60 protein-coding genes, 1 riboswitch and 1 other annotated feature (2 of these 62 cut by a window edge) are annotated in these 57,671 nt (G+C 36.2%); of the genes, 54 read left to right on the top strand and 6 right to left on the bottom strand.

Going from position 1 to position 57,671, the window contains the following annotated elements; all coding sequences use genetic code 11:
• Positions 1 to 231 carry the 3' portion of a LysM peptidoglycan-binding domain-containing protein gene (locus tag G7Y65_RS06040; protein WP_165206806.1) on the top strand. 417 nt of this gene lie to the left of the window's left edge, so the window shows 231 of its 648 coding nt (coding positions 418–648); its start codon lies off the left edge, out of view; its stop codon occupies positions 229 to 231.
• A gap of 95 nt (positions 232 to 326) precedes the next feature.
• Here G7Y65_RS06040 and G7Y65_RS06035 read toward each other — a convergent pair whose 3' ends face one another.
• From G7Y65_RS06035 to G7Y65_RS06025, 3 genes are read right to left on the bottom strand one after another with little or no spacing between them, the layout of a single operon-like run.
• Entirely contained in the window at positions 327 to 584 is a 258-nt protein-coding gene (locus tag G7Y65_RS06035; RefSeq protein WP_042493259.1) for a hypothetical protein, read from the bottom strand.
• An 18-nt stretch (positions 585 to 602) separates the two neighbouring features.
• Positions 603 to 1,256, bottom strand: a complete 654-nt coding sequence (locus tag G7Y65_RS06030) for a hypothetical protein (protein ID WP_042493260.1) — start codon at positions 1,254 to 1,256, stop codon at positions 603 to 605.
• 15 nt (positions 1,257 to 1,271) lie between these two features.
• Positions 1,272 to 1,721: a class Ib ribonucleoside-diphosphate reductase assembly flavoprotein NrdI gene (locus tag G7Y65_RS06025; protein ID WP_081839311.1), complete on the bottom strand. Its 450-nt coding sequence runs from the start codon at positions 1,719 to 1,721 to the stop codon at positions 1,272 to 1,274.
• 261 nt (positions 1,722 to 1,982) lie between these two features.
• Here G7Y65_RS06025 and nrdH point away from each other — a divergent pair, with 261 nt between their 5' ends.
• The 9 genes from nrdH (at position 1,983) to G7Y65_RS05980 (ending at position 10,128) form a co-directional block, all read left to right on the top strand.
• Entirely contained in the window at positions 1,983 to 2,219 is a 237-nt protein-coding gene (gene nrdH / locus G7Y65_RS06020; protein ID WP_042493263.1) for a glutaredoxin-like protein NrdH, read from the top strand.
• 85 nt (positions 2,220 to 2,304) lie between these two features.
• Positions 2,305 to 4,476 (top strand): class 1b ribonucleoside-diphosphate reductase subunit alpha, encoded by a 2,172-nt coding sequence (nrdE, locus tag G7Y65_RS06015; RefSeq protein WP_165314734.1) that lies wholly within the window; start codon positions 2,305 to 2,307, stop codon positions 4,474 to 4,476.
• Positions 4,477 to 4,508: 32 nt separating this feature from the next.
• A complete protein-coding gene (gene nrdF / locus G7Y65_RS06010; RefSeq protein ID WP_165314733.1) occupies positions 4,509 to 5,465 on the top strand; it encodes a class 1b ribonucleoside-diphosphate reductase subunit beta in 957 nt (318 codons plus the stop codon).
• A 314-nt stretch (positions 5,466 to 5,779) separates the two neighbouring features.
• Positions 5,780 to 6,766: a tryptophan ABC transporter substrate-binding protein gene (gene trpX / locus G7Y65_RS06005; protein ID WP_042493272.1), complete on the top strand. Its 987-nt coding sequence runs from the start codon at positions 5,780 to 5,782 to the stop codon at positions 6,764 to 6,766.
• Between the two features lie 7 nt (positions 6,767 to 6,773).
• Positions 6,774 to 7,661: an ABC transporter permease gene (locus tag G7Y65_RS06000; protein WP_042493274.1), complete on the top strand. Its 888-nt coding sequence runs from the start codon at positions 6,774 to 6,776 to the stop codon at positions 7,659 to 7,661.
• Between the two features lie 6 nt (positions 7,662 to 7,667).
• Positions 7,668 to 8,438: an ABC transporter ATP-binding protein gene (locus G7Y65_RS05995; protein ID WP_042493276.1), complete on the top strand. Its 771-nt coding sequence runs from the start codon at positions 7,668 to 7,670 to the stop codon at positions 8,436 to 8,438.
• 14 nt (positions 8,439 to 8,452) lie between these two features.
• Entirely contained in the window at positions 8,453 to 8,842 is a 390-nt protein-coding gene (locus tag G7Y65_RS05990; RefSeq protein WP_042493278.1) for a fluoride efflux transporter FluC, read from the top strand.
• On the top strand, positions 8,830 to 9,198 hold the full coding sequence (locus G7Y65_RS05985) for a fluoride efflux transporter FluC (RefSeq protein WP_042493280.1): 369 nt from the start codon (positions 8,830 to 8,832) through the stop codon (positions 9,196 to 9,198). The genes G7Y65_RS05990 and G7Y65_RS05985 overlap by 13 nt, the downstream gene beginning before the upstream one ends.
• A 102-nt stretch (positions 9,199 to 9,300) precedes the next feature.
• The gene (locus G7Y65_RS05980; protein WP_228179906.1) at positions 9,301 to 10,128 is read left to right on the top strand and encodes a Rossmann-fold NAD(P)-binding domain-containing protein; all 828 of its coding nucleotides are present in this window, start codon (positions 9,301 to 9,303) and stop codon (positions 10,126 to 10,128) included.
• Between the two features lie 74 nt (positions 10,129 to 10,202).
• On the opposite strand, the gene G7Y65_RS05975 is transcribed toward G7Y65_RS05980, so the two are convergent.
• Complete coding sequence (locus G7Y65_RS05975) at positions 10,203 to 10,547, bottom strand: VOC family protein (protein WP_042493283.1); 345 nt, start codon at positions 10,545 to 10,547, stop codon at positions 10,203 to 10,205.
• 110 nt (positions 10,548 to 10,657) lie between these two features.
• Here G7Y65_RS05975 and G7Y65_RS05970 point away from each other — a divergent pair, with 110 nt between their 5' ends.
• The 3 genes from G7Y65_RS05970 to mreC all read left to right on the top strand — a co-directional run bounded on the left by G7Y65_RS05970 (position 10,658) and on the right by mreC (position 13,158).
• Positions 10,658 to 11,092 (top strand): JAB domain-containing protein, encoded by a 435-nt coding sequence (locus G7Y65_RS05970; protein WP_042493284.1) that lies wholly within the window; start codon positions 10,658 to 10,660, stop codon positions 11,090 to 11,092.
• A gap of 84 nt (positions 11,093 to 11,176) precedes the next feature.
• On the top strand, positions 11,177 to 12,181 hold the full coding sequence (locus tag G7Y65_RS05965; RefSeq protein WP_042493286.1) for a rod shape-determining protein: 1,005 nt from the start codon (positions 11,177 to 11,179) through the stop codon (positions 12,179 to 12,181).
• 131 nt (positions 12,182 to 12,312) lie between these two features.
• Entirely contained in the window at positions 12,313 to 13,158 is an 846-nt protein-coding gene (gene mreC, locus G7Y65_RS05960) for a rod shape-determining protein MreC (protein ID WP_042493288.1), read from the top strand.
• A 73-nt stretch (positions 13,159 to 13,231) separates the two neighbouring features.
• Here the strand turns inward: mreC and G7Y65_RS05955 are convergent, their stop codons facing one another.
• A complete protein-coding gene (locus G7Y65_RS05955) occupies positions 13,232 to 13,858 on the bottom strand; it encodes a carbonic anhydrase family protein (protein ID WP_042493290.1) in 627 nt (208 codons plus the stop codon).
• Between the two features lie 149 nt (positions 13,859 to 14,007).
• Between G7Y65_RS05955 and mreD the strand changes: the two genes are divergently transcribed.
• The 5 genes from mreD to G7Y65_RS05930 all read left to right on the top strand — a co-directional run bounded on the left by mreD (position 14,008) and on the right by G7Y65_RS05930 (position 18,905).
• Complete coding sequence (gene mreD / locus G7Y65_RS05950) at positions 14,008 to 14,628, top strand: rod shape-determining protein MreD (RefSeq protein WP_042493292.1); 621 nt, start codon at positions 14,008 to 14,010, stop codon at positions 14,626 to 14,628.
• Positions 14,629 to 14,676: 48 nt separating this feature from the next.
• Positions 14,677 to 14,902, top strand: a binding site (T-box leader).
• A gap of 54 nt (positions 14,903 to 14,956) precedes the next feature.
• On the top strand, positions 14,957 to 15,601 hold the full coding sequence (locus G7Y65_RS05945; RefSeq protein WP_042493293.1) for an amino acid ABC transporter permease: 645 nt from the start codon (positions 14,957 to 14,959) through the stop codon (positions 15,599 to 15,601).
• An 11-nt stretch (positions 15,602 to 15,612) separates the two neighbouring features.
• Entirely contained in the window at positions 15,613 to 16,263 is a 651-nt protein-coding gene (locus tag G7Y65_RS05940; RefSeq protein WP_042493294.1) for an amino acid ABC transporter ATP-binding protein, read from the top strand.
• The gene (locus tag G7Y65_RS05935) at positions 16,260 to 17,093 is read left to right on the top strand and encodes an amino acid ABC transporter substrate-binding protein (protein WP_206222677.1); all 834 of its coding nucleotides are present in this window, start codon (positions 16,260 to 16,262) and stop codon (positions 17,091 to 17,093) included. Before G7Y65_RS05940 ends, G7Y65_RS05935 begins: the two co-directional genes overlap by 4 nt.
• Before the next feature lie 150 nt (positions 17,094 to 17,243).
• Entirely contained in the window at positions 17,244 to 18,905 is a 1,662-nt protein-coding gene (locus tag G7Y65_RS05930) for a formate--tetrahydrofolate ligase (protein WP_137600659.1), read from the top strand.
• A 75-nt stretch (positions 18,906 to 18,980) separates the two neighbouring features.
• On the opposite strand, the gene G7Y65_RS05925 is transcribed toward G7Y65_RS05930, so the two are convergent.
• Positions 18,981 to 19,628, bottom strand: coding sequence for a phosphatase PAP2 family protein (locus G7Y65_RS05925; protein ID WP_042493298.1), 648 nt, complete (start codon positions 19,626 to 19,628; stop codon positions 18,981 to 18,983).
• Between the two features lie 183 nt (positions 19,629 to 19,811).
• Positions 19,812 to 19,990: riboswitch (Lysine riboswitch) on the top strand.
• Between the two features lie 95 nt (positions 19,991 to 20,085).
• On the opposite strand from G7Y65_RS05925, the gene G7Y65_RS05920 reads away from it, so the two are divergent.
• From G7Y65_RS05920 to fmt, 36 genes are all read left to right on the top strand, one after another.
• Complete coding sequence (locus G7Y65_RS05920) at positions 20,086 to 21,561, top strand: amino acid permease (protein WP_165314732.1); 1,476 nt, start codon at positions 20,086 to 20,088, stop codon at positions 21,559 to 21,561.
• A 250-nt stretch (positions 21,562 to 21,811) separates the two neighbouring features.
• Positions 21,812 to 23,233 carry a pyruvate kinase gene (pyk, locus tag G7Y65_RS05915; RefSeq protein WP_042493302.1) on the top strand — a complete coding sequence of 474 codons (1,422 nt, stop codon included), beginning with the start codon at positions 21,812 to 21,814 and terminating at the stop codon, positions 23,231 to 23,233.
• A 187-nt stretch (positions 23,234 to 23,420) separates the two neighbouring features.
• A complete protein-coding gene (gene prmA, locus G7Y65_RS05910; RefSeq protein ID WP_042493304.1) occupies positions 23,421 to 24,374 on the top strand; it encodes a 50S ribosomal protein L11 methyltransferase in 954 nt (317 codons plus the stop codon).
• Positions 24,374 to 25,117, top strand: a complete 744-nt coding sequence (locus tag G7Y65_RS05905; RefSeq protein ID WP_042493306.1) for an RsmE family RNA methyltransferase — start codon at positions 24,374 to 24,376, stop codon at positions 25,115 to 25,117. Before prmA ends, G7Y65_RS05905 begins: the two co-directional genes overlap by 1 nt.
• A 19-nt stretch (positions 25,118 to 25,136) precedes the next feature.
• Positions 25,137 to 25,517: a hypothetical protein gene (locus G7Y65_RS05900; RefSeq protein ID WP_042493308.1), complete on the top strand. Its 381-nt coding sequence runs from the start codon at positions 25,137 to 25,139 to the stop codon at positions 25,515 to 25,517.
• Positions 25,518 to 25,788: 271 nt separating this feature from the next.
• Complete coding sequence (gene mraZ, locus G7Y65_RS05895; protein ID WP_042493309.1) at positions 25,789 to 26,223, top strand: division/cell wall cluster transcriptional repressor MraZ; 435 nt, start codon at positions 25,789 to 25,791, stop codon at positions 26,221 to 26,223.
• Positions 26,224 to 26,263: 40 nt separating this feature from the next.
• On the top strand, positions 26,264 to 27,208 hold the full coding sequence (gene rsmH, locus G7Y65_RS05890) for a 16S rRNA (cytosine(1402)-N(4))-methyltransferase RsmH (RefSeq protein WP_042493312.1): 945 nt from the start codon (positions 26,264 to 26,266) through the stop codon (positions 27,206 to 27,208).
• A gap of 24 nt (positions 27,209 to 27,232) precedes the next feature.
• Positions 27,233 to 27,622: a cell division protein FtsL gene (gene ftsL, locus G7Y65_RS05885; RefSeq protein ID WP_042493314.1), complete on the top strand. Its 390-nt coding sequence runs from the start codon at positions 27,233 to 27,235 to the stop codon at positions 27,620 to 27,622.
• Between the two features lies 1 nt (position 27,623).
• Complete coding sequence (locus tag G7Y65_RS05880) at positions 27,624 to 29,807, top strand: penicillin-binding protein (RefSeq protein WP_137600657.1); 2,184 nt, start codon at positions 27,624 to 27,626, stop codon at positions 29,805 to 29,807.
• Positions 29,808 to 29,842: 35 nt separating this feature from the next.
• Complete coding sequence (gene mraY / locus G7Y65_RS05875; protein WP_165314731.1) at positions 29,843 to 30,838, top strand: phospho-N-acetylmuramoyl-pentapeptide-transferase; 996 nt, start codon at positions 29,843 to 29,845, stop codon at positions 30,836 to 30,838.
• 63 nt (positions 30,839 to 30,901) lie between these two features.
• The gene (gene murD / locus G7Y65_RS05870; protein WP_042493319.1) at positions 30,902 to 32,263 is read left to right on the top strand and encodes a UDP-N-acetylmuramoyl-L-alanine--D-glutamate ligase; all 1,362 of its coding nucleotides are present in this window, start codon (positions 30,902 to 30,904) and stop codon (positions 32,261 to 32,263) included.
• 2 nt (positions 32,264 to 32,265) lie between these two features.
• The gene (gene murG, locus G7Y65_RS05865; protein ID WP_137600656.1) at positions 32,266 to 33,360 is read left to right on the top strand and encodes an undecaprenyldiphospho-muramoylpentapeptide beta-N-acetylglucosaminyltransferase; all 1,095 of its coding nucleotides are present in this window, start codon (positions 32,266 to 32,268) and stop codon (positions 33,358 to 33,360) included.
• Between the two features lie 33 nt (positions 33,361 to 33,393).
• Positions 33,394 to 34,377: a cell division protein FtsQ/DivIB gene (locus G7Y65_RS05860; protein WP_042493321.1), complete on the top strand. Its 984-nt coding sequence runs from the start codon at positions 33,394 to 33,396 to the stop codon at positions 34,375 to 34,377.
• 108 nt (positions 34,378 to 34,485) lie between these two features.
• A complete protein-coding gene (ftsA, locus tag G7Y65_RS05855) occupies positions 34,486 to 35,874 on the top strand; it encodes a cell division protein FtsA (RefSeq protein ID WP_042493323.1) in 1,389 nt (462 codons plus the stop codon).
• 29 nt (positions 35,875 to 35,903) lie between these two features.
• The gene (ftsZ, locus tag G7Y65_RS05850; protein WP_042493324.1) at positions 35,904 to 37,163 is read left to right on the top strand and encodes a cell division protein FtsZ; all 1,260 of its coding nucleotides are present in this window, start codon (positions 35,904 to 35,906) and stop codon (positions 37,161 to 37,163) included.
• An 11-nt stretch (positions 37,164 to 37,174) separates the two neighbouring features.
• Positions 37,175 to 37,627: a cell division protein SepF gene (locus tag G7Y65_RS05845; protein ID WP_042493326.1), complete on the top strand. Its 453-nt coding sequence runs from the start codon at positions 37,175 to 37,177 to the stop codon at positions 37,625 to 37,627.
• A gap of 11 nt (positions 37,628 to 37,638) precedes the next feature.
• Positions 37,639 to 37,902: a YggT family protein gene (locus tag G7Y65_RS05840; protein ID WP_042493328.1), complete on the top strand. Its 264-nt coding sequence runs from the start codon at positions 37,639 to 37,641 to the stop codon at positions 37,900 to 37,902.
• An 8-nt stretch (positions 37,903 to 37,910) separates the two neighbouring features.
• The gene (locus G7Y65_RS05835; protein ID WP_042493331.1) at positions 37,911 to 38,696 is read left to right on the top strand and encodes a YlmH family RNA-binding protein; all 786 of its coding nucleotides are present in this window, start codon (positions 37,911 to 37,913) and stop codon (positions 38,694 to 38,696) included.
• A gap of 14 nt (positions 38,697 to 38,710) precedes the next feature.
• Complete coding sequence (locus G7Y65_RS05830; RefSeq protein WP_042493332.1) at positions 38,711 to 39,352, top strand: DivIVA domain-containing protein; 642 nt, start codon at positions 38,711 to 38,713, stop codon at positions 39,350 to 39,352.
• A 280-nt stretch (positions 39,353 to 39,632) separates the two neighbouring features.
• Entirely contained in the window at positions 39,633 to 42,425 is a 2,793-nt protein-coding gene (gene ileS, locus G7Y65_RS05825) for an isoleucine--tRNA ligase (protein WP_042493334.1), read from the top strand.
• 95 nt (positions 42,426 to 42,520) lie between these two features.
• Positions 42,521 to 43,183: a histidine phosphatase family protein gene (locus G7Y65_RS05820; protein ID WP_042493335.1), complete on the top strand. Its 663-nt coding sequence runs from the start codon at positions 42,521 to 42,523 to the stop codon at positions 43,181 to 43,183.
• Between the two features lie 17 nt (positions 43,184 to 43,200).
• Positions 43,201 to 43,869: a tetratricopeptide repeat protein gene (locus G7Y65_RS05815; RefSeq protein WP_042493337.1), complete on the top strand. Its 669-nt coding sequence runs from the start codon at positions 43,201 to 43,203 to the stop codon at positions 43,867 to 43,869.
• A complete protein-coding gene (recD2, locus tag G7Y65_RS05810; protein WP_042493340.1) occupies positions 43,850 to 46,384 on the top strand; it encodes an SF1B family DNA helicase RecD2 in 2,535 nt (844 codons plus the stop codon). The genes G7Y65_RS05815 and recD2 overlap by 20 nt, the downstream gene beginning before the upstream one ends.
• A gap of 52 nt (positions 46,385 to 46,436) precedes the next feature.
• A complete protein-coding gene (locus G7Y65_RS05805; protein WP_042493341.1) occupies positions 46,437 to 47,159 on the top strand; it encodes a YebC/PmpR family DNA-binding transcriptional regulator in 723 nt (240 codons plus the stop codon).
• A 242-nt stretch (positions 47,160 to 47,401) separates the two neighbouring features.
• Positions 47,402 to 48,853 (top strand): NCS2 family permease, encoded by a 1,452-nt coding sequence (locus G7Y65_RS05800; RefSeq protein WP_165314730.1) that lies wholly within the window; start codon positions 47,402 to 47,404, stop codon positions 48,851 to 48,853.
• A 104-nt stretch (positions 48,854 to 48,957) separates the two neighbouring features.
• Positions 48,958 to 49,896, top strand: a complete 939-nt coding sequence (gene comGA, locus G7Y65_RS05795) for a competence type IV pilus ATPase ComGA (protein ID WP_042493342.1) — start codon at positions 48,958 to 48,960, stop codon at positions 49,894 to 49,896.
• The gene (locus tag G7Y65_RS05790; RefSeq protein WP_042493343.1) at positions 49,847 to 50,839 is read left to right on the top strand and encodes a type II secretion system F family protein; all 993 of its coding nucleotides are present in this window, start codon (positions 49,847 to 49,849) and stop codon (positions 50,837 to 50,839) included. The genes comGA and G7Y65_RS05790 overlap by 50 nt, the downstream gene beginning before the upstream one ends.
• Positions 50,836 to 51,171 carry a competence type IV pilus major pilin ComGC gene (locus G7Y65_RS05785; RefSeq protein WP_165314729.1) on the top strand — a complete coding sequence of 112 codons (336 nt, stop codon included), beginning with the start codon at positions 50,836 to 50,838 and terminating at the stop codon, positions 51,169 to 51,171. Before G7Y65_RS05790 ends, G7Y65_RS05785 begins: the two co-directional genes overlap by 4 nt.
• Before the next feature lie 22 nt (positions 51,172 to 51,193).
• Positions 51,194 to 51,565: a hypothetical protein gene (locus G7Y65_RS05780; protein ID WP_137600652.1), complete on the top strand. Its 372-nt coding sequence runs from the start codon at positions 51,194 to 51,196 to the stop codon at positions 51,563 to 51,565.
• A gap of 31 nt (positions 51,566 to 51,596) precedes the next feature.
• On the top strand, positions 51,597 to 51,749 hold the full coding sequence (locus G7Y65_RS05775; protein WP_155982511.1) for a hypothetical protein: 153 nt from the start codon (positions 51,597 to 51,599) through the stop codon (positions 51,747 to 51,749).
• Complete coding sequence (locus G7Y65_RS05770) at positions 51,722 to 52,159, top strand: type II secretion system protein (RefSeq protein WP_081839315.1); 438 nt, start codon at positions 51,722 to 51,724, stop codon at positions 52,157 to 52,159. The genes G7Y65_RS05775 and G7Y65_RS05770 overlap by 28 nt, the downstream gene beginning before the upstream one ends.
• On the top strand, positions 52,143 to 52,439 hold the full coding sequence (locus G7Y65_RS05765; RefSeq protein ID WP_137600650.1) for a hypothetical protein: 297 nt from the start codon (positions 52,143 to 52,145) through the stop codon (positions 52,437 to 52,439). Before G7Y65_RS05770 ends, G7Y65_RS05765 begins: the two co-directional genes overlap by 17 nt.
• Before the next feature lie 65 nt (positions 52,440 to 52,504).
• A complete protein-coding gene (locus G7Y65_RS05760) occupies positions 52,505 to 53,512 on the top strand; it encodes a class I SAM-dependent methyltransferase (protein WP_042493349.1) in 1,008 nt (335 codons plus the stop codon).
• Positions 53,513 to 53,618: 106 nt separating this feature from the next.
• Positions 53,619 to 54,806: an acetate/propionate family kinase gene (locus G7Y65_RS05755; RefSeq protein ID WP_042493351.1), complete on the top strand. Its 1,188-nt coding sequence runs from the start codon at positions 53,619 to 53,621 to the stop codon at positions 54,804 to 54,806.
• Positions 54,807 to 54,945: 139 nt separating this feature from the next.
• A complete protein-coding gene (priA, locus tag G7Y65_RS05750; protein WP_165314728.1) occupies positions 54,946 to 57,366 on the top strand; it encodes a primosomal protein N' in 2,421 nt (806 codons plus the stop codon).
• Positions 57,367 to 57,431: 65 nt separating this feature from the next.
• Positions 57,432 to 57,671: the 5' end (the start) of a methionyl-tRNA formyltransferase gene (gene fmt / locus G7Y65_RS05745; RefSeq protein WP_042493353.1), read on the top strand. Its footprint extends 711 nt past the window's final position; 240 of the gene's 951 nt are visible here — the first part of the coding sequence; the start codon lies at positions 57,432 to 57,434; its stop codon lies off the right edge, out of view.

Genomic DNA, 57,671 nt, shown 5'->3' with positions numbered 1-57,671 from the left:
TTTATTGCTGCTGGTGGTAATGCAGCAATGTGGCAATCAATTGTTATGCCTGAATCAGGTGGAAACGTTAACGCATCAAATGGTCAATACCATGGATTAGGTCAAACTAATCAATCATGGGGACATGGATCAGTTGCTTCACAAACTGCTGGTATGCTAAATTATGCTAACTCACGTTATGGATCAGTGGATAACGCTATTTCATTCCGTGCAGCTAATGGTTGGTGGTAAAAGCAACCTCACACAGTAAAAAATTAAGCTAATAAAAAAGCTGTATCTAGTTGATAAAAACATCTTTGTTTTTTCAACGTCAGATACAGCTTTTTTTATGCTTGTTGTTGATGTGTTTTGGCTTCAGATGGGAATTGGTTAGTATGTTGATCAATTGGCCATAACCAGTAATTATGATTAGCAATAAGTTGTGTTTGTTTAGTGTGTAGCGCCATCATGTCGGATAGCGCTATTTGTGATTGTTGTGGTGTAGTTGTCTGTAAATAATAAACTTGCGAGACTAATGCTTGTTGTTCATCAACTAATAATGCATATGTTATCGTTTCTGATGTTGCTGTATATAATGTTGCCATAAAAAGTCTCCTTATGATTTAAATGTCACGAAAAATTTCTTGCCAAGCATTTTTATTGAGTTTGGTTGTTTTTTTACGAACGCGTGGTTTTTTAACATAAGTATCTTTTTTGTATGCACGTACAATTTCAGCTTGAATTTCACGATCTGGCGGTAAATTATTAGTCACAAAATCAACTGTATGAGTGGGTGAATCTGCAAATAAATCTTGATTATCCAAAAACCAACGTTGCATATCAGAATTTAATCCGGCATGCCGTCGAATACGTTGCAATAGTTCATCTAAGCCAAAATTTAAATGATGAATTTGTGCTTGTAATTGACGGGCAACCTGTTCAGAAATGCCAATATGATCGGCAAAATGTGTTATACCTAGTTTAATTTGTTCACCTAAATCATTGATGAGAACATATTGATGTTTTAAGCGACGACCACAGTCACAATATAATTGTGGTGAATTTTTGGTATCATAATTCAGATTTTCGTGATAGTCGACTAAAGACCAATGACGACCATGACCAACTAATTCGTAGTTCATGAATAAAGATGTTTGCTGATAGCGAATATGTCGTTGAATGGCAAGTTGTTGCTCAGATGATAATTGTGTCCAAGTTTCTTGACGTCGTTCTTTAGTTAAAGAAACTTTGTTTGACTTTGTACGTGGTAAAAGCATAAATAAGTCCTTCTATTAATGATTGTATTCATAAAAACGTTGATTAATTGCTTGATAGACGCGTTCAACATCAATTTGAGTGCCACGTAATTCATAATTAGCAATTAGCGGAGCATTAAAGTCAACGGCATAACGACGAGCGGTCAAAATGTACTGGGCGTTAAAGTTTTTATTACCGCTACCAATAATACCAATTAAATTTTTGGTGTTTTCTGGTATTTCTAGTTGTTCATGTAAAGCATCAGTCATAATTTCGATAATACCATTACCAATGCCGTTACCACCATCTAAATAAGTGGGGACAAAGGCAAAAAAGGGGCTGTTCGTAATTATATCGGGGGAAGCGTCAGACACTTCTATTGGGTCAAAAGATAGTTGACCTTGTTCATCAGCAAAAGTAGTTAATTTATCAATAAATGCACGTGTGTTACCAGAAATAGAAATATACAAAAGTTTAAGTGGCATTATGAGATCCTCCAATAATTATTAATGATACTACTAAGTCTAGAAAAAAATAATGGATTTAGCAATTACGTAACTAACAGAATGTTATTATTTAATCATTTTGTAATAATCACTATAAAAGCTTTCGTACTGCGAAAAAGCCTATGTCAAGCCTTTTTTTAGTTAATTTAATCCCTTGCAATGAGGTGGCCTAGTGGTTTATACTCAACTTCATATTAACAAAGCGTTAGTTTTTTGAACATAGAAAGTTTAGGTGGAATTATGCAAAATGTTACCGTATATACGAAAAATAATTGTATCCAATGTTTGATGACAAAGAAGACATTGACACAGTATGGCATTAGTTATTCAGAGAAAAATGTTGAAAATGATGCTGAAGCTTTGGCATTTTTAAAGGATAAAGGGTACCAATCAGTTCCTGTTGTCTTCTCAGGAGATATGGAGCCCGTTCATGGTTTTCGACCAGATTTACTCGCAAAATTAAATCAAGCAATGTAATTCAATATAAAATAACGATACCTATCTGTCGGTGCAACCAAAATAGGGGTTCCGCTTTACAATAGGTAAAACGTGGGAGAAGTATATGTCATTAGCAACACTGGATTTGGATAAAGTAACTTATTTTGATTTAAATAACCAATTAAATATTCCAAAGAACAATAGTATTCAATTACAAAAAGATCAAGAAGCACTCCAAGCGTTTATCAAAGAAAATGTGAAGCCAAATACATTACACTTTGATACCATTCAAGAACGTTTTGATTATCTTATTGAAAACGATTATGTTGATCAAAAGATGATTAATAAATATACAATGGCATTTATTGAGTCACTTTATGCTTACCTAGAAACACAAAATTTTAAATTTAAATCATTTATGGCAGCATATAAGTTTTATGCACAGTATGCTTTAAAAACAAACGACGGTGATTTTTATATTGAAAATTATAATGATCGTGTTGTGATGAACGTGCTATTTTACGCCAATGGCGATGAAGAGTTGGCGCTAAACTTAGCTGACGAAATGATCAACCAACGTTATCAACCAGCAACACCTTCATTTTTAAATGCAGGTCGTTCAAGACGTGGGGAACTAGTGTCATGTTTCATTTTGCAAGCCACTGATGACATGAATGCTATTGGACGTGTTATTAATTCAGCACTACAGCTATCAAAAATTGGTGGTGGTGTTGGGATTGTGCTATCTAACTTAAGAGAAGCAGGTGCACCTATTAAAGGGATTGCTAATGCAGCCTCAGGTGTTGTCCCAGTTATGAAATTGTTAGAAGATTCATTTTCATATTCTAATCAAATGGGTCAACGAAATGGGGCTGGTGTAACTTATCTATCTGTATTCCATCCAGATATTATGAATTTTTTAGCAACAAAAAAAGAAAATGCTGATGAAAAAATTCGTGTCAAGACATTATCACTTGGATTGACAGTGCCAGATAAGTTCTATGATTTAATTAAAGCAGACGCAGATATGTATTTATTTTCGCCTTATGATATTGAAAAAGTATATGGAACACCATTTAATTATGTAGACATTACTGCTGAGTATGATGCAATGGTTGCTAATACTGATATTCATAAGAAAAAGATACGTGCTCGTGATTTAGAAACTGAAATTTCAAAATTGCAACAAGAGTCTGGTTACCCTTATATTATTAATATTGATACTGTAAATAAAGCTAATCCAATCGCTGGTAAGGTGATTTCATCAAATTTGTGTTCGGAGATATTACAGGTACAAAAGCCATCACAAATTAACAATGAACAAACCTATGATGAGCTTGGGACAGATGTTTCATGTAACTTAGGATCAACAAATATTGTTAATATGATGGCAACTAAAGATTTTGGGAAATCTGTTGATGCGATGATTCGTGCTTTGACATTTGTATCAGATCAAACCGATTTAGATATCGTGCCATCAGTACAGCTTGGAAATCGACAAACACATGCTATTGGATTAGGGGCCATGGGTCTGCATGCTTTCTTTGCTAAGAATCATATGTATTATGGTGATGAGGAAGCTTTGGACTTTACCAATGCTTATTTCTTGATGCTAAATTATTATAGTTTAGTCGCATCAAATAAGTTGGCTAAAGAACGTCAAACTAGTTTTTACGAATTTGAAAAATCAGATTATGCAACAGGCGCATACTTTGAAAAGTATATTAACCAAGACTGGTCTCCTAAAACTGATAAAGTAAAGGAAATCTTTTCAGTTCACCATTTTCCAACACAAGAAGATTGGGTTGCTTTGGCAGAATCTGTTGAGCAATATGGTTTATATAATGCTTATCGTATGGCTATTGCACCTACTGGATCAATTTCATATGTTAATGATGCAACAGCGTCACTACACCCGATTATTAATCGTGTTGAAGAACGGCAAGAAAAGAAGATTGGTAAAATTTACTATCCTGCACCATATTTAGGAACAGACACTTTGCCATATTATGAATCAGCTTATAATATGGATATGCGTCGTGTTATTGATGTGTACGCAGCAGCACAGCAACATATTGATCAGGGGATGGCTTTGACACTCTTTATGCGCTCAACTATGCCAGATGATTTGTATGATTGGAAAGTAAACCATACAAATAAGATGACGACTCGTGATTTAAATATCTTGCGTTTGTATGCACATAATCGGGGGATTAAGTCTATTTATTATATTCGTACTTATACCGATGATATGGAAGAATTCGGTGTCAACGAATGCGAGAGTTGTTCAATTTAGAACACATTGCTGACAGGAGATAGGATAGATAAATGACAAAATCATATGAAGCAATTAATTGGAATGAAATTGAAGATACAATAGATAAGGCAACTTGGGAAAAATTAACTGAACAATTTTGGCTTGATACGAGAATTCCTTTATCAAATGATTTAGATGATTGGCGTAAAATGACGGACCAAGAACATTACCTTGTAGGACATGTTTTTGGTGGATTAACTTTGTTGGACACATTGCAATCACAAGATGGGATGGCATCGTTAAAACAGTCAACACGCACACAACATGAATTAGCTGTATTGAACAATATTGAGTTTATGGAATCAGTTCATGCTAAATCATATTCATCAATTTTTGAAACTTTGCATACACCAGCCGAAATTAATGAGATTTTTGATTGGACAAATACAAATGAGTTTTTACAGTATAAAGCTAATCGTATTAATCAGATTTATCAAGAAGGTACGCAATTACAGCGAAAAGTTGCATCAGTCTTTTTAGAAACGTTCTTGTTTTATTCTGGCTTTTATACGCCGCTTTGGTATTTAGGTCATAATAAGATGAATAATGTTGCCGAGATTATCAAATTAATTTTGCGTGATGAGTCAGTGCATGGAACTTATATTGGTTATAAATTTCAATTAGGGTTTAATGAACTTAGCGAAGATGAACAAGCCAAATTAAAGATGTGGTTGTATGAACTCTTATTAGATTTATATAGTAATGAGGAACAGTATACCAAGTTACTATATGATGAAATCGGCTGGACAGAGTCTGTACTAACATTCTTGCGTTATAATGCAAATAAGGCGTTGATGAACTTAGGTCAAGAGCCCTTGTTCCCAGATGGTGCTGAGGATGTTAATCCAATTGTGATGAACGGCATTTCAACAACGACTTCAAATCATGATTTCTTTTCTCAAGTAGGAAATGGTTATCGATTGGGTCAAGTAGAAGCCATGTCTGACGATGATTACAATATAGACTAATGATATTGCATAAGTAAAAGTAAAGTGCTATCATTATGAAAATGATGTACAAGGTGGTAATTAGTTATGAGTAATTTTGTTTTAAATTTTAATGGTTGGTGGCGCAGATAGCGCGTACGAACTATGGCAAAACATAGATTCGGTACGTGGTTCCTTTGGGAGCAGATGTATTGGGTCTGTGCTGACTAATTTCCGAAATAATGGGAAAGGGTTGTATGGATTACCATGCAGTTCTTTTCATGTAAAACACGAGAAGATACTGTCGTATCTGCTCGTGTTTTTTATTTTGTATAACAACAATTGAGGATAGATGAATGAATAAAAAAATATTAGGTACAATTGGTGCACTAACTTTATTTACAATTTTTGCAGGGGTATATGATTCAGTTCAAACAAACCAGAGAAAGGCAATGCCTAAAGTTGCAATTTTGCAATTTATGAAACATCCAGCATTGGATGATATTAATAAAGGTATTCATGAAGGTTTATCTGAATCCGGGTATCATGATGGGAAAAACATCAAAATTATGTATGAAAATGCACAGGGAGACCAATCAAATTTAAAGACCATGGCATCAAAATTTGAAAATGCTAATGCTGATGTTTCCGTTGGTATTGCTACACCAGCAGCAGTTTCTTTAGCAAATACAATTACAAATAAAGCAGTAGTTTTTTCAGCATCGACGACGCCCATTCAATCTAAACTTGTTAAAAGTTATAAACACCCTGGTGGTAATGTAACAGGAGTTTCAGATCAAGCACCGTTGGCTGCACAATTAAAGATGATGAGAAAATTTGTGCCTGATTTAAAAAATTTAGGTGTGATTTATACTTCATCTGATGATTCTGCATCAATTCAAGCTAAACAAATGATGGATTTAGCTAAAAAAGCAGGGTTGCAAGTTAAACCTTACACGATATCTTCTTCTAATGATTTAAACCAAACAGCTAAGCAAATGGTTGCTAATAATCAAGTTGATGCAGTTTTTGTTCCGACCGATAATACGATTGCAGGGGCTATGCCAACTTTGATTGATAGTACAAACGCTGCTAAAGTGCCTGTATTTCCAACAGTTGATACAATGGTGGCAGAAGGTGGTTTAGCAGCTGAATCCATTAATCAAAAGAAATTAGGCGTTCAAACTGGTAAGCAAGTTGCCCAAATTTTGGCTGGTAAACAACCAAAAGATTTACCAGTTGGGTTTATTAAAAAAGGTGATTTAGTTATTAACAAGTCACAATTGGCACGACTTGGTTTGGTGTTACCAAATGAGTATAAGCATGCAAAATTTGTAAAGTGAGGCAATTATGGGGATTTTAATTTCAGCCATTGGTCAGGGCTTAATCTGGTCAACTTTAGGATTTGGATTATATTTAACCTTTCGAATTTTAGATGTTGCTGATATGACCGTTGAGGGGACCTTTCCCCTTGGCGCAGCAACGGCAGTCACCTTAATTTCTAATGGTGTATCACCGATTATTGCAACACTAGTCGCAACCTTGGCAGGGAGTCTAGCAGGATTAGTTACGGGGTTATTATATACAAAGGGGAAAATTCCAATTTTATTAGCTGGTATTTTGACAATGACGGCAATCTATTCAGTTAATCTCCGAATTATGGGACAGGCTAATCGCTCATTATTAGGTAAGACAAATTTATTCTCATATGATTTTTTAAGGAGCTTGCCTCAAAATTTTCCGGTCATTGTTGTGGGTATTGTCATAATTATTTTAATTACTATTTTTTTAGCGCAATTTTTAAAGACCGAATTAGGTCAAGCGTTTATTGTGACAGGTGACAACCCTAAAATGGCAAGATCTTTGGGAATTAATACTGATAGTATGACCATTTTAGGATTAATGGTTGCCAATGGTTTAATTGGCCTTGGTGGCGCACTAGTTGCACAAAATAATGGTTTTGCGGATGTTAATATGGGTGTTGGTACCATTGTAGTGGCACTTGCTTCAATTATTATTGGTGAAGTCATCTTTACCGATACCCTAACTTTGCCCGAACGCCTAATTACAATTATTATTGGTTCAATTTTCTATCGTTTCGTATTGGTAATTGTGTTGTACATTGGCTTTAATGCTGATGATTTGAAACTAGTTAGTGCCATCATACTTGGATTGGCACTGATGTTGCCTAGATTACGATCAAAGTTACGATTAAATACGTTTTTAAAGCGAGGATGATGAGATATGGTAGAAACAAAATTACGACTAGACCATGCAACTGTCATTGTTAATCAAGGGCAATCAGGTGAGAAAACAATTTTAGATGATGTATCATTAACATTACTGCCTGAAGATTTTGTGACCGTTTTAGGATCAAATGGAGCAGGAAAATCAACATTATTTAATGTGATTGCGGGATCATTACCATTAACGAGCGGTAGTATCTTTTTGGGTGATCATGACGTTACGCATTTAAACGAGGCACAACGAACAAAATTTTTGGCACGGGTTTTTCAAGACCCTAAATTGGGTACAGCACCTCGTATGACGGTTGTAGAAAATATGTTGTTGGCTGAACGCCGTGGTTTACGTCGCCGATTAAAAAATCGTGGGTTAACGGAAGCTAAAAAAGCAGAGTATGCTAAGATTACGGCGACAATGGGTAATGGTCTATCAGAACGTTTAGATATGGCAGCTGGCGATTTATCTGGTGGACAACGACAAGCTTTGTCGTTTTTGATGGCGACACAATTACGGCCAGAAGTATTATTACTTGATGAACATACGGCAGCGTTAGATCCTAAAACAAGTACACAACTGATGCAGGTTACCAATCAACGCATTCATGAAGAAAATTTGACAGCACTGATGATCACGCATCATTTAGAAGATGCTATTGAGTATGGTAATCGTTTGATTATAATGTCCGAAGGTAAAATTTCGTTGGATGTTAGTAACGCTGACAAACAAAAATTAACGGTTACTGATTTGTTGCGTTATTTTAATCGTTATTAGGTTAGGAATATAGGATGAGTAAGAAAAAAATATTGTTAGAAATCTTGGCTGTTAGTAGTGGTGGATTTATTGGTGGGGTGTTACGTGGCAGTATGATGCTACTCTTTCATAATAATTTATTTCCATGGGAAACGATTATTGTCAATTTAAGTGGTACTTTTATTTCTGCTTTGTTGGTCGTTTTATTTAGTAAAATGATAAACCTAACACAAATAACATCCGACTTTATTATGGTAGGAATTTTAGGCGCCTACACAACTTATTCAACAGCGTTGGTTGACATGGTTAATTTATCATTGTTAATGGCATTAGTATACTTAGTTATCAGTGTGGTTGGTGGTGTATTAGTTGTAATTTTTAGTCGTTATTTAGGTAATAAAATGGTGTTAAGATGGCAGAAATAATTTTAACCGGAATGGGTGCAGCAATTGGGTCTTTAATGCGTTTTGGGTTATTAACGGTGGCGCCTCGTTGGTTTGGCAATTTATCTGAATTAATGGTGGTTTGCATCAATTTATTGGCCGCTTTTTTTATGGGGATGACGCTTTCTATGGTTGCACCTGATTGGGTACATACCATTTTAGCACCTGGTGTTTTAGGTGGATTCTCAACGTTTTCAGCGCCCATTGTTGATATTGCCGATGCTATGCAAAAACGAACTAGTAATCGACGCTTATTGCTTATTAAAACATTACTAACGTTTGTAGGTGGACTAATTGTTTTATGGTTTGGTACTTGTGTTGGTGATTGGACTTTTTAAATCAGTTATCAGTGTTTATTAAAAATAATCTTTGTTGAATGGATATCTACCAAATGTTAAACTCATTAATATAGGATAAGAGAAATGCAAGGGGATAGTCATATGAGTTTAATTGATCGAAATCGAATTAATGCTATTCGGCAAGCTAATGACATTCCGGTTCGTGAACTAGCTAATATTGGGATTAGTCGTAACCGTTACTATCGCTATTTAAATGATGAAAATGATTTACCTGCGGAAGGTTTTATTTCATTAATGAGTCATTTATTATTAACTGGGACCGAAGTTAATACGGAACTAGTAAATAGGTTAGATACTGTTGAGGGATTAATTAATGCACTACAAGAAGCCGATAAAGAACATGATGCTGATAAAATAAAAGATATTAGTCGTCGAGGGTATCATTTGTTTCGTAATACAATGGCTCGGGGTTATTTACGGGTTGCTAGTTTAGCAGACGTATTACATGCCAAAATCATTCCAAATGAACATTCACAAATTGCAAAAAAGATATTAATTGATTCATTTGAAGCAGTTACAATTTGGCGGGAAATGGATGTGGCGTTGTTAGCACCAGTAATTACAGAGTTACCAGTACAACAGGTTGCTGATTATTTGACAGTTATTTGGGCAAAAAAATGGCCACATCATACGATGGAACTTTTAAATACAATGTCTGCACAGTTTTTGGTGATGTTATTAAACGAGCCTGAACGGCCACAAGAAATTTTTGAAGAAGTCGCTGCCTGGATGATTGAGCAACCGCGCGATGCGATGGGATTTGCTTGGTGGTCTAATTTAGTCAATCAATTGGTTGAGCAAAATTGGGAATCTGCTCACGAAGCATTATTGATAGCTAAACAGTTACGAATGCAAAATATGTTTGAAAATGGTGATGTTTTAACCAATACTTGGCAAAAAAAGATATAAATAAAAAAGGACATCAAAGCAAAATTTTGCTTGGTGTCCTTTTTATAATATTAATTGTTAAAATATAATCGCTATTATTTATTTGCAATAACTTCAATGTGATTGCCATCAATATCGTCAATATAAAAAATAACATGGCGACCATCTTCGCTTTCAGTAGCAGGTTTAGTCTGTGTAACTTCGTAATTAATTAAGTGATTAATTACGGTTTCTTGATGATCACGAACCACAACTTGTACAGTAATTGGTTCAGCATCGGGTTCTTCATGAAAGATGATTGATTGCTTGTCAAAATATAAATGACGAGCTTCATTAATCCCAAATTCTGTTGGTAAATCAAAAACTTCACGATAAAAGCGGACTGTATTTGGAACGTTATTTGCCGGGATACGTAGGGGACTGAATTTTCTTACTCGCATATTAACACACCTCAATTTTTATAAATGATTCAACTATCTATTATACGCCTAGAAATAAAACAAAGAGGAAAAAATTGACAGAAAGTCGTCTTTATTGTTGGAGGCAAGTTATGACAATTAAAATTTCATCAGTACGACAATTAGGAGATTTATTGATTCAACGCTATGCACAATCCCCACAAGAAGGTTGTTGGGTAATTGCTGTAACGACACAAATGACAATTATTGATATCTATCAGGTAGCATTGGGAACTTTAGATAGTGTTAATATCCATCCGCGTGATGTTTTCCGTCACTTAGTCGCTCATAATGCGTATGGCTTTATTTTGTGTCATAATCATCCAAGTGGTAATTTAACTGCATCAAATGCTGATCATCTTGCAATGACTCAAATGGCGATATGTGGGCAGTTAATGCAGTTTCATTTTTTGGATTTTATGATTATCTCGTCTCGTGGTTATCGAAGTTATCGAAGTGAAAATTTATTACCAAATGTAGAATTAGAAACACTAATTGATTTATGGACTAAGTTCAACAACATGTGATAAAATTAATAAGAAATTACATGGTGCTTTGTTAAAAGTACATTTAGTAGAATTATCAAAATAAATAAAGAAAAGGGAAATGCTGTGTTTTCATTTGGAACTCGAAATGTTGGAATAGACTTAGGAACAGCTAATACGTTAGTCTATATTGAAGGTAAAGGAATTGTGCTTCGTGAGCCCTCAGTTGTCGCACGTAATACAAAGACAAATGAGGTCGTTGCCGTTGGAACTGCTGCTAAGGAAATGCTAGGTCGAACACCTGGTTCAATTACAGCGATTCGTCCAATGCGTGACGGTGTTATTGCAGATTATGAAACGACAGTTGCAATGCTTAAGTATTATTTGGGTAAGGCCTTAGGAACACGCGGACCTAAGCCTTACGTTACAATTGGTGTCCCATCAGGTGTGACGGCAGTTGAACGTCGCGCAGTTATTGACGCGGCTCGTGTTGCTGGTGCACGTGATGCATATGTGATTGAAGAGCCGTTTGCTGCAGCAGTTGGTGCAGGGTTACCAGTTATGGAACCAACTGGATCAATGGTTGTTGATTTAGGTGGTGGAACAACAGATGTTGCCACAATTTCACTTGGTGGTATTGTGTCATCTCGTTCAATACGAATGGCCGGGGACAAAATTGATGAGGCAATCATGACTTATGTCCGCCAAAAGTACTCAGTCTTAATTGGTGAACAAACTGCAGAACGTTTAAAGATGGCAGTTGGTTCAGCAGATCTTGAAGCTGCTGAGGACATGGAGGGTACCACTGCTCGTGGACGTGACTTAGTGACGGGGTTACCTAAAACAATTGATATTAAAGCTAGTGACATTGCAGATGCTATTAAAGATGTTGTTGCTGAAGTTATCGTTGCGATTAAAGAAACGTTGGAAGAAACGTCACCCGAAATTGCTGCGGATGTGATTGATCGTGGTGTTGTTTTGACAGGTGGTGGTGCGCAATTGGCTCACTTAGATGAAGTGATTGCTGAAGCAACTAAGGTGCCTGTATTTGTAGCACCAGAACCATTGGATGCTGTAGTTATTGGTACTGGTGAGGCTTTAAAGTCTATTGATGTTTTAAAGAACAATTAGGCGACGAGTCTTAGATTATGACTACCCCGTATTATAAACTATAATGCGGGGAGTTTATTATATGTTAGAATTGAACAATAATATAACTTGCTAAGCATAATAGACTAAGAGAAACGAAGGGCAATTTTAAGATGAAGAATATCTTTACGTCACGTCGATTAGTGATTGGTGTAATTGTTGTCATTGCAACAATTGGGGTGATTACATTAGGTGCAAAGGCCCACAATTCACAAGAAGAGCCATCTTTACCAGCTCGAGTTGTATCGGATGTGTCAGGTTGGACTTCTAAAATTGTGAATGCACCACTAAAATTGGTCCATGGTGGCTATGATTCACTTGATAAGCTAACAGATACTTATCAAGAAAATGAGCGTTTGACAAAAAAAGTTGATGATTTAGCACAAACAAAAGTGCAGTTACAAGTGTTACAACAAGAAAATCGTGCATTAAAAGATCAATTAAAAATCGGTGATACATTAACAGATTACAAAGTTGTGAATGCTGTTGTAACATCACGTTCACCAAGTAATTGGCAGAGTCAACTTATCTTGGATAAAGGAACAAATGCCGGGTTGAAAAAAGGCTTATCTGTCATGGGTTCAGGTGGCTTAATCGGTCGCATTACAGAAGTTAATACAACAAATGCAAAGGTTGAATTACTATCGGATAATAATCAAATTGCTGATCGTTTTGCTATTCGTATTCAAAATGGTGCAGGCGAGTCAGTTGACGGTATTATTACTAATTTTAATCAGTCAGATAATTTAATTGTGATGGGACAAATTACGTCTGATGTTTCAGTTAAAAAAGGCGATTTAGTAACAACTAGTGGTCTTGGTGGTGTTACACCAGCCGGATTGTATGTTGGTAAGGTTGAGCGCGTGGGAAGTGATAATTATGGTCTATCAAAGAAAATTTATATTAAACCAGCGACAGACTTCAATAACATTCCAGTTGTGAGCGTCGCAATTCCTTAAAATAAAAAGGAGAACGAAAGATGACTGTCAGATTTTTAACTGATAAGGTCTTTTCGTTCTCTTTTTTAATTTTTTAATTTGATGAAATAATTGGTCGACCATTTAAAGCTTGTAAGTCACGATTATTGTGAGAATAAAATGTCTTTAAATGATTTAATTGTTCTACTGATAACGTAACAGGCTGCTTTAAGACATACCATTCAACATTTTCAGTCAATGGTGGTGTTGTTAGTGATCCAATATAGTGATAATATGCTTTACTTACTGGCATGATGTCATCAATGGGAATCTCAAAATGCTCGGTTTTGTTCATATGAGCTAATACAGCATCATAAGTTTGGCTAGCGTTTCCACTTTGTACGAGAATAGCTACGACAGCTAAGCGACCATCGCTTGCCTCATGGACAAAATGAATTTCAGCATCATATGAGATATCATTGACAGTATGTTCACTAGGTGTATGAATATGAAATTGTTTTAAACGAAATGGTCTATTACCAATGCTAGCAGTTCCTTCTAACCCAACTTCAATACCAGCGCCAGTATCACGGACATAGTTAGCAAGATGTTTATAATTAAATGATAAAATTGTTTCAAAATTAATTTCAACAGCTAATGTATCTGACAAAGCAATTGGAGATTGCTTATCACCTGATATACGTGTCCAGGCAGCTTGGTTTGAATAGTCTAATTGTTCCATTGGTATTCTCCTTATAAAATATCATATACTTAGTGTAGCAGTTTGGATAAATTATGGAAGAAAAATTTTTGTAAATGAGTTGACGAGTAAGTTCTAAACGGGCTACTATTATGTAGTTACCAATTTTGTAACATTGATGGAGAATAATTATGCTTAAATATGTTAGTACAACGTGGATCCATTTTATTTTAGTGATTATTGCTGTCATGCTTGATGGTGGTATTTCATTATATTTGGCGCCAATATTATTTAAATTACCGATGGCAGCAACGCCATTATTATCATTAATAGTGGTGATGATGCCAGTTATGACAGGCCACACGAAACAAATTAAATCTTATTGGCTATACACAATTGCTTTTTTTGCTGGGTTAGTTATTGATATTTTTTATACGGGTATTATTGGTCCGTCAGCAATTGGTTTTTTATTAATTTTAAAATTAGCTGAATTTATTCAAAGGTATTTAGATTATAGTTGGTTATCGTCATTAGCTGTTTGGTTTGTTTCGACAACAGTTTATATGATTTATGATTACTCTGTTTTTGGTATTATTAATTTAGTTAATCTAAGTATTACGAATTTTATTATGTTTCGTTTATTTCCAACAATAATTGTCAACTTAATGTTATTAATTATTGTATATGAACTTATTATGTATTTATATAATGCAACTAAACAGCCAGATATTTCATCGTATAATGTGACACCAAGAGATTTAAATGGACGGATTATTTTAGATTCGCGCACGCAAAGAAATATGAAAAGATAATGTTGACTTATAAGTTAATTTAATCTATATTATTGTAAACAGTAATTATAAAAAAATTTGATTGGAAGAGTAGTCTAAAAATTTTGTTTAGAGAGTTACGCTAAAGCTGAGAAGTAACCAAGATATTAGATGAACCACACCCAAGATTATTGGAGCCTAATCGTTCCCGTGTCATGACGTTATTCATGAATCCCTTTTAAGTTTAAAGGGATTAGAGTACTAATTAGTAATGATTAGTTAAACTGAGGTGGAACCACGATTAATCGTCCTCAAGCAATTTGTGTGATTGCTTGAGGGCTTTTTTTATTTAATTTTAAGGAGACAACGTATGGACTATATGATGCAAATTTTGCCAAGTTTATTAAATGGGTTAAAAATGACAATTGGTGTATTTGTACTAACATTAATTGGATCGGTACCATTAGGAATGTTGATTTCGTTGGCATTGCGATCAGATATCTATCTACTAAAGTGGGTTATGAATACTTATGTATGGGTAATGCGGGGCACACCACTATTATTGCAAATCGTATTTGTCTACTATGGCTTGAGTCTTGCTAATATCATGACATTACCACGTTTTGAGGCAGCCGTAATTACCTTTATCCTTAACTATGCTGCTTACTTTGCTGAAATATTCCGTGGCGGTATTCAAAGTATTCCACAAGGCCAATATGATGGGGCACAAGTTTTGGGATTAAGTAAATTACAAACGATGTGGAAAATTATTTTTCCACAAGTGACAAAGATTGTAATGCCCTCGGTTGGAAACGAAGTTGTTAACTTAGTAAAAGATTCATCGTTGGTCTATGTCATTGGGTTAGGCGATTTAATGCGTGCTGGTAACATCGCAGCTTCACGTGATGTGACATTAATACCATATTTATTGGTGGGAGTCATTTATTTGATTCTAATTGCTTTAGCAACACTTATTCAACGTCGTATAGAGAAAAAAATGAATTTTTATCGTTAAGGAGTAAGCATATGTTAGAGATTAAGAATTTGGCTAAGGTTTTTGGTGAACGTGTTATTTTTAAAGAAATGAATCTAACAATAAATGATGGGGAAGTTTTGAGTATCGTGGGGCCATCAGGAATTGGCAAAACAACTTTTTTACGTATTTTAGCTGGATTGCTGCCAGCAGATCAGGGTGAATTAGTCTTAGATAATGAATTGTTAGATATTACGGGAAATCGACAAGGCGCTCAGGTGGGGGTTATATTTCAAGATTTTAATTTATTTCCACATTATACGGTGAAGCAAAACGTTGCGTTAGCACCACAATTAGTAAAAAAAGCGACTAAAAAAGAAGCAGAGAATCATGCAGAGGAGTTGTTAAAAAATCTTGGTTTAGCTGAACAAATGAACCAATATCCTTTTCAATTATCAGGTGGTCAAAAACAACGTGTGGCGATTGCAAGAGCTTTGGCAATGAAGCCGGGTATTTTAGCTTATGATGAGCCAACTTCGGGATTGGATGCTGAATCAACAAAACGTGTTGTTAAGGTAATTAATCAACTGAAAACGCAAGGTGTTACGCAATTGATTGTGACGCATGATTTACCCTTTGCACAGGCAGTTGCTGATCAAACGTTTGATTTTGGTGCAGATGTTTTGCGAGGAGGAAGTCTATGATTAAACAAAAAATAAATTGGCGTCGTCAGTTAATCGGAAATGGGTTAGTACTACTTGTCATTGCCGTTATTGCTAGTTTCTTTTGGTATCGAACAATTCATAGCCAAGATACGTGGCGCCAAGTGACAGCTGATAAAACAGTTGTTGTTGGTATTGATGATACTTTCGTACCAATGGGATTTCGTAATAAGGATGGTCAGTTAGTTGGGTATGATGTTGAACTAGCGCGACAAAGTTTGAAAAAAATTGGGCTAAAAGCAAAGTTCCAAGTAATTGATTGGTCAATGAAAGAAACGGAACTAAAGACCGGACACATTGACATGATTTGGAATGGTTATACAAAAAATGCTGATCGTGCTAAAAAGGTTGCTTTTTCCGATTCATATCATCATGATAAACAGGTGATTGTCTCAATGAAGAATCAACAAATTAATAATTTACAGGATTTAAAGGGTAAGAATCTCGGTGCTCAGACCGGCTCTTCAGGTCTGTTAACTTATAACGAGAAGGGAAATAAGTTAAAGAAAATTGTTGGCGCTGATGCACAACCGTATGACACTTTTGATAAAGCGTTGAATGACTTGCAAGTAGGTCGTTTAAATGCAGTATTAATAGATGCTGACTATGCAGGTTATTATATTGCGCATGAAAAGGATCCACAATCCTTTAAAATAATTGATACTAATTTTGGTGAAGATTCGTATGGCGTAGGGATGCGTAAAGGTGACGTCACATTAATCAAAAAAGTTAATGAGGCCCTTGCTAAGTCGAAAGCAGATGGTACCATAGATAAATTATCACAAAAATATTTTGGGGTAGATAATAAATAGTCAAAATGAAAAGTTTATTAATGAATCGTATAGTGTAATAGAACCTATATTTCGTTAGTAAACTTTTTTATTATTGGAATAATTTTATCTGATAATTAAATCATATGATGATATAATGACTGCAATAAATAATAAGAGATGGGGTTAGTTATGAAAACAGATATTGATATTGCACAAGCTGCAGATGTTTGGCCAATTGAAAAGATTGCACAACAAGCAGGGTTAACGTCAGATGAATGGGAACCATACGGACGAGATAAAGCCAAAATTCAATTACATGAGCGAACAAAGCAACAAAAATTGGGTAAACTAATTTTAGTTACGTCGATTAACCCAACACCAGCAGGTGAAGGAAAGTCAACAGTAACGGTTGGTTTAGCAGATGCTTTGGCATCACAAAAACATAAAACAATGGTTGCCTTACGTGAACCATCTTTGGGACCAGTCATGGGCTTAAAAGGTGGTGCTACTGGTGGTGGATATTCACAAGTGATACCAATGGCTGATATTAATATGCATTTTACTGGAGATTTTCACGCTTTAACCAGTGCTCATAATACTTTGGCAGCTTTGGTTGATAACAGTTTGTATCAAGGAAACCCATTTAACCTAGATCCACGACGAATGCTTTGGAAACGAGCACTAGATGTTAACGATCGTGCGCTACGTCACGTTACAATTGGATTAGGTGGACCAACTTCAGGTGTGCCACGTGAAGATGGTTTTGATATTACAGTTGCCTCAGAATTAATGGCGATTTTAACTTTGTCAAAAGATTTAGCTGACATGAAAGTACGTATTTCACGTATTGTGGTGGGATATAATTATAATAAAGAACCGGTAACAGTATCTGATTTAGGGTTTGCAGGTGCCATTACAACGTTGTTAAAAGATGCTATTAAGCCGAATTTAGTTCAAACTTTAGCACATACACCGGCTTTAATTCATGGTGGACCATTTGCAAATATTGCACAAGGAACAAATTCAATTTTGGCCACAAAGTCAGCTTTGCATTTAGCCGATTATGTTGTGACAGAAGCCGGCTTTGGGTCTGATTTAGGTGGTGAAAAATTCTTAGATTTTAAAGTACCATTACTAGGGAAAGTTCCGGATACGATTGTGGTTGTAGCCACGGTACGCGCATTAAAAATGCACGGTGGTGAAGATAAAAAGAACTTGAGCACGCCAAATATAGAAGCTTTGCAAAAGGGATTGGCTAATTTGGGTCGCCATTTAAAGAGTATGAAACGTTATGGTGTACCAGTAGTTGTCGCAATTAATCAATTTACAGCGGATACAATTGAAGAATTAAACATGGTTAAAGCGTATGCTGCTAAATTTGATGTGCCAGCCTATATTGCTGATGTATGGAGTCAAGGTGGGGATGGTGCTCAGGAATTAGCAACAGGGGTCGTTTTAGCGACTGATAAAGCAAAAAATTATCAACCACTATATCAACCCGATGATGAGGCGTTGGTAAAAATCGAACATATTGTTCATGAGATTTATGGTGGTCAAAGTGTTGTGCTGTCAGATAAAGCTGTTAAGCAATTACAAACCTTTAAAAAGTATGGTTGGGATAAGCTACCAATAATTATGGCGAAAACGCAATATTCCTTATCTGATAATCCAAATAAAATTGGTGCTCCTGAAAATTTTGATATTCATATTCGTGAATTTATACCAAAATTAGGAGCAGGCTTCTTAGTGGCATTGACTGGTTCAGTGTTAACAATGCCCGGATTACCAAAGCATCCAGCAGCATTAGATATAGATATTGATAATGAGGGTCATATCATTGGCTTAAATTAATAAAAAATAACAGAGGTGGCAAAGCTTAATGCAGCTTGCCACCTCTGTTTGGTTAAATCATAATTTAAGGGTGAATTAATACCATGAGTTACTAAATCCTTTGCGTCGGTAAAAATCAGGCGCATATACACGATAGCCATTTTCAGAAAATTGTAACCAAACAAGTGCTAGTAACCAGCCAGCTAGTGCCGATGCCAAGTTATAATTTGGTAACAAAATTGTTGTGATAAAAGTAGCTACCCAACTGAGCAATAAAATGGTTTGTAACATAAATTGGAAGCTACTACGGTAAATTTCTGGGACGATAATTAATAAAAAGTATGAAATTAATAGGGTCATATAAAAAGTAGAATGTGCAGGATATATGACTTGTACACCATTTATTTTACTTTTAAATAAAAGCGAAGCGATATTGATGATTAAGAAACCACCCACGTTTGTAATTAATACCCATGTAGCTGGAATTTTAAATTTAAAGCCCCATAAGAAAAAAATGATTAAAAATGACATGAAAAATAAACCAAACCCATGACTAAAAAAGTAAAAAGGTTTTAAAAATTTTTCCAACCAATTTGGAATAACGGTCTGTGTGATAGAATGGTCTACTTGCATAAGCGAATGTAATAAACCGCTATTGTGGTAAGTTATTATTGAAATAATAATAAAAAGAATTAGACTAACTACCATCGTTACAAAACGAGTACGTGATTTAGCAATAATCATAAGTGAAACTCCCTTTTGCATCTCGGCAAATGTAAGATACATACTTGTGCTTAGTTATTTAAGTTTAACACGAAGGTATGTTAAACACATATATGTGCAAGATATTTAAGAACTATTTTAGTTTATGTAAAATAATTCTTGACAATTCGTCAATTATTAAAGTAAAATTAGCAATGAAATTAAATAATATATAGAGGTTGCAATCAACAAAAGTCATTTAACGGAGCTGGTGAGTTAGGATGTTAAATAAAAGGGGCGATTGCCGAAATAATGATTATGACAATAATCATTGTTGGTGTGTACATGAATAATGGACAGATTGTCGCGACAAAAATGGTCGGTCGCGGAGAGCTATCGACAATACTAAAGACTAATGAGTTCCTAGTTTATACGATAGATGTGTAAACTAGGTTTTTTTTATTTTTTATAGTGCGTTAGGCCTTATTTAGGAGGAATTATGACTGATAATCAACAAGAGACGGGGCATCTAAAAAGAGCGATGAAAACCCGTCATCTCTCAATGATTGCTTTGGGAGGAACTATTGGAACAGGGTTGTTTGTCGCTTCAGGGGCAACGATTTCACAAGCTGGTCCACTAGGTGCATTAACTGCCTATGCTGTAATAGGCGTTATGGTTTACTTTTTAATGACTAGTTTAGGTGAAATGGCGACTTATATGCCAGTTGCCGGGTCTTTTTCAGTTTATGCTGATCGGTTTGTTGATCCAGCATTTGGCTTTGCAATGGGATGGAACTATTGGTTTAATTGGGCAATTACTGTAGCAGTAGAAGCAGCAACGGTTGGTGTTGTGATGGGATTTTGGTTGCCTGATGTACCAAGTTGGATTTGGTCAGCAGCAGTATTAATTTTAATTACAGCAATTAATTTATTGTCAGCCAAAGCGTATGCAGAAACTGAATTTTGGATGGCGATGATTAAAATTATTGCTGTTATTGCCTTTTTGCTAGTTGGATTATTAACAATATTGGGAATTGTTTTCCATCAACCAGATGTTGCACGTAATTTATCGGCTGGTGGTAACTATGGCTTTGTTGGTGGTTTTGGTGGTATTTTGTCAGTCTTTATGGTCGCAGGTTTTTCATTTCAAGGGACTGAAATGGTTGGGATTACGGCTGGTGAGTCTGAAACACCAGAAAAATCAGTGCCTGCAGCTGTAAAGCAGATATTCTGGCGGATTTTGCTGTTTTATATTCTTTCTATTTTCATTATTGGTGCAATTATTTACTATAAGGATCCAAACTTGCTACGCTCAAGTGAAACTAATGTATCCGTGTCACCATTTACGCTAGTATTTAAATCGGCAGGATTAGCAGCAGCAGCTTCAATTATGAATGCGGTCATTTTAACGGCTGTTGTATCATCGGCTAACTCGGGGCTTTATGCATCGACTCGTATGCTTTATGCCATGGCTGTTGATGGGATGGCACCTAAGATATTTAAAAAGGTTAATGCTAAGTCAGGAATTCCAGTTCCAGCTGTCATAGCAACGGTTGTTGTTGGTTTACTTACTTTTGTAACCTCAATTTTTGGTCAAAACTTGTATTATTATTTGGTAGCAGCATCTGGTTTGACTGGATTTATTGCATGGATTGGTATTGCTATTTCACATTATCGATTCCGTCGAGCTTTCACAGCGCAAAACCGTGATGTAAATAAGCTACGTTATAAGGCAAAATGGTTCCCAGTTGGCCCAATAATTGCATTGACGTTATCAATTATCGTCGTCATTGGTCAAGATACGGCTTCGTTTAAAGGTTCAATTATGGACTGGAATTGGCCCGGCATTATTACAACTTATATGGCATTGCCTTTGTTTGCAATCTTATACTTTGGTTATAAAATTAAACATCATACAAAATTACGTAAGTTAACGGAAGTGGACTTAGACACTGATGCACGTTCGCTAGACTAATTAAATGGTTATTAAGAGATTAGAACATCTTGTTCTAATCTTTTTTATATGTCATTATTTACAAATTAAATTCTATTTTATGATAGCGCTTTAATTGTTATTGTAAGTGCGTTTTTATTTTTTTTTAACGTAAGGTGTTCTAATAATGAAACAAATGCTGAGTTGAACTGGTATACAAAGATAGTGATAAATAGTACAATGATTGCAGATAGAAATACCAATATCTTTTACTAAGGAGAAATTTTTAATCATGAAGAAGACCAAGATTGTTTCAACGCTTGGACCAGCCAGCTCTGATGTGGAGACGATTACTAAAATAATCGAATCTGGCGCAAATGTTGTCCGTTTCAATTTTTCACACGGTGATCATGAGGAACACTTAGGACGAATGAATGCTGTTCACGAGGCTGAAAAAGCTGCTGGCAAGAAGGTTGGTTTCTTGTTGGATACAAAGGGTGCGGAAATCCGTACTACCGTACAAGAGCCAGGTAAGATTGAATTTAACATTGGTGATGTTGTTCGTATTTCAATGGACGATACAATTGAAGGAACTAAGGAAAAGATTGCCGTAACATATCCAGGTTTGTATGGGGATGTTCAAGTTGGCGGTCACATCTTATTTGATGATGGTAAGTTGGACATGGTCATCACACAAAAAGATGAAGCTAATAAAGAATTGGTAACTGAAGTACAAAACCATGGTATTTTGGGATCACGTAAGGGTGTTAATGCACCTGGTGTTTCGATCAACTTGCCAGGTATCACTGAAAAAGATGCTGATGATATTCGCTTTGGTTTGAATAATGATATTCAATACATTGCTGCTTCATTTGTTCGTAAAGCTGCTGACGTTCTTGAAATTCGTGAATTGTTAACAGAAGCAAACCATGAAGAAGTTATGATTTTCCCAAAGATTGAATCACAAGAGGGAATTGATAATTTTGATGAAATTCTTGAGGTTTCTGATGGTTTGATGATTGCTCGTGGTGACATGGGTGTTGAAATTCCAGCTGAAAATGTGCCATTGGTACAAAAGAACTTGATTCGTAAGATGAATGCTGCTGGTAAGCCAGTTATTACGGCTACTGATATGCTTGATTCAATGCAAGAAAATCCTCGTCCAACACGTGCCGAAGCTTCCGATGTTGCTAACGCTGTGTTTGATGGTACAGATGCAACAATGCTATCAGGTGAATCAGCTAATGGTTCATATCCTATTGAAGCAGTTGCTACAATGGCTCGTATTGATGAAAAGGCAGAAACGTCATTGGCCATGAATGGTCGTCATGACGACCACTTTGATGCAACAGATGTCACTGAATCAGTTGCAGCAGCTGTTGCAACTGCTGCTGGTAACTTAAACATTAAGGCAATCGTTGCTGCTACTAACTCTGGTTATACTGCAAAAATGATTTCTAAGTATCGTCCAAATGCTGACATTTTGGCATTGACGTTTACTGAGGGTGTTGAACGTATGTTGAGTATCTACTGGGGTGTACAACCAACGATCACTGAACCAATGGGTAATACGGACGATATGATCGAAAAGGCTAAATCAGAAGCTGTTAAGTCAGGTCTAGCAAGCAAGGGTGATACAATCATCGTTACTGCTGGAATTCCAGTGACAACTTCAGGTACAACTAACTTGATGACAATCGTTACAATTGACTAATTTATAAAAAATAAACAACCATAATTTTCGGTAAAATATGACTCAATGATTAGCAGCAGTAAACGACTAATGAGTTCAGTTTGATTATCCCAAAATTATGGCTGTTTTTTTATTTTATCGGTAGTGTGTGGGCGATAATATTATTTTGTGGTATTCTTAATTAAATTAATGTAAACGAGGGATGTTCATGAGTTGGCAAAAAATTGTTGTGGAAACACAAACAGAATCAATTGAAGCAATTAGTAATATTTTAATGACTAATGGCGCAGAAGGTGTTGAAATTGATGATTCTACTGAGTTAGATCATTATCAACCATCAGATGCAACTGTAATGGTTAAAGCGGAAGATATTGTGCATCGTACATCTGGGGCTAGTGTCAGTGGTTACTTTGCTAATGAGGCTGATTTGGTATTGTTAACGAATAAAATACAATCATCAGTAGATGAGTTACCTGATTTTGGGTTAGATGCACACCCTGGGACGGTGACAGTTCAAGCCGTACTAGACGACGACTGGGCAACAGAATGGCAAAAATATTACCATCCAGTACGTGTTACAAGACACATTACTGTTGTGCCAAAGTGGGAAAATTATCAACCAATACAAAAGGATGAACAAGTTATTGTCTTAGATCCAGGTATGGCTTTTGGAACTGGTACACACCCAACCACAAAGTTAATGATACAAGCACTGGAAGTTGTTGTTCGCGGTGGTGAAACCGTTATTGATGTTGGCACTGGTTCTGGTGTGTTAGGAATTGCAGCTCGTTTGTTAGGTGCTGGTGATATTTTAGGAACAGATATTGATGACGTTGCAGTGGCATCAGCACAAGGTAATGTTGACCTTAATCCGCAGGCGGCTGATATGCAGTTAATGGTTAGTGATTTATTAAATGATGTACCAAATAAACAGTACGATATTGTTATTGCTAATATGTTGGCAGAGGTATTGGAATTATTGATACCAAAGGTTAAAAATGTTTTACAGCCTAATGGACGGTTTTTATTATCTGGTATTTATTATGATAAACGAGATAAAATGATTTCTGATTTGCAAGAAAATGGGTTAGTTGTTGAACAATCAATGAAATTAGGTGATTGGTACGGTATTATTGCTAAATTTAATCGTGAGGACAATTAATGCAAAGATATTTTTTAGATGAAACACCAACTGGGCAACAATTTAAATTACCTGAAACTGTAGCACATCATTTTATAACGGTGCTACGTAGTCGAGAAGGAGCTAAAGCTGAGTTCGTATTGCCTAATAGTCAAGATGTCATCATTGCTGAAATTTCAGAATTACATGATGATTATGTGTTGATGACAACGATATCTCAACAAACATTAGCTGTTGAATTGCCGGTAGATGCTACAATTATTATTGGACTAGCTAAGGGAGATAAATCAGAATTTGTTGTTCAAAAAGCAACTGAATTAGGTGCACATCATATAATTATTGTCGAAACAGACTGGTCTGTTTCTCATTGGGGCTCAAAGGCAGCTAAAAAAATAGCACGGTTAAATAAAATAGCAGTGGCAGCTGCAGAACAATCACATCGTTTAAGGATACCTGATGTGACGTATGTGCCTAAGCTATCCAGGTTGTCATTACCAAAAGAAATGATAAAAATAGTAGCTTGGGAAGAAAGTGCTAAAAAAGGTGAAACAGGTCAATTAGTGCAAAAATTACAAGCTTTGCAGCCTGATGATGCGATTTGTTTTTTATTTGGTCCTGAAGGTGGACTAGCACCATCAGAAATTGAATACTTGTTAGCAGATGGTTTTGTAGCTGCTGGACTAGGACCTCGGATTCTACGAGCAGAGACAGCACCAATATATGCATTAAGTGTTTTAAGTTATGTAATGGAATTAAATAAATAGTAAATATAGAGGTTTTTAGATGAAAAAATTTAATAAAACTTTTGATTGGCGTTTTTGGATTTGGATGCCAATTTTGGGCGTATTATTGCCTTATATTTTAAATAAGACAGCTTTAACTGTGAACTTTAAAATAATTGTGTCACTCTTTATTGTTAACATGTTATTTAGTGTTCTGACAGGAATGTTTTTACGAAAAACAGGATCTAATTGGGCGCTTCTACTTGTTTGGCCAATTGTTTACTTAGTATCAATTTGGTTGCAAATTAATTCAGCTTTCTATGGTTATTATTTAGCAATCTTATATTTAATTATCGAAATTTTTGCCTTTACAAGTGGGCAAGAAGAAGAATTGGATTTTGAAAAACAAATTCCAGTTGACGGCGGTTTTCGTGAAGTTTAACTTTAAGCTTAAAAAGCGTTATCAGATTATCTGATGACGCTTTTTTTGTGTTTAAAAATACCCACAATTGTAAGAATTATGTCAAAAAAACGATTGCATCCCTATATATCAATATTTATGTAAGCAAATCTATTGAAAATAATGGTGGATAATGGTGGGGAAAGGTGGTTGAAAGTGGGATATTGTGGTAAATTAAGAGTATTGAATTGTTAAATAAATTAGTGAATTGTATCTATTAATAATACGAATTTTTATACAGGAGGATCAGCTGATGTTCATGGGAACGTTTCAACATGTTTTAGATACTAAAAACCGGCTGATTATCCCGGCAAAATTTCGTAATCAACTTGGTGAATCTTTTGTGATTACACGTTGGATGGATCATTCTCTACGTGCCTATACGCTTGAAGGATGGCAAGACTTTTCAAAAAAAATTAATGCATTACCTGAAACGAATACTAAAGCGCGTCAATTTAAGCGGTTTATTTTTGGTGGTGCTGTTGAAGTTGAATTTGATAAACAAGGACGTATCAATCTCTCACCAACATTGCGTAGTTATGCACAAATCAAAAAAAGCGTGACAGTCTTTGGAATGGGCGATAATATCTTCGAACTATGGAGTACTGAAAAGTGGCAAGCATATGAAGATAATACTGCCGAAAATTTTGATGACATTGCAAATGGATTGGAAGAACTAGAATTTTAATGTTAGTTCGAAAAAAGGTTTGAAGGGAACAAAGAAGCCAATGACAGAGTTTAAACATGTAACAGTGTTATTAAAAGAAGCGATTGAGGCACTAAACGTTAAACCAGATGGCGTATATGTTGATGCGACACTCGGTGGTGGTGGGCACTCGCAACTATTAGCAAGTAAATTAACAACCGGTAAGCTATGGTCATTCGATCAAGACGAAACGGCAATTACATTTAATCAGGAACATCTTAAAAGCGAATTAGCACAAGGGAAAATTGATTTCATTCAAACTAATTTTCGTAACCTTCATGATGCGTTGGTTGAGAATGGGGTACCATCTTTTGATGGCATTGTTTATGATTTGGGTGTTTCGTCACCACAATTTGATGATGGTCAACGCGGCTTTTCATATAACTATGATGCCCCACTTGATATGCGTATGGATCAATCACAAGACTTAACGGCGCGAATAGTAGTTAATGAATGGTCATTTCATGAGTTATTGCGTATTTTCTCACGTTATGGTGAAGAAAAGTTCGCTAAGCAGATTGCTCGTAAAATAGAACATGAACGCGAAATCAAACCAATTGAAACGACATTTGAATTAGTAGATATTATCAAAGATGCCATCCCTGCTGCTGCACGGCGCAAGGGGGGACACCCGGCTAAGCGGACTTTCCAAGCAATTCGCATTGCCGTTAATGATGAATTAGGTGCTGTGGAAGATTCGTTAGCGCAAGCGTTAGAAATGGTAAACGTTAATGGTCGTATTGCAGTGATTACTTTCCACTCACTAGAAGATCGTTTAGTAAAGACAATGTTTAAAGAAAAAGTAACAATTCCAGACTTACCATCTGGATTGCCAATTATTCCAGAAGAAATGCAACCTGATTTTAAATTAGTCGTACGCAAGCCCATTTTGCCCTCCGAAGAAGAATTAGCAATAAATCGACGGGCACATTCTGCTAAGTTACGGGTTATTGAAAGAATCAAGTAAAACACTGATAGAGGAAGGCTTATTATGGACGGACTGCCAAAATACCGTAATAATTACAATGAAAATGTCGTTAGTAAACCAATTAATCAACCAAAAGTCAAAACAAATAGTCAAAGTAGAGCTAAAAAAATAAAATTAGCTAAACCTAAGTGGAATGCTATGGATTTTGTCATGGTTGGTGCTGTGGTAGTGACTATTATCGCGGCTGCATTTTTAGTGATTTTTACGGCAAATAAAAGTACAACAGCAAATACACAATTAGCAGCAACTTCAGCGCAACTAGAACAAGTACGCAATAAAAACAATACATTAAAGCAACAAGTCAGTGATTTATCAAGCCCTAAACGATTAAACAGCATTGCTGAAAAAAATGGGTTAACACTGAAAAATCAAAATATAAGGAACGTAAAGTAGCATGGTAAAAAAACAACGGATGCCAAAACGTAACCAAGCGGATAAAAATAGTCGCAATACAGGTAAACTTTTGCTTATATTGATGATAGGTGTGTTGGTTGTGTTAGGAATCCGTTTTTCTAGTATCTCAATCACAAAAGAGGTAAAAGGTCATAAATTAGACCAAGCAGCGCAACTAATCTATCAAAGTCAAAATGATATTCCTGCGAAACGTGGTGAAATTTTTGATGCTGTGGGTAATCCCCTAGCAGAATCCTCAACAACGTATACATTGGCTGCTGTATTAGATAAAAATCAAAAATCAGCAAAAGGTAAACCAATGTATGTTAAAAAAACGCAAGACGCTAAAGTTGGTAAACAGCTAGCAGACGTCCTGGGTGGTGAAGCCGAATTCTATGAAACATCGATAAAAAATGGACGAAAAAGTAATTTACAGCAAGTTCAGTTCGGTACAGCTGGTTCGAATTTGAGTGTTCAAAAATATAAGCAATTGAAGAGTCTGAATATTCCGGGGTTGACTTTTACCAGTAGTGAATCAAGGCTTTATCCCAATGGTACATTTGCATCAGACCTAATTGGTATTACTAAAAAAGAACATCATGACGGTGGTCAAACGATTTCTGGCGTCTCAGGAATGGAACAATCCTGGAATAAAAAATTGACTGGTCATAATGGTGTCAAAACAACGTCAACAGATTCTACTGATCATAGTGTTTCAAAGAAAAACTTAGCTGTTAAAAATGGTTATGATATTTACACAACGATTAATATGAAATTGCAATCAAACCTTGAAAAAAGTATGCAGCAATTATCTGATGATATGAAGCCCAAGGCTGCAATAGCCGTCATGATGGATACAAAAACAGGTAAAATTGTGGCTACAACGCAGCGACCAACTTTCAATGCCCAGACAGGTGAAGGACTAGGTGACTTATGGACTAATCAGTTATATGGCACAGCGTTTGAACCCGGTTCTGTCTTAAAGGGAATTACATTAGCTGCTGCAATTGATACGGATAATTGGAATCCAAACGCCCTCTATAAATCTGGAACACTTAAAATTGGTAATAAAAAAGTTACTGATTGGAATAATGGTGAAGGATGGGGAACAATTAGTTATGCGCGTGGAATTGCAGCATCATCCAATGTTGCGATGGCCTTAACTGAACAAAAGATGGGGCCAAAAACATGGCAGAAGTACCTTAATAGATTCCAATTCTTAAAGTCAACCAAATCAGGCTTTCAAGATGAAGCCGTTGGAAATATGCAGTTCCAATATCCAATTGAACAGGCTAATACGGCATTTGGTCAAGGTATCTCAGTGACACCTTTGCAAATGATTCAGGCATATTCAGCTATTGCAAATAATGGTAAAGAATTACGTCCACAAATCATTGAAAAAATTGTTGATCCAAATACAAAGAAGGTTGTTTCACAACCAAAACCAAATGTTATTAGTAAGCCAATTAGTAAGGAAACGGCTAAGGAAACGCGTAAGCAATTAGAAGATGTTATCTACTCAGAACATGGTTTAGGAAAAGACTATGCGATTCCAAATGTTAGAACAACTGGTAAATCAGGTACTGCTCAAATTGCAACTGCCCTTGGGTACTCAGCACCTGGTAATAATAGTGATGAAATTCATTCATGGATGGGGATGGCACCGTCTAATAATCCGCGGTATTTGATGTATATTGTTACTAAACAACCGCAGAAAAATACGGAAAATATTACCAAAGATATGTCAGACGTTTTCAAGACTAATATGCAACAAGCGCTCGATTTATCAGATAATGATAACAAAGTTGTTGTGAGTGAAAATCAACAGGTTAAAGTTCCAACAGTTGTTGGTGGATCGGTTAGTGATGCCCGTAAAGAAATTAAAGCAAATCATCTAACACCAGTTATTATGGGAGATGGCAATACGGTTAAATCACAATCACCAATGGCTAGTGATGAATCATTGATTGATCAACGCGTCTTTTTGAATACTGGTAAAAATATTACTATTCCCAATATGCATGGCTGGGCAAAAAGCGACGTCTTATCATGGGCACAGATGGCCAATGTAAAGGCAATTATTAAAGGTAATGGATTTGTAACCACACAGTCGTTGAACAAGGGAACCGCCCTATCTGATGGTTATCATGAAATTACAGTTGAATTTAAAAAACCAAATGAATAAAGATAAAAACACATGTGAGTGAGAGGAGTAGTCGAATGTCGACGTTTTTACTGGGACTAGTATTTAGTCTGATTGTTACAGTATTAGTAGTACCACGGTTACGTGATTGGTTTAAGAAAATCAAGGTTGCGCAGTTGGTGATGCGAACAGGTGAGCATGAACCAGATCACGCTGCAAAAGCTGGCACACCAACAATGGGAGGCGCAGCATTTATTCCAGTCGTTGTGATTGGATTTATTCTATTATCATTAGTTACTAATAATACGGGCTCAACTGGATGGGCAACTTTAATTGCGATTATTGTTTTTGCAATTGTTGGCGCTTTTGATGACAGTATTAAGGTATTTAACCACCGTGATGAAGGCTTACGCTTTTTGCCAAAATTATTTTCTGAAATTGCTGCCGCTATTTTAGGGGTCATTGTTTTGGCCGTTGGCAAGTTCGACTTTTTCCTAACTTTACCGTTTGGTTTAGGTGAGTTGCACAGCATCGTCGTTTATACCTTGTTTACAATTTTTTGGTTAGTGGGTTGGTCAAATGCTACTAACTTAACTGATGGTTTAGATGGTTTAGCCTCAGGAACAGCGATTATTGCTTATGTTGCTTACTTAGTGATTGCAATTGTTCAAGGCGATATGACAATGGCTTTGTTAGATGCTTTGATGGTAGGGGCTCTGTTAGGATTTCTAGTGTTTAATCATTATCCTGCAACAATTTTTATGGGGGATACTGGTTCACTTGCATTAGGGGCAGGTTTAGCTATGAATTCATTAGTGTTACATCATGAATGGTCATTGTTAATCATCGGTTTTGTTTTTATGATGGAGACATTGAGTGTCATTATCCAAGTAACAAGTTTCCATTTCTTTAAAAAGCGTATATTTTTGATGACGCCAATTCATCACAGTTTTGAAAAAGGTGGGTTAACAGGTAATACTGACAAACCTTGGAATGAATGGCAAGTTAATTTATTCTTCTGGGGAATTGGGCTAGTTATGGCTGTTATTTACCTTCTTATTTGGTTCTATTAAACACATAATAAAACATTCATGGGGGTTTCCCCCATATACATATCTAAAAAGAGGTACTAAGTAATGAATAAAAACGTATTAATTATTGGATTTGCTCGTTCTGGTGCGGCTGCAGCAAGCTTATTGTTAAAGGAAGAAGCGCACGTAATTATTTCGGATCCCAAGTTAGATGAAAGTGATACTAAAGTTATTGCATTAAAACAAAGAGGAGCACAATTTACGACTGAACAATCTAGTGCATTGTTGGCCGGCATTGATTTAATTGTGAAAAATCCAGGTATTCCATACACAATCCCTATTTTAGTAGCAGCAAAAGAACAACAAATTCCAATTGTTGTGGAAGTTGCCTTGGCACAAAAATATATTTCAGATAACTGGATTGCTATAACGGGTTCTAATGGTAAAACCACGACGACAGAAATGATTGCTTCAGTGTTGCGAAAAAAATCAACGACTGAAAATCATGTTTTAGTTGCTGGTAATATTGGCGTGCCAGTCAGTGAAATTGCGCCAACAATGGCTAAAGAAGATATTTTGGTAACTGAATTATCGTCATTTCAATTGATGGGGATGCCACAACCTAAGCCTCATATTGCAGTGTTGACTAATATTTTTGCATCACACTTGAATTTCCATGGTAGTCGTGAAAATTATGTTGCAGCTAAAATGAATATTACAAAACATCAAACATCAAATGACTATTTTGTTGTAAATTATGATACAGAAGAATGGCGTAGCTTGGCACAACAAACGAAAGCGCAAGTTATTCCTTTTTCACGACAAGGCAATAGTCAAGCTGGTGCATATTTTAAGGCAGATGCGTTATATTACCAACAAGAACGTATTATGGCTGTAAATGAATTAGGTGTTCCTGGGGAGCATAATATTGACAATGCTTTAGCAGCGATTGCTGTTGGAAAACTGATGGCAATATCAACCAAAGATATTGCACAAGCATTACGTGGCTTTTCTGGGGTTGAACATCGACTACAATACATTGGTAATTTTGATGGTCGAAAAGTGTATAATGATTCAAAAGCAACAGACATTGAAGCAACAGAAATGGCTTTATCTGGATTTAATGAACCGGTTGTTTTACTGGCTGGTGGCCTAGATCGTGGTGATGATCAGATGCGATTATTGTCATCTATTAGAGCACATGTGAAAACTTTGATTGTATTTGGTCAAACGGCTGACAAATTAGCACAAGTTGGTAAGCAATTAAATATTCCGGTGATTTATGCAGAAGATGCACCCCATGCTGTGCAACCTGCATTTTTGCAAAGTAAACCTGGCGAAGTGATTTTGTTATCACCTGCGGCTGCTTCATGGGATCAATTCCCTGATTTTGAAACCCGCGGTAATTTATTTGTTGCTGCTGTTAAAAAAGTGGCGCAGTCACAAGAAAAAAATAGGGAGGCTTAAACATGCGTATTATTGTATCTGGTGGTGGGACTGGTGGCCATATCTATCCAGCTTTAGCAACCGTTAAACGATTGATGGCACAAGAAAAAGACACCCAAGTATTATACATTGGTAGCCAACGTGGTCTTGAGGGAAATATTGTGCCAGATGCTGGCTTTGATTTTAAGCCTTTACGCGTTCAAGGATTTCATCGTTCATTATCTCTTGATAATGTTAAAACCATTTATTTATTTTTAAAAGCAACACGTGAGGCAAAAAAGTATTTGGAAGCTTTTAAACCTGATGTTGTGGTTGGAACTGGTGGCTATGTATCTGGACCAGTATTGTATGCAGCGCAACAAATGGGGATTCCCACTGTTATTCATGAACAAAATTCAGTCGTTGGTGTAACAAATAAGTTTTTGGCACGTAAAGTGACAAAGGTTGGTGTTGCATTTCCAGCAGCGTTACCAGCATTTAAAGATAATTTAGCAACGGTTGTTGGTAATCCACGTGCACAAGAAGTCGTTGATGGTCAAGGAAGTTTTAACTGGGATGAAATTGGGCTGAAGGCGGATGTCCCAACCGTATTAGTATTTGGTGGTTCACAGGGAGCAATTAAGATTAATGCATCAATGGTGGCAACTTTAAATGACTTTGCCAATAAACCTTATCAAGTTATTTTTGTTACGGGTGCTAAACGTTATGATGATGTTAAACAACAGATGGCAGAAAAAAATATTGCAGCAGCTAAAAATGTTGCAGTTGTACCCTATATTAGTAACATGCCGCAATTAATGCCTAGAGTATCACTAGTTGTTGGTCGTGCAGGTGCAACGAGTTTAGCTGAGCAAACTGCTTTAGGAAAACCGATGATTTTGATTCCTAGTCCCTATGTTACTAACGATCATCAAACTAAAAATGCCCGTAGTTTGGCTAGCGCAGGTGCAGCTGAGATGATTACAGAAGACTCACTATCAGGTACAACGTTGTTTGCGACGATTGATCAATTGATGACCGATGATAACAAACGTCAAATTATGGCTAATGCAGCTATGAAGATGGGTGTTCCTGATGCAGCTGATCAATTTATTGCCCTAATCAAGAGTGCCATTTAGTAGGACTCGTGTGGAGAAGTGTAGGAGATTGCGATGACTGAGAAAAAGGAAAATCCGCATAATGAACAAGATAATGCGAATTCTTCAGATATTCAAACTCATTTAAATGAACTATTATCTGGAGACGATGGGTCATCGAAGACAAAATTGGCAAAATCGTCTGGCAAAGAGAAAAAATTGCCGAAAATATGGCGTGTTAAAGCTAATAAAAAAAAGACAAGTCAATCAGATGAAACAACAGCATTAGCGACTGATCAGAATATCAATAACGATAAAATTGATGATAAAAATCAAAAAAATAGTCGGCGAATTGAATGGAAAAAACTTTTATTTCCACACGAATGGCGGGCTGTTAAAACAATTGTTGTCCTATTAATCGTAGCGGTTGGTTTAATTTATTTAATTTCACCAGCTAGTCAAGTCCAAAAATATGATGTTGTTGGGACACAAGAACTATCTGATAAAGCTATTTTAAAAGCAGCAGGATTACAAAAAGGACAGCCTTTATTAACCACGTTATATCAAAGTGATTATTTTAGTCAGGAAGCTAAAAGTAAAAATCCACAGATTGCGCATTTGAAATTAACGCTAAAATCAAATAATACGTTGCAAATTAAAGTTGATGAAATTTTAAAAGTTGGCTATGTTAAAGCAGGTAATAAGTATTATCCAATTTTAGAAAATGGTGATATGTTAAATCGCGAAGTGAGTGATCAACAAGTAGGCGGGTTACCACTTTATGATGGGTTTACGTCTGCAAAACAACTGCATAAAACATTGGCAGAGTTTGGTAAGTTATCAATGCCTTTGCGGCATGCAGTATCTGAAATCGTCTGGTCACCGAATAAACAGAATAATCAGCGTTTATTAATTTATATGAATGATGGTAACGAAGTTCTAATTAGTGCAAATGAATTATCGAAAAAAATGAAGTATTATCCAGGAATGGTGGCACAATTAGATCAAGCTGGGCAAGCAGATTTACAAGTTGGCGCATATTTTAAGCCATATAAGTAATAAAACTAAGCCCAGGTCTGGAAGATTGACCCTAAAGTATGGTATTATTCTTAAAGAATTGTTTATTAAAATGAACATTTTGTATGGTAGTCAAAAGGAGGAATTGAGATGGCCAACCATGGATTAATTGTTGGTCTTGATGTGGGGACTAACACCATTAAAGTGCTAGCAGCAGATGTTAGAGATCAACAAGCTAATATTGTAGCGGTTGGTCGGTCTGTTTCACACGGTGTCAAGAAGGGTGTTGTTGTGGATATTGATGCAACAGCAACTGATATTCGTCAAGCAGTAGCACAAATAAATGAACAAACTGAACAACCAATAACTGAAGTTGTCGCAAGTTTACCTGCAAGTAATATTCAAATTCAACATGTGAAGGGAACTGTAACTGTTAAGGACAGTCAACATATTTCATATGAAGATGTTGCTAATACTGTTCAAGAGGCAGTGAAAATCCAATTACCTGCAGATCGTGAAGTAGTTGAGTTAATACCAACTGAATTTGTTGTTGATGATTTTGATGGTATTCAAGATCCCAATGACATGGTTGGAATGCGTCTTACGATGAATGGCATTGCATATAGTGCACCACGTAATGTTATGGGGAACTTGCGCCTTGCAATTAGCAAGGCTGGTCTAAAACTACGTGATTTTGTTTTGGCACCATTAGCATATAGTAAGACATTATTAGATGATGGTCAGCAAGAATTTGGCACCATCATACTAGATATGGGAGCTGGTCAAACATCAGCAACAGTCGTTCATGAACATCAGTTGAAATTCTTATCTTCTTTCCCAGCTGGAAGTGATAATATTTCGCGTGATATTAGTGCTGTTCTTGAACTTGGCTTACATGATGCGGATATGTTAAAACTCGATTCTGGTTTTGCAATTTCGGAGTTATCACAAGAAGACAATCAATTAGTAATTAAGAAAATTAGTGCTGAAGAGCCCGAACAAATTTCAGAACAGCTACTTGCTCAAATTATTGAGGCAAGAGTTATGCAAATATTAGGTAAGCTTGGTGAAAAGCTCGACATGGTCGGTGCCTTTCAAATGCCTGGCGGTGTTATTGTAACTGGTGGTGGTGCTGCTTTACGGGGAATTCCTGAAGCAATTCATGCAACCTATAAGGTGCAAACAAAATTGTTTACACCTAATGATATTGGGTTACGTCATCCAGGCTATGCTGGTGCATGGGCATTAATCCATTATGCAGCGCAACAAACACCTATTCAATTGATTGTTAAACAGGCTTTATATGGGTTACCATTAGTTGTTTTAGGACAACAAAATAAAATGCCACAATTAGCAAATGAAAATACAGTTGAAAAGCCAAAGCAAAAACTAAGACAAAAGCAACAACAACCAAAAGTCGTGCAACAAGCCAACATTCAAACTGAAGATGAGGTAGATGGAACGACTGAGTTTACTGATGAAGAACAACCTAAGAAGGAAAATCGAATCAAGACTTTCTTTAAGGATTTCTTTGACTAATTCATAAATTAATAAAAAAGGAGTTCAACATGGATTTTCAAATGGACATGAACCAAGAATATGGTGCAACAATTAAAGTTATCGGAGTTGGTGGTGGTGGTGGTAATGCCGTTAACCAAATGGTAACTGATGGCGTAGAAGGCGTCGAATTTATCGTTGCCAACACTGATGCACAAGCTCTTGAGCGTTCTTCAGCAGAAAATAAGATTCAAATCGGTTCAAAAGCTACTCGCGGATTGGGTGCTGGTGCGCGTCCTGAAGTTGGAGAAGCTGCCGCTAAGGAAAGCGAACAAGAACTAACAGAAGCATTGCAAGGGGCCGATATGGTCTTCGTTACTGCTGGTATGGGTGGTGGAACAGGTACTGGAGCAGCACCTGTGATTGCTAAGATTGCAAAAGATTCTGGTGCATTGACAATTGGTGTTGTCACTCGTCCATTTTCTTTTGAAGGACCTCGCCGTGGTAAGTCAGCCAATGAAGGGCTAGCAAAGCTAAAAGAAAATGTTGATACATTAATCGTTATTGCTAACAACAATTTGTTGCAAATTGTTGATAAGAAGGCGCCAATTATGGAAGCCTTTAAGATGGTTGATGATGTCTTGCTACAAGGTGTTTCAGGTATCTCAGATTTGATTACAAAGCCTGGAATCATTAACTTGGATTTTGCCGATGTTAAGACAGCAATGGCTGGCCAAGGAACTGCCTTAATGGGAATTGGTTCAGCATCTGGTGAAAATCGTGCTGCTGAAGCAACGCGTAAAGCAATTGCATCACCATTGTTAGAAGCAAAAATTGAAGGTGCTACAAATGTCTTGCTATCTGTTAAGGGTGGTGCAGACATGTCATTGTTTGAAGCACAAGAAGCTTCAGAAACAATTGCACAAGCTTCAGGTACTGACGTTGATATTATTTTTGGTACAACTATTGATATGGAAATGGAAGGCGATCTTGTTGTGACAGTTATTGCAACTGGTATCGATCGACCTGAAACGCCACGTCCAGAAATTAATTTGGGTTCAGCACAACAAGCTAGTCCATTTCAATCAGTAGCACCGGAACAACCAAAGCAACAACCACAGGCACAACAACCAGTGGTTAACAATGATCCATTTGCTGATTGGGGAACACCAACAGATAAGGTGCAACCACAACAAAGTGCACCTGTTCAATCAGCTGCACCTACGCAACAACAACCTGCACAACAGCCGGCTCCAGCCCAATCAAGTTCAGCTGATGAAGAAATTGAACGTCCAGCTTACTTTAATTGGATGAAGCGTGGCGACAAGTAAGGAGTTCGGTTATGGCATTTAAATTTAAAGATTATATTTTTGGTGGTGAAGATAACTACTACTATGAGGACGAAGAGTCTGAAGAGAGTCAAGAAGAGCAAAAATCTAATTTTACTGAATCTAATAATAACAATGCCACTCGTCCAACAAATGAACGTCGTGCAAATGTTATTAAAATGGACGGTTCAAGAGGTGAGCCGGCTAAGATTGCATTATATGAGCCACGTACATATGCTGATGCGCAAACGATTGCTACCCAATTACTTGGTGGTGAAGCAGTCATTGTCAATTTAGGATCAATTGATGAAAATACTGGTAAACGTATTTTAGATTATTTAGGTGGTACAGCATTTGCAGTTGATGGCACGATTGAACGTGTGGGTGAGCGCATCTTTTTAGCAACGCCACATAATTTTGAGATTTCAGGCACTATTTCTCAAAATCTTGGACAACAATTTAATTAATAGGTGGTAATATGGCAACAATCCTTGGATTATTGAATTTGCTACTTCGAGCATTAGAATTTGTGCTTGTGATTTGGGTGTTGATGTCTTGGTTACCTGGGGCACAACAATCGTCATTTGGTCAACTACTAGGAAAAATTGCCGGATTAGTGTTAAACCCGTTGCGTCGTTTTATTCCAACAGTCGGTATGTTTGATTTCACGCCTTTAGTGGGATTGCTTTTACTCCAAGCTGCTGAAATGGGATTGCAAGCTATTGCTCAAACAATAATATAGAGAAATTTATGGTTGATAATATAGCACAACATTTCCGCTCTAATGAAACCACGTTTCTTAATGTAGCGGAGGGTTTGGTTCGTCAGGTATTGGATGAGTATCGTCCAGTTCTGACGAATTTTTTAAACCCAAGAGAAATTTATATTGTAACGACACTCGTTAATCAGCAAGATGATATTAAAGTATTTGAATCTGGCGGATATTCGAGTGCAGAAAATAAGCGTTTATTAATTGCCCCAAGTTATTATGAACCAAATGCAATTGATTTTGAGGTGATGTTAATTCAAATTAAATATCCAGAAAAATTCACGGTATTACATCATAGTACAATTTTAGGTACATTGATGCATAATGGTATTGCACGGCAAAGTATAGGTGATATCATTAAAGGTGAGTCTGAGACATGGTACTTTAGTACCACGCAAGCAATGGGCACATTTATTTTGAGTCACTTGGATCGCATTGGTAAAACAAAAGTACGTTTTCAAAAAGTTACTGAAAATGATATGACAGTTATTAATGATGATTGGGTTATGGTTAATACAACTGTTAGCTCGTTACGACTAGATAGTATTGTCGCAAATGGGTATAATATTTCTAGAAGCCATACTAAAGAAATGATTGAACATGATTTGGTTAAGGTAAATTGGGCAACAATTAATAAACCAGATTATATTTTAGCAGTTAATGATTTAATTTCTGTAAGGCATTATGGACGATTAAAACTTAATGAGCTTAATGGTTTGACGAAAAAAGATAAATGGCGTTTAACAATGGCAGTAATTAAAAAATAGATTGGAGACATCTCATGACATTAACCCCACAGGAAATTCATGCAAAAGAATTTACAACGAGTCGTAACAAGTGGTATGACAAGACAGAAGTTACTGACTTTTTGGATCGGATTGTGGATGATTTTGATTCTTTGCTACAAGAGAATCAAACTTTGAAGACACAATTAGCTGAAGCTGATGCAAATGCAAAGCAAGTTGAAGAAATGAAACAATCAGTTAATTCATCAATTTTAATTGCACAAGAAGCAGCTGATCGCTTGAAAAAGCAAACTGAAGCAGAAGCAGAAGCTGCTTTGCAACAAGCACAAGCTGAAGCACAAAAGATTGTAATGGAAGCTAATGCAAAAGCTAATGCACTATTAACTGATTCACAAACTAAAAATGAATCATTGGTTGCTGAAAAAGAAGGTCTGGACCAAGAAATGGGTGCCTTTAAAGCTAAAATTGAGGGCTTGCTACGTGCACAATTAGATATGGTACAAACTGATGAGTGGAATGCGTTCCAAACACCTGCAGCCTACCAAGAACCTTCAGCAGCAGCGGTTTCTCAACAAACTGAAGAAGAAACACCACAAGTCGATCAAGATACTGAAACAGTCGTTATTTTCCCAGAAGATAGTGAAGATTCAGAAAATTTCTTGAATAAAGATAAGTAATTAGCTATTATAGATAGCATAGAGTTTCTGACCAAACGATATAATTTATTCTAACTAGCGACTTAGGGTACGGTGAAAGCCTAAGATAGTAACGAATTATATTTATCAGCAGAAAATTAATACACATATTTTGAAGAGGCAGTTTAGATGTTTTAAACTGTGAATTCGGGTGGTACCACGTACAAAAACGTCCCGCATTAGTTATGCAACTAATGCGGGATGTTTTTATTACAGTCATAATTTATAAAAACGTATCTCAAAGAAGGGACAGGAAATAATTATGAAGATCAAGAAAACATTAAACCTTGGTAAGACTAAGTTTCCAATGCGTGGTAATTTACCACAAACAGAATTGCAACGCGAAAATATTTGGTTTGAAAATAAAGTATATGAACGTCGCCAAAAGATGAATGAAGGGAAGCCGTCATTTATGCTTCATGATGGCCCACCATATGCAAACGGGAACATTCATATTGGTCACGCTATGAATAAGATTTCGAAGGATATTATTGTGCGTTATAAGTCAATGAATGGCTTTTACGCACCATATGTACCTGGTTGGGATACTCACGGTTTACCAATTGAGCAGCAATTAACAAAGGCTGGTAAGGATCGTAAGAAGGTTGGTCCGGTTATTTGGCGCAAAATGGCTGATGAATTTGCACACAAGCAAGTTAAAAAACAAATGGCCGATTTCAAACGTTTGGGTGTTTCGGCAGATTGGGATCATCCTTATTTAACGCTACAACCAGAATTTGAAGCTGCACAATTACGTGTATTTGGTAGCATGGCCAAGCGTCAATTGATTTATCGTGGCAAGAAACCAGTCTTTTGGTCATGGTCATCAGAATCTGCTTTGGCAATGGCTGAAATTGAGTATCATGATGTTACTTCAGAATCTGCTTTTATTTCAGAAAAAGTAAAAGATGGTAAAGGTTTACTTGATGAAAATACGTACATGATTGCTTGGACAACGACACCATGGACGGTGCCGGCATCACAAGCACTTGCTGTGCATCCTGATTTTAAGTATGTACAAGTACAACTTGCTGATTCAGAAAAGAAGTATTTAGTTGCTGAATCATTGTTGCCTTCACTAGCTGAAAAGTTTGGTTGGGAAGAACCAAATATTTTGGCTACGTTTGAAGGCAAGGACCTTGAATATATGGTCACTAAGCATCCATATATGGATCGTGATATTTTGGTTGTTTTGGCTGATTATGTGACTGATGATACTGGAACTGGATTGGTACATACGGCACCAGGATTTGGTGAAGATGACTTCATGACAGGTCAACGTTATGACATTAAACCAGTTATGAACGTTGATGATCGTGGCTATTTGACAGCTGAGGCTGGGCCAGACTTTGAAGGTATTTTTTATGAAGATGCTAATGAAATTTCTTTGCAAAAATTACGTGATGTCGATGCATTAGTTAAATCCGAACCAATTACGCATAGCTACCCATTTGATTGGCGTACAAAAAAGCCAGTTATTTTCCGCGCTGTACCACAATGGTTTGCTTCAATTGATAGTTTCCGTCAAGAAATTTTAGATGCTTTGGATGACGTTACTTTCAAACCAGAATGGGGAAAGAAGCGCCTTTACAATATGATTCGTGATCGTGGTGATTGGGTTATTTCTCGTCAACGTGTTTGGGGTGTGCCATTACCAATTTTTTATGCTGAAGATGGTACGCCAATCATTGATCCAAAAATTATTGATCATGTTGCTGATTTAGTTGCAGAACATGGTTCAACAGTTTGGTTTGAACGTGATGCAAAAGAATTGTTGCCAGATGGTTATACAAATGAACATTCTCCAAATGGCGAATTTACCAAAGAAACAGATATTATGGATGTTTGGTTTGATTCAGGTACTTCACACCAAGGTGTAATGGCAACACGTCCAGAGCTAGATTTTCCTGAAACATTAGTTTTGGAAGGTTCTGACCAATATCGTGGTTGGTTTAACTCATCACTTATTACGTCAGTTGCAGTTACTGGTAAAGCACCATACAAGCAAGTTGTTTCACAAGGATTTGCTTTGGATGGTAATGGTGAAAAGATGTCAAAGTCAATTGGTAATACGATTGAACCAAATGAAGTGATTAAGCAAATGGGTGCTGAAATTATTCGTTTGTGGGTAACGTCAGTTGATACATCAGCTGATGTGCGTGTATCAATGGATATTTTGGCTCAAACTTCTGAAACTTATCGAAAGATTCGTAACACGATGCGTTTCTTGTTAGCAAATACAGCAGACTTTAATCCTAATGAAGATACTGTCGTTTATGATGATATGACAGCTGTTGATCAATATTTCTATGCACGCTTTAATAAATTGGTTGAAGAATTTAAAGCAGCCTATGATGCATATGACTTCCAAACAATTCATAAGCTATTGATTAACTTCATTAATGTTGATTTATCAGCATTTTATTTGGACTTTGCTAAGGATATTTTGTATGTTGAAGCACCAAAGGGACACGTCCGTCGTTCATTACAAACTGTTTTGTACAAGATTTTAGTGGCTTTGGATAAATTGATTTTGCCTATTTTGCCACATACAGCAGAAGAAATTTTTGAGTATCTACCATATGAAACTGAAGATTTTGCATATCTAACTGATATGCCTGAAGTTGAAGATTTGGGCGATAATACAAAGTTATTTGCTAATTGGGATGCATTCATGACACTTCGTGATGCAACTAATAAGGCATTAGAAGTAGCTCGTAATGCTAAATTAATTGGTAAGCCTGCTGAAGCTGCATTAACATTGTACCTAACTGATGAACAATCTAAGATGGTTGCATCATTAAACCAAGATATTCGTATCTTATTGCTTGTGTCACAATTACATTTAGAGAATGTAGCTGATGCACCAGCTGATGCACAAAATTATAATGGATACCAAGTCAAGATTGATCATGCAGTGGGTGAGGTATCACCTCGTGATCGTATGTACCACACTGATTTGGGGACAGATAAAGATTTCCCAATGTTATCAGCTCATGAAGCACAAATTGTACGTGAGAATTTCCCAGAAGCTTTAACAGAAGGATTAGAATAAAATTTTAACAGTAAAACGATTAGAACTTTTGTTTCTAATCGTTTTTTTGATTATAATGAAGGTAATAACCTAAAATTTGATTGGAGAATCACTGCATGACGAAATTATATTTTATCCGCCACGGAAAGACTGTCTGGAATGCTGAAGGCCGTTTTCAAGGATCCGGCGGCGATTCACCATTATTACCAGAATCAACTGATCAAATTACAAAATTAGGACAACATTTGCAGCATGTCAATTTTAAACATGCCTTTACGAGTCCGATTAAACGCGCAGTAGATACAGCTGAACAGACTTTGGCTTATCTTGATCACAAACCAGCGTTAACTGTACAAGAAGGCTTAAAAGAGTTTTCTTTTGGTATTTGGGAAGGTAAAACCTTTCTTGAGGTTAAACAAAACTGGGCCGATATGTATGAAGCGTCACGCCATCATCCCGAAAAATTTGATGCAGCTTTAGTACCGGGGGCTGAAACATTTCCACAAGTACAAGCACGCTTTAAAATGGCGGTTCAAGAAGCGGTTACAATGTACGGTGGTCCAGATGTTAATTTAATCTTCTTTAGTCATGGGGCAGCTTTAACGACAGGAATGGGTGGATTGTTAAATATTCCACTTGCGCATTTACGTGATCGTGGTGGCTTGGGAAATACAAGTACCTCGATTTTAGAAACAACGGACGGGCAAAATTTCACGGAATTATTGCGTAATGATACAAGTTATTTAGATGAGTTAGCTAGTGAGTTAAATACAATTTAAATAAATGGAGAAAGCAAATGTCTAATGTAGATGATAAGGTACAAAAAAATATAAAAGATTTAGTTCAAGATATTTCTAAAAATCCAAATCATTGGCAGGCATATGTTGATTTGATAAGTTTACTAACAGTTACTGATGAACTGGTTACAGCCGAAGAATTAGCACTAAAAAGTTTGTCATTGTTTAAAGATAATAATCAAGCACAACAAGCGTTATTATATGCAACTGGAAACGTTTATTATACAGCAACTGATTACGCACGAGCTGCGACTTTTTTTGATAAAATTACTGATGAAAAATTACAACATGATGCTATTGTGATGCAAGCGCAAAGCTTTTATGCACAAAATAAATTTAAACAAGCACTAGTGTTTGCCTTAACTGCTGCGCAGCAAGATGCGCATGATATAAAAATCCAAGTTTTATTGGGGAATATTTGGTTGAGTTTGGGTGACTTGTCAAATGCCAAAAAAGTTTTTGAATCAGTATTGCATTTAGATGAACAAAATTATGCTGCTAACTTTGGCCTAGGACTGATTACACAAGTAACGATGCCTAAAGACAATCCATGGTTAATGAAGGCTAAGCAGATTAATTCAAAACAATATCAACAAGATGCTAGTCGGTTAGATGAATTAATCACAATTATGTTAGGGAGCCAGAAGAATGGAATCAAGCCAGAATAATATGCTAGAAGATGAAATGGTTTTAATTCCTCAAGTAACGGGTCAAATACAAACAGTTTTATTCTCAGCATCAGATTCGTTTTATAAAGTATTACGACTTGAAATTTCTGATAAAAATTTTGAATACAATGATGATGAGATAACAATTACTGGTAGCTTTGGGGATATTCAAATTGGATCTAGTTATGAGTTTACTGGTCAATTGAAAGAGCACCCCCGTTACGGTATACAATTTATTGCTAACAATTATCATCGACAAGCAACTAGTACGACCTCAGGATTAGTCAAATATTTATCTAGTGAAAATTTCCCGGGAGTTGGAAAAGCAACAGCGACTAAAATTGTTGACGAATTGGGTGTTAACGCAATTGAATTAATTTTGGATAATGCTGATGTATTAAATGAGCTAAACATTTCAAAAGACCTACAACAAGTTATTACTGATAAATTGACTAAAGCTGATGGGATGGAACGAGCGATTATCGCGTTAAATGATTTTGGCTTCGGATCAACTTTATCAATGGCTATATACCAAAAATACCAAAAGAGTACACTGCAAATATTAAAAGATAATCCGTACCAGTTGGTTAGAGATATTGACGGTGTATCATTCAAACGCATCGATCAGTTTGCTTTACAAGAAGGTATAGATCCTTTAGATGAGCGTCGGATTAAAGCAGGTGTTATTGAGACCATTAATAATAAAACTTTTAATTCAGGTGATACTTATATGGTGTTACCTGAATTATTGCGCAGTGCGAAAGCGTTGTTAGATAAAGGGCAACAAACTATTGTGACAGATGAGTTGCTAAAAAAAGCATTATTGACTTTAACCTCTGAGGGGATTGTGGTGGTTGATGGCAGTTATTTTTACATCCAAGAAATATATGAAGCAGAAAATCAAATAGCTGAACGTTTAGTTAATTTAACACAACAAAGTAAATCAACTTATTCACGTAAACAAGTCGTAGACGTATTAAGCGAGGTAGAGGCTGCTAACGATTTCACTTATGATGCAACACAAAAAGAAGCTATTATTGCAGCGTTAACTAATCAATTATTTATTTTGACGGGTGGTCCCGGAACCGGGAAAACTACAATTATTAGTGGTGTTGTGGCAACTTTGAAAAAGCTATTACGAGCTGATGGCCTAAAAATTGATCAAATTGATGATAGTATTCATTTAGCTGCGCCCACAGGTAGAGCTGCTAAAAGATTACAAGAGTCAACTGGGATGGCGGCAACTACAATACATCATTTATTAGGTATTACGGGACGTGAAGCTAATATTAATGATATTGACATTGAAGAAATATCAGGTAATTTATTAGTTATTGATGAAATGTCAATGGTTGATACGCAATTATTTGCAATATTGTTATCAGCTGTTCAAGCAGATATGCAAATTATTTTAGTCGGAGATAAGGACCAATTGCCGTCTGTGGGACCGGGCCGCGTTTTTTATGACTTATTGGCGAGTGGTTTATTGAATTATCGTGAATTAGAAACTATCCATCGTCAAGGGAAGGGATCTACAATTATTTCGTTGGCAAATGAAGTCAAGAATGGACGTTTACCAGCTGATTTTACGGAGCAACAAATTGATCGATCATTTTTCCCAGCTAATGTTAATACGGTTCCAAAATTAGTTGAAAAAATTGCTGAAAGCTGGAAAAACAAGGGGAATTCAGTTGCAGACATGCAAATCTTGGCGCCAATGTATCGGACACAAGCAGGTGTAAATCACTTAAATGAAATTGTTCAAAATATTTTTAATCCAGCAACAAGCAAGAAAAAATCTATTAATATAAAAAAGGATAAGCAATCATTTAATTATCGTGTTGGTGATAAAGTGATGCAAACAGCTAATGATCCAGAAAATAATGTCTTTAATGGTGATATTGGTTATATTACGAGTGTTTTATTAGCCAAGGATAAGTCTAACCCGGATAAAAAAGATAAATTGGTCGTTGATTTTGATACAGGTGAGGTCATTTATACGCGTGAAAATTGGCAAAACATTACTTTAGCTTACGCCACAACAATTCATAAATCACAAGGTACTGAGTATAAATTAGTCATTATGCCGCTTGTAGATGCTTTTTTTAGAATGTTACAACGTAATTTATTGTATACGGGTCTAACGCGCGCAAGTGAGTCACTTGTGTTAATTGGCCAGTTAAGTGCCTATCAAGAAGCTGTTGTAACTTTAGGTGTGGATCGGCATACAAATTTACAGGCGCGTATTTTACAATATGCGACTGGGAAAAAAGATGATACACAACCAGTCAAAAGCTCACAACAAGACATTTTAGAAGTGAATGAGCCTGTGGGTAGGCAACATGATGAAATTAATTTGCGAGATAAAGACGTGACAAGTAATCCGGTGACCACGGATACCGTATTAACGGTGGCAATAATTGAACAAAATAGTATTGATCCAAACATTGGTTTAGAAGGATTAACACCATATGATTTTATGCCAAATAATAATGAAAAACTGGCAAACACTTAATTTATATGGTAAAATAAGACGATAAATTTTCGATAGAAAAGGGGTTTCTGAAATGTCAGGACATAGTAAATGGCATAACATCCAAGGACGTAAGAACGCCCAAGATGCGAAGCGTGGTAAGATTTTCCAAAAGTTAGCTCGTGATTTGTACACGGCAGCTAAAGCAGGCGGTGTTGATCCAGATTCAAACTCAGGTTTGCGTTTGGTTATTGACAAAGCAAAAGCAGCTAACATGCCAAAAGATAATATCCAACGTGCTTTGGACAAAGCTTCTGGTGCAGATGGTGCTAACTATCAAGAATTGACTTATGAAGGTTATGGACCGGCTGGTATTGCTGTTTTAGTTGAAGCTCTAACGGATAATACTAACCGTACAGCTGCATCTGTTCGTGCTTCATTCAAGCACTTTGGTGGTGAATTAGGAACATCAGGATCAGTTTCATTCCAATTTGATCGTAAGGGTTACATTGAAATTGAGCGTGATGAAGATACTGAAATTGATGAAGATCAATTGTTTGAAGATATGTTAGATGCTGGTGCAGATGATATGAAAACATTTGATGAACAATTTGAAATATATACTGAGCCAAAGGCCTTTCCAGAAGTACGTGATGCACTAATAGAAAAGGGCTATGTATTGGTTAACGATGAAGTTACAATGGTTGCGCAAAATCCAATGGCAGTGCCTGAAGATAAGCAAGAATCATTGGCAGGATTGGTTTCTGAGCTTGAAGAAAACGAAGATGTTCAAGCCGTTTATACAACAGCTGAATAATTCAACAAAGAACTTGTTATTAAAACAAGTTTTTTTTTTGAAAAGAATTGACTATTTTCTAATTTAGAGATATGGTTAATTTTATTTGAATAAAGTCGTTAACGTGTTTTGCCACAGACTTAAACATAAGAGAATTAATGGATGATCGTGTATATGCGACATGTTTTGATATGAAACTCTCTATTGGATGGGTCATGTTTTCAAATGACGTTGACATGATTTTTTAGGGAGAAGAACTTATTATGTTGGAGCGTTTCTTTAAGCTATCAGAAAACAATACAAATGTACGTACTGAAATCATTGCCGGTATGACGACTTTTGTTGCGATGGCTTATATTATCTTTTTAAATCCGTCAGTCCTTGCATTGACGGGAATGCCTAGTCAAGGCGTGTTTTTAGCAACTATTTTAACAGCTGTAACGGGGACTTTAATTACCGGGTTATTTGCCAATTTACCTTACGCACTAGCACCTTCAATTGGTATGCAAGCTATGTTTACCTATACAATTGTGTTTGGGTTAGGGTACACTTGGCAACAGGCATTGGGAATGGTATTTTTAGTTGGTTTAGTTGATGTGATTATTACGTTAACCAAAGTACGTTCTTTGATTGTTAAATCAATTCCAGTGCAGTTAAAGCATGCCATCGCAGCTGGAATTGGCCTTTATATTGCATATATTGGATTAAAAAATGCTGGCTTTATTAACTTTTTAGTTGATGGCCAAAATATCATTTCTTTAAATAACAAACCGTTTGACGGTGGCGGTGCTAAAGTAGTTGAGACCTTAACAGCTAATGGGGGAACTACACCGCAATTAACTTCTTTTACTGATCCATCTGTGTTACTAGCATTAATTGGTTTGATATTACTAGTTTTGTTAGTAATTGCAAATGCGCCAGGTGCCTTTTTGATTTCAGTATTTGTAACAACTTTAATCGGTATACCAATGGGTGTTACGAATACACACATCAGTGGTCTATCAGCATTTTCAACAACTTTCCATGACTTTGGATCTATTTTTGGGCAAGCGTTAGGCTCACATGGATTATGGTCAATGTTTACGTCACCAAAAGATATTTTAATCGTCATTTTAACAGTCTTTTCAATGGGCCTTTCTGGTTTGTTTGATGCAATCGGTACGTTTATTGGTACGGGTATTTCAACTGGTATTTTTTCACCAGCAGATCAAAAAGAATTCTATGAAAATAAAGGGTTTAAATCAAAAATGGATCGTGGACTAGTTGCAGATACATTTGCAACAATGTTTGCAGGTATTTTTGGAACGTCAAATACGACAACCTTTATTGAAGCATCAATTGGTATTAAAGCTGGTGGACGTACGGGTCTAACGGCAGTTGTCGTTGCGATTGGATTCTTATTTTCAATTATTGCTGCCCCATTAGTTAACGTTATTCCTAGTGCTGCAACCGCGCCTATCCTAGTTGTTGTGGGGATTATGATGATGAATGAATTTAAGCTGATTGATTGGGATGACATTGAAATTGCGATTCCTGCATTCTTTACAGCAGCGTTTATGGCATTTTCATATTCAATTTCGTATGGTATTGCTGCTGGATTCATCTTCTTTGTTTTGATTAAGAGTGTTAGACGTAAGTTCAATGAAATTAGCATTATCTTATGGTTCGTTTCAATATTGTTTATTTTGAATTTCGTTGTAATGGCGCTAAATTAAATATTATTTGAATTTCTCAAAGGTGTACAAGCACTTTTGAGAAATTTTTTTTGGACATTTTTATCAGACTAACGTCATTGTATATGTTAGGAGGTTAAAAAATTGTGCAAATAAAAAAAACGTTTTACGACATATTGAAGCAAGCGGCAAGTGACCATGTTAGTGACATTTATATTTTGCCAAATCAAGAAGGATTTCAGGTATTAACTTATGCAATAAATGGTTTAAAAAATATTGGTCAGTTAAATACTGATTGTGGTGAAGCTATCATTCGGCATATTAAATTTTCGGCTTGTATGGATATTAGCGAAATTCGTCGACCGCAATTAGGACGTTGGCAGTATTTATTAAATGAACAGTCCTTGTATTTACGAATTTCTAGTGTTGCGGATTTTTTAAATCGTGAATCTGTTGTCATTCGCTTAATTTACGATATGCAAGATGCTGTTTTACAATGGCTGCCTGCCGATCAGATGACTGAATTAGGTCATTTATTAAGACGACAGCAAGGTTTGATTTTGTTAGCAGGGCAAATGGGCTCTGGTAAAACCACAACGATGTATCATGCTGCTTCAAAGTATTTAAAAAATAAAATGGTCTTAACTATTGAAGATCCAGTCGAATTGGTTGCACCAGATTTTTTACAACTTCAGGTCAATAATGCGGCAAATATGAGTTACGAACAATTACTAAAACTAGCGCTACGTCATCATCCAGATGTCATGATTATTGGTGAAATTCGAGATGCTAGTACGGCGCAAATTGTTGCGCAAGCAGCTTTAAGTGGTCACCTTATTTTAAGTACAGTACATGCTATGTCAATTACGGGTATTTGGTATCGATTGCGATCATTTGGTATTTCAGCAGATATTTTACAACAAATTTTAGTTGGTTTGGGTTATCAAAAAATGATTTATCAATCGACATCGTCTTATGTACAATTGGAAATTACCAGTGGTGATAAAATTGATAACTTATTGGTGGAGTTAAAAAATGAAGAAAAAAATCATGTGGCAGCGCAAAAGGCAAGCGGAATTTTTTGAGAATTTAAGTTATTTATTATCAGTGGGTTATGATTTAGAAAATGCGTTAAAAATGGTACAAGTATTGTTAAAAATACCAAAGCAACAAATACATTTAATTTTAGTGGAATTGCGAGCAGGGGCAACGTTTTCACAAGTAATGACCCCATATGTCAGGCAAGAATTAATTCAGCAATTAGACTTTGCAGCTGTCCATGGGCGCTTAGTAGAATTATTACAAGCATTGGGGCACCGTGAACGTGATCGCTTATTGCAATATCGTAAATTACGACAAGTACTTTTGTATCCAGCTGTGTTATTAATTTTATTAGGATTTATGTTAGCGGCATTCGTGATATTTTTATTACCAGAATTGCAACAATTGGGTGTTAATTTACAATTATTAGATATAAAAAAGCCTTATTATTGGGTGATAGGTTGGACTGTAAGTATTGTAAGTGGCATTTTTTATTATAAAAAACAATCATGGTATAAACGTTTAAAACTATTAATGAAAGTACCATTGGTTGGTAAAGTGATTAAACTTAGTGTTGAGTATTATATTTGCTTGCAGCTTGGATTATTGTTAACTAGTGGCGTGGAACTATCGACAATTGTTAAACGAGCGCAACAAGCACGACAGTATCAATTAACAGCTTATATCGGTGATAAGGCATGGCGAGCATTAAGTGATGGGCGCACCATTGACCAATTTATTTTGGAATTAGAATTATTACCCAAAGAATGTTCGTTACTGTTTACACGTGGGCAACCACAATATCAAGTTGGTGAAGAATTCCAAATATTAGCACAACGTAAGTTTCGATTACTTGATGAACTTATTCAAAAATATATGACATTCATTCAACCGATTTGTTTTGCAATAATTGGTGTGGTTGTGATTGGCATGTATTATTTAACGCTTGTACCAATGTATCAAAGTATGGGAGGTATTATCCAATGATTAAAATGCAACGTCGTGTCCGTACACGGAAAGGATTTACATTAATTGAAGTTGTAACAACTTTATTTATTGTTGGATTATTAGTAGTGCTGATCTACCTAAACGTATTTAATATTCGAAAAATGGCTGAAGAAAAGCAACAAACAGTATTATTTAATACTTTGCAAAATCAGGTAAATATGTATCGAATTGCCCATAATGATACAGAACGACAGGATATAACGTTATCAACATTAATGAATTCTGGTTATTTAACGTCTGCACAAGTACAGCAAATGGGACGAGCACATTTTGAAATTAAGGGAGATCGCGTTGTTGTTCAAGGCAAGTAGGATGATTCGCAAAGGGGTTACGTTGGTTGAAACCATTGTTGTCCTAATGATCGGCCTGTTAATTTCAATCCCTATTATAATAGTGACCGATAAGCAAGATCGTGACTGGCAGTGTGTAAAAACTGAATTTCAGGAAAAGTATCTGTTAATGCAACAACAAGCGAATCTTGGGTACTTTTCTGAATTTGATATATTAAGTCGACAACAAACCATTTTTATTGGGGATGAAGAAATTACGTTACCCACTAATTGGCGAGCAGATAACTATACTAAAATTCGTTGGAAAAAAACATATGTGACAGCTGGTACGATTAGATTTTTTAATGTAAAAACGAAAAAATATGTTAGTTTAATTTTTCAATTAGGAGGTGGTACGTATCGTTTTACAACGTAAAGGATTTTTATTAGTAGAAGCAATGGTTGGCATGACGATTATTGTGGGGGTAGTTACAATTTTGTTAACGGTTGTTGAAATGGTTCAACAACAAGATCGTCAAAATGAAGTAAGGATTGCTAAAATTAAACAAAAATATTATCAGGAACAACAAGCATGGTTAAAAGGCGAGGTTTTACCTTAGTTGAGTGTATGATTTCATTGCTTATTTTCAGCAGTATTTTACTTGTCTTGGTTATTTCATCGCAAGGATTGCAACAAGTAAAACAGCATCAAAAGACTGATATACAAAAGGTATTAGTGAATCAATTTGTAAAACGATTAGAAATTGATGCAATGCATTACCGTGTCATAGAGATTAGCGATTATGACTTAACGATATTCAATACCAAGACTAATACTCATTATCAATTAGGCGTCAGAGGGTATTGTCTATGCTTATATCGTTATAATGGTAAATTTATGTCGTATTTAAGACATGTTAAACATGTTGGTTTTAAAAAAATTGCGCCACATTTATACCAAATAACCTTAATATTTACTAACGATGCAGTTTTTAAGGAAGAAGTTTATATTAATGAATACACGACGTAAGGGATTCATGCTCAGTCAAATCGTTATATTGAGTTTTAGTTTGCTTGGAGCAGCAATGCTCTGGATGGGAAGCCAAATGCATTATCAAATGATGCAAGATCGAGAATATCTTTATTGGTCACATAAATATGAGGCAGTTAATTATGTACGGCGGACAAAAAAATTGCAGGTTGAGTCGCAAAGTAATAAATTGCCACGAGTCGTTATGATAGACGATAAAATTTATTATGTAAGGGTTAGTAAATATCTAATTGTAAAGGTTCCCAAAATAAGTAACTAATGCACCTTGTCAGTCCGTTAGAAACTAGCTAAACTAGTCTCTGTATGAAAGATGAGGTAATTAACATGTATGAAGCGATTGAAAAAAGCGTAAAGAGCTTACAAGCTGCGCAAAAAAAAATAACAGAGTTCATTGATGGTGCATCAATTGAAGCTTTAATTATCTTGTTTGAAATGATGCTTGGTCAAACTGATGAAGAATTTGAAGGCTTGACTAATGAGCAAAAGCAAAGTGTTATAGCTGATGTTACGGCAGCTGATTTTGGAGCATTAAGTAAAACTGACAAACGTCAAGTTTTACAATTTTTATTAGTGGGGACCATTCATCAAGATGGCTTACAGGCTAATTATCAAGTAACACCAGATGCTATTGGTATGTGGGTGACTTTAATTGCAAGTGCTTTTATTGGTCAAAAAACAGACGTAACACTTAAGGATTTAGCATTGGGAACCGGTAATTTAATGGCCACAGTCAGTCAATCATTACAAGCCAAGGGTACTAGTGTTGAGGCTATTGGTATCGAAAATGATGACACGATGTTAACGGTTGCGAGTGGCGTTGCTGCCTTACTAGAAGAAAAGTGGGATATTACACTAGCTGATAGTGTCACAATGTCTATGCAAAATGATGCTGATATCGTGGTTGGTGATTTGCCTGTTGGTTATTATCCAAAAACAGCACCAGAGAAATATGAAACACGGGTTGAAAAAGGATTAACTTTTGTTCACCATTTGTTAATTGAACAAAGCGTGGCTGCTGTAAAACCGGGTGGGTTAGTTATTTTGACGGTACCTACAAACTTATTTGAAAGTGATCAAAGTAAATCTTTGTTACGTTATATACAAACAGATGATGTCTATTTCCAAGCTTTACTTCAACTACCAAATAATCTATTCAAAGACCCTAAAATGGGTAAAGTAATCTTGATATTGCAACGTTCAGGGGGGGATTCCCGTCAAGCAAAACCAGTCATGTTGGCTAAAGCACCGACATTATCTGACAAAGCTGAAAATAAAAACTTTGTGACAGAATTGACAGATTGGATGAAAGCAAATCACGTGTACATGCACTAGTATCAAGGGTTTATGTTAATCTTAGGCTTAACGAATTGGCCTATTTTATGATATACTCATTATAAGATAATTATGAATTCCGTCAGGAAAGAGGAGATAAGTGTACATGGCTAAAACAATGGCGATTAACGCTGGATCATCATCACTAAAATTTCAATTATTTGAAATGCCAGCAGAAACGGTGATTGCAAAGGGACAAGTAGAACGTATTGGAATGAACGATTCAATCTTTACTTTGAAGTATAATGGAGAAAAATTTGAAGTTGTACAAGATATTGCGGATCACGAAGCTGCAATTAATCTTTTGCTTGCACAATTGAAAGAACACGAAGTTATTGCAGACTTTTCAGAAATTACTGGTGTGGGTCACCGTATCGTTGCAGGTGGGGAGTGGTTTAACAAGTCGGTTGTTGTTGACGACGAAGTACTAAACAAAATTGAGCGTTTGGCTGATTATGCACCTTTGCACAACGCTTCAGAGGCTTTGGGAATTCGTGTATTCCAAAAGTTGTTGCCTAACGCATTGTCAGTTGCTGTTTTTGATACGGCGTTCCACCAATCAATGCCAAAGAAGAACTACCTTTACGCTTTGCCATATGAGTATTACACAAAGTATGGTGCACGTAAGTATGGTGCTCACGGAACGTCACACAAGTACGTTGCACAACGTACGGCTGACATCCTTGGTAAGAAATTAGAAGATCTAAAAATTATTACTTTGCACCTAGGTGCTGGGGCATCAATTACAGCAATTAAAGATGGTAAGTCTTTCGACACATCAATGGGCTTCACCCCATTAGCTGGTGTTGCGATGGCAACTCGTACAGGGGATGTTGATCCTTCTCTTGTTTATTACATTCAAAATCGTGAAGGTTTATCTAATGATGAAATGCTTAATATTTTGAATAAAAAGTCAGGATTGTTAGGTGTGTCATCACTTTCTTCAGATATGCGTGATTTGGAAGAAGTTGAAGACACAAATGACCATGCAGCGTTAGCAATTGAAATGTTTATCGACCGTGTTGTTCGTTATGTTGGTCAATACTATGTTGAATTGGGTGGTGTTGATGCATTGACGTTTACTGCAGGTATTGGTGAAAATGCTGCTAATGTACGTGAAGCAATCATTGATCGGTTGGCATTTATGGGTATTAAACTAGATGCTGAGAAAAATGAATTGCGTGATGATGAGGTGATCATTTCATCTGAAGATTCAACAGCCAAGGTTTTGAAGGTTGCTACGAATGAAGAGTTAATGATTGCTCGCGATGTGCAAACATTACAAGCAAACTAAACAAACAATTAAAGCTAGAACTGAAAAGTTCTGGCTTTTTCTTTGGAGTATTTAAAAGCCACGATAGGTTTAATTCTGGTAGAATGGGGTATGTGATTATTCTTTTGAATAAACTTTTTTAAAAAAGGGGGAACTATTTATGTATGCGCAAGTAATTGTTGATGTGCCAACGATGCAAACTAATCGACCATATACTTATCGTATACCAGCACCCATGTTAGAAATTTTAAGGCGTGGTATGCGTGTTGTTGTTCCCTTTGGAAAAGGAAATCGTTTAGTACAAGGATTTGTTGTTGGTATTAAAGAAGACGCCCAACAAACAGAACAATTAAAAGAGATTATGCAAGTAGTTGAAATGACCCCCGTATTAAACGATGAGTTATTGCAATTAGCATCATGGTTAGCAGAATATAACTTTGCTTTTCAAATTAGTGTTTTACAAACGATGTTGCCAAATGTTATGCGGGCCAAGTACGGTAAAGTACTAAGATTATTGGCGCCTGATCAATTAAGCGACTGGCCACAGATTGCGTTATTATTTGCAGATCGAGGTGAAATACCATTTGATAGCGACAATGTTGATAGCGAACTACTACCGCAATTACTAAAACTACAAAAAAAGCATATCATTGAAATTGGTTATTTGGTTAAGAATCGCGCTAAAGTTAAGATGGTAAATGTTTTAAAACCAACTAAAGATGCCGATTTTTATAAAAATCAATTAGAACGGTTAAGGCCGTCAGCAGTAAAACAATCACGGATGTTAACCTTTTTACTACAGGCTCCTAAAAAATTTGTTCCAGTAAAAGATGTTATTAACCGTCACCATTTAGATTATGCTGTTATTAAACAAGCAGAAAATAAAGGATGGTTGGTACAGCGTCAAATGGAATCATATCGAATTCCAAAATTGCAGACACCGGTGCAACCTAGTCAGCCACTACCATTAAATGATGAACAAAAGCAGGCGTATACAGCAATAATAGCGAATATAGTACAACCAAAAACACAAACGTTTTTGTTGGAGGGTGTTACTGGTTCTGGTAAAACGGAAGTTTATTTACAATCTATTGCGAAAGCACTAGCTGCGGGTAAGACAGCGTTAATGTTAGTACCAGAGATTACATTGACCCCTCAGATGGTGCGTCGTGTGAAAAGTCGGTTTGGTGACGATGTGGCAGTGATGCATTCTGGGCTATCAGATGGGGAACGTTATGATGAATGGCGACGAGTCCAACGTGGTGAAGTGCATGTGGTTGTTGGTGCACGATCAGCAATTTTTGCACCGTTGATCAATATTGGATTAATCATCATTGATGAGGAGCACGAAGCTTCATATAAGCAAGATGATAATCCACGGTATCATGCGCGTGACGTTGCACAGTGGCGTGTCGAATATTATGGTGCAACCCTGTTATTAGGATCTGCAACGCCATCACTGGAAAGTCGTGCACGAGCACAAAAAGGGGTGTATCAGCTTTTATCATTAACCAAGAGAGCGACACAGAGTGTATTACCAACTACTGAGATTGTTGATATGCGAGAGTCTATAAAATATAATAACGACGATGTTTTTTCGCCACAATTATTAGATAGTATGCAGGAAAAATTAGATCAACAAGAACAAATTGTATTAATGTTAAATCGACGTGGTTATGCTAATTTTATTATTTGTCGTGATTGTGGGTACACACCCAGATGTGTCAATTGTGATGTTGCTTTAACGGTTCATAAAGATGTTGGTCGCTTGATTTGCCATTATTGTGGTTATAATGAATTAATACCACATCAATGTAAAATTTGTGGTTCTAAACGAATTCGACAATTTGGAACAGGTACACAAAAAGTTGTTGAACATTTAAAAGAAGTATTACCGCAAGCTCGTGTATTAAGAATGGATGTTGATACCACTCGTAAAAAAGGGGCCGTTGATAAAATGTTGACAGCATTTGGTAATCAGGAAGCTGATATTCTTTTGGGAACACAAATGATTGCAAAGGGATTGGATTTTCCAAACGTCACGTTAGTAGGAATTTTAAATGCCGATACCACTTTGACTTTACCAGATTTTAGAGCTTCTGAACGAACCTTTCAGTTATTAACACAAGTTTCAGGTCGTGCAGGTCGTGCACAAAAACCGGGTAATGTCATTTTGCAGACCTTTAATCCAGAGCATTATGCTATTCAGTTAGCCAAAAATCAAGATTATGAGGGCTTTTATCATCAAGAAATGGCACTCCGGCATGCTTGGCACTACACGCCATACTATTTTACGGTCCAAATTAAATTTGCGCATGAACAAGTTGATCAAGCAGCTAAGTTTGCATTTGAAACAACTAACTGGTTAAAAAATATTGTAGAAAAAGACACGATTATGTTAGGCCCTGCACCTAGTACGATTTCACGTATAAAAAACAAATACTATTATCGTGTGGTTATCAAATATCGGTTTGATCAACATTTAATGCAAGCATTAACAGAATTAATGCATAAAGGACAACAATTGCAACGACAAGGTGTCACAATTATGATTGATCGTGAACCAACTAATTTTATTTAAAGGCATTTAGATAATAACCATTAATTAAATGGTATTATCATACATATAAATAGAGGAGTTAAAAAATGACAAGTATCGTTTTCATGGGGACCCCTAATTTTTCAGTCCCAATTTTAAAAAGCCTAGTCGACAATCCAGATTATGATGTACAGGCAGTTTTAACGCAACCAGATCGTCCAGTTGGACGTAAGCATATTTTAACACCTACACCTGTTAAAGAAGTTGCTGTTAAAGCAGGTATTCCTGTTTTGCAACCTAATAAATTATCTGGTTCAAATGAAATGCAGCAAATTATTGATTTAGCC

The organism is Weissella sagaensis, assembly GCF_010306265.1.
Taxonomy (GTDB): Bacteria; Bacillota; Bacilli; order Lactobacillales; family Lactobacillaceae; genus Weissella; species Weissella sagaensis.
This window is presented reverse-complemented; position numbering and strand designations above follow the sequence as displayed.

What these genes read in the sequence shown, in the direction of transcription:
- ftsA (WP_042493323.1), top strand. Translation starts at nt 34,486, where the DNA reads ATGGCCAACCATGGATTAATTGTTGGTCTTGATGTGGGGACTAACACC.
- mreC (WP_042493288.1), top strand. Translation starts at nt 12,313, where the DNA reads ATGAAGAATATCTTTACGTCACGTCGATTAGTGATTGGTGTAATTGTT.
- mraY (WP_165314731.1), top strand. Translation starts at nt 29,843, where the DNA reads ATGTCGACGTTTTTACTGGGACTAGTATTTAGTCTGATTGTTACAGTA.
- G7Y65_RS05760 (WP_042493349.1), top strand. Translation starts at nt 52,505, where the DNA reads ATGTATGAAGCGATTGAAAAAAGCGTAAAGAGCTTACAAGCTGCGCAA.
- G7Y65_RS06000 (WP_042493274.1), top strand. Translation starts at nt 6,774, where the DNA reads ATGGGGATTTTAATTTCAGCCATTGGTCAGGGCTTAATCTGGTCAACT.
- G7Y65_RS05835 (WP_042493331.1), top strand. Translation starts at nt 37,911, where the DNA reads ATGGTTGATAATATAGCACAACATTTCCGCTCTAATGAAACCACGTTT.
- trpX (WP_042493272.1), top strand. Translation starts at nt 5,780, where the DNA reads ATGAATAAAAAAATATTAGGTACAATTGGTGCACTAACTTTATTTACA.
- G7Y65_RS05970 (WP_042493284.1), top strand. Translation starts at nt 10,658, where the DNA reads ATGACAATTAAAATTTCATCAGTACGACAATTAGGAGATTTATTGATT.
- recD2 (WP_042493340.1), top strand. Translation starts at nt 43,850, where the DNA reads ATGGAATCAAGCCAGAATAATATGCTAGAAGATGAAATGGTTTTAATT.
- G7Y65_RS05785 (WP_165314729.1), top strand. Translation starts at nt 50,836, where the DNA reads ATGATTAAAATGCAACGTCGTGTCCGTACACGGAAAGGATTTACATTA.
- prmA (WP_042493304.1), top strand. Translation starts at nt 23,421, where the DNA reads ATGAGTTGGCAAAAAATTGTTGTGGAAACACAAACAGAATCAATTGAA.
- G7Y65_RS05945 (WP_042493293.1), top strand. Translation starts at nt 14,957, where the DNA reads ATGGACTATATGATGCAAATTTTGCCAAGTTTATTAAATGGGTTAAAA.
- rsmH (WP_042493312.1), top strand. Translation starts at nt 26,264, where the DNA reads ATGACAGAGTTTAAACATGTAACAGTGTTATTAAAAGAAGCGATTGAG.
- G7Y65_RS05840 (WP_042493328.1), top strand. Translation starts at nt 37,639, where the DNA reads ATGGCAACAATCCTTGGATTATTGAATTTGCTACTTCGAGCATTAGAA.
- mraZ (WP_042493309.1), top strand. Translation starts at nt 25,789, where the DNA reads ATGTTCATGGGAACGTTTCAACATGTTTTAGATACTAAAAACCGGCTG.
- G7Y65_RS05815 (WP_042493337.1), top strand. Translation starts at nt 43,201, where the DNA reads ATGTCTAATGTAGATGATAAGGTACAAAAAAATATAAAAGATTTAGTT.
- G7Y65_RS05940 (WP_042493294.1), top strand. Translation starts at nt 15,613, where the DNA reads ATGTTAGAGATTAAGAATTTGGCTAAGGTTTTTGGTGAACGTGTTATT.
- ileS (WP_042493334.1), top strand. Translation starts at nt 39,633, where the DNA reads ATGAAGATCAAGAAAACATTAAACCTTGGTAAGACTAAGTTTCCAATG.
- G7Y65_RS05755 (WP_042493351.1), top strand. Translation starts at nt 53,619, where the DNA reads ATGGCTAAAACAATGGCGATTAACGCTGGATCATCATCACTAAAATTT.
- G7Y65_RS05820 (WP_042493335.1), top strand. Translation starts at nt 42,521, where the DNA reads ATGACGAAATTATATTTTATCCGCCACGGAAAGACTGTCTGGAATGCT.
- G7Y65_RS05830 (WP_042493332.1), top strand. Translation starts at nt 38,711, where the DNA reads ATGACATTAACCCCACAGGAAATTCATGCAAAAGAATTTACAACGAGT.
- G7Y65_RS05845 (WP_042493326.1), top strand. Translation starts at nt 37,175, where the DNA reads ATGGCATTTAAATTTAAAGATTATATTTTTGGTGGTGAAGATAACTAC.
- G7Y65_RS05980 (WP_228179906.1), top strand. Translation starts at nt 9,301, where the DNA reads ATGAGTTTAATTGATCGAAATCGAATTAATGCTATTCGGCAAGCTAAT.
- nrdE (WP_165314734.1), top strand. Translation starts at nt 2,305, where the DNA reads ATGTCATTAGCAACACTGGATTTGGATAAAGTAACTTATTTTGATTTA.
- G7Y65_RS05905 (WP_042493306.1), top strand. Translation starts at nt 24,374, where the DNA reads ATGCAAAGATATTTTTTAGATGAAACACCAACTGGGCAACAATTTAAA.
- G7Y65_RS05975 (WP_042493283.1), bottom strand. Translation starts at nt 10,547, where the DNA reads ATGCGAGTAAGAAAATTCAGTCCCCTACGTATCCCGGCAAATAACGTT.
- G7Y65_RS05930 (WP_137600659.1), top strand. Translation starts at nt 17,244, where the DNA reads ATGAAAACAGATATTGATATTGCACAAGCTGCAGATGTTTGGCCAATT.
- nrdH (WP_042493263.1), top strand. Translation starts at nt 1,983, where the DNA reads ATGCAAAATGTTACCGTATATACGAAAAATAATTGTATCCAATGTTTG.
- G7Y65_RS05790 (WP_042493343.1), top strand. Translation starts at nt 49,847, where the DNA reads ATGAAGAAAAAAATCATGTGGCAGCGCAAAAGGCAAGCGGAATTTTTT.
- G7Y65_RS05880 (WP_137600657.1), top strand. Translation starts at nt 27,624, where the DNA reads ATGGTAAAAAAACAACGGATGCCAAAACGTAACCAAGCGGATAAAAAT.
- murG (WP_137600656.1), top strand. Translation starts at nt 32,266, where the DNA reads ATGCGTATTATTGTATCTGGTGGTGGGACTGGTGGCCATATCTATCCA.
- ftsZ (WP_042493324.1), top strand. Translation starts at nt 35,904, where the DNA reads ATGGATTTTCAAATGGACATGAACCAAGAATATGGTGCAACAATTAAA.
- G7Y65_RS05935 (WP_206222677.1), top strand. Translation starts at nt 16,260, where the DNA reads ATGATTAAACAAAAAATAAATTGGCGTCGTCAGTTAATCGGAAATGGG.
- nrdF (WP_165314733.1), top strand. Translation starts at nt 4,509, where the DNA reads ATGACAAAATCATATGAAGCAATTAATTGGAATGAAATTGAAGATACA.
- G7Y65_RS05920 (WP_165314732.1), top strand. Translation starts at nt 20,086, where the DNA reads ATGACTGATAATCAACAAGAGACGGGGCATCTAAAAAGAGCGATGAAA.
- priA (WP_165314728.1), top strand. Translation starts at nt 54,946, where the DNA reads ATGTATGCGCAAGTAATTGTTGATGTGCCAACGATGCAAACTAATCGA.
- pyk (WP_042493302.1), top strand. Translation starts at nt 21,812, where the DNA reads ATGAAGAAGACCAAGATTGTTTCAACGCTTGGACCAGCCAGCTCTGAT.
- G7Y65_RS05770 (WP_081839315.1), top strand. Translation starts at nt 51,722, where the DNA reads ATGGTTAAAAGGCGAGGTTTTACCTTAGTTGAGTGTATGATTTCATTG.
- G7Y65_RS05805 (WP_042493341.1), top strand. Translation starts at nt 46,437, where the DNA reads ATGTCAGGACATAGTAAATGGCATAACATCCAAGGACGTAAGAACGCC.
- G7Y65_RS06025 (WP_081839311.1), bottom strand. Translation starts at nt 1,721, where the DNA reads ATGCCACTTAAACTTTTGTATATTTCTATTTCTGGTAACACACGTGCA.
- G7Y65_RS05775 (WP_155982511.1), top strand. Translation starts at nt 51,597, where the DNA reads ATGACGATTATTGTGGGGGTAGTTACAATTTTGTTAACGGTTGTTGAA.
- murD (WP_042493319.1), top strand. Translation starts at nt 30,902, where the DNA reads ATGAATAAAAACGTATTAATTATTGGATTTGCTCGTTCTGGTGCGGCT.
- G7Y65_RS06035 (WP_042493259.1), bottom strand. Translation starts at nt 584, where the DNA reads ATGGCAACATTATATACAGCAACATCAGAAACGATAACATATGCATTA.
- G7Y65_RS05765 (WP_137600650.1), top strand. Translation starts at nt 52,143, where the DNA reads ATGAATACACGACGTAAGGGATTCATGCTCAGTCAAATCGTTATATTG.
- G7Y65_RS05955 (WP_042493290.1), bottom strand. Translation starts at nt 13,858, where the DNA reads ATGGAACAATTAGACTATTCAAACCAAGCTGCCTGGACACGTATATCA.
- G7Y65_RS06030 (WP_042493260.1), bottom strand. Translation starts at nt 1,256, where the DNA reads ATGCTTTTACCACGTACAAAGTCAAACAAAGTTTCTTTAACTAAAGAA.
- mreD (WP_042493292.1), top strand. Translation starts at nt 14,008, where the DNA reads ATGCTTAAATATGTTAGTACAACGTGGATCCATTTTATTTTAGTGATT.
- G7Y65_RS05860 (WP_042493321.1), top strand. Translation starts at nt 33,394, where the DNA reads ATGACTGAGAAAAAGGAAAATCCGCATAATGAACAAGATAATGCGAAT.
- G7Y65_RS05900 (WP_042493308.1), top strand. Translation starts at nt 25,137, where the DNA reads ATGAAAAAATTTAATAAAACTTTTGATTGGCGTTTTTGGATTTGGATG.
- G7Y65_RS05995 (WP_042493276.1), top strand. Translation starts at nt 7,668, where the DNA reads ATGGTAGAAACAAAATTACGACTAGACCATGCAACTGTCATTGTTAAT.
- G7Y65_RS05925 (WP_042493298.1), bottom strand. Translation starts at nt 19,628, where the DNA reads ATGATTATTGCTAAATCACGTACTCGTTTTGTAACGATGGTAGTTAGT.
- G7Y65_RS05985 (WP_042493280.1), top strand. Translation starts at nt 8,830, where the DNA reads ATGGCAGAAATAATTTTAACCGGAATGGGTGCAGCAATTGGGTCTTTA.
- G7Y65_RS05990 (WP_042493278.1), top strand. Translation starts at nt 8,453, where the DNA reads ATGAGTAAGAAAAAAATATTGTTAGAAATCTTGGCTGTTAGTAGTGGT.
- G7Y65_RS05800 (WP_165314730.1), top strand. Translation starts at nt 47,402, where the DNA reads ATGTTGGAGCGTTTCTTTAAGCTATCAGAAAACAATACAAATGTACGT.
- ftsL (WP_042493314.1), top strand. Translation starts at nt 27,233, where the DNA reads ATGGACGGACTGCCAAAATACCGTAATAATTACAATGAAAATGTCGTT.